At 64.7% G+C, this 55,092-nt stretch carries 58 protein-coding genes and 1 tRNA gene (2 of these 59 cut by a window edge); 16 read left to right on the plus strand and 43 right to left on the minus strand.

The annotated features are described in order from the left end of the window. The 4 genes in view from kdpB to IM784_RS03430 are tightly spaced (at most 13 nt apart) and all read right to left on the minus strand, a layout consistent with a single transcriptional unit that may run on beyond the window. Positions 1-962, minus strand: the start of a protein-coding gene (gene kdpB / locus IM784_RS03415; protein ID WP_199553854.1) for a potassium-transporting ATPase subunit KdpB. 1,069 nt of this gene lie to the left of the window's left edge; 962 of the gene's 2,031 nt are visible here — the first part of the coding sequence; its start codon is at positions 960-962; its stop codon lies beyond the left edge, outside the window. Positions 963-973: 11 nt separating this feature from the next. Continuing rightward, the gene (gene kdpA / locus IM784_RS03420; protein ID WP_199553855.1) at positions 974-2,677 is read right to left on the minus strand and encodes a potassium-transporting ATPase subunit KdpA; all 1,704 of its coding nucleotides are present in this window, start codon (positions 2,675-2,677) and stop codon (positions 974-976) included. A gap of 13 nt (positions 2,678-2,690) precedes the next feature. Beyond that, the gene (kdpF, locus tag IM784_RS03425) at positions 2,691-2,780 is read right to left on the minus strand and encodes a K(+)-transporting ATPase subunit F (RefSeq protein WP_199553856.1); all 90 of its coding nucleotides are present in this window, start codon (positions 2,778-2,780) and stop codon (positions 2,691-2,693) included. 1 nt (position 2,781) lies between these two features. Next, entirely contained in the window at positions 2,782-2,928 is a 147-nt protein-coding gene (locus IM784_RS03430; RefSeq protein ID WP_199553857.1) for a hypothetical protein, read from the minus strand. A 267-nt stretch (positions 2,929-3,195) separates the two neighbouring features. On the opposite strand from IM784_RS03430, the gene IM784_RS03435 reads away from it, so the two are divergent. Next, positions 3,196-4,419: a GTP-binding protein gene (locus tag IM784_RS03435; RefSeq protein ID WP_199553858.1), complete on the plus strand. Its 1,224-nt coding sequence runs from the start codon at positions 3,196-3,198 to the stop codon at positions 4,417-4,419. Here the strand turns inward: IM784_RS03435 and IM784_RS03440 are convergent. From IM784_RS03440 to IM784_RS03460, 6 genes are read right to left on the minus strand one after another with little or no spacing between them, the layout of a single operon-like run. Continuing rightward, positions 4,416-5,192 carry an ABC transporter ATP-binding protein gene (locus tag IM784_RS03440; protein ID WP_199553859.1) on the minus strand — a complete coding sequence of 259 codons (777 nt, stop codon included), beginning with the start codon at positions 5,190-5,192 and terminating at the stop codon, positions 4,416-4,418. The two genes, IM784_RS03435 and IM784_RS03440, sit on opposite strands and share 4 nt — an antisense overlap. After that, the gene (locus IM784_RS03445) at positions 5,192-6,226 is read right to left on the minus strand and encodes a FecCD family ABC transporter permease (protein WP_199553860.1); all 1,035 of its coding nucleotides are present in this window, start codon (positions 6,224-6,226) and stop codon (positions 5,192-5,194) included. Before IM784_RS03445 ends, IM784_RS03440 begins: the two co-directional genes overlap by 1 nt. Continuing rightward, positions 6,223-6,612: a hypothetical protein gene (locus IM784_RS16970; protein ID WP_235976498.1), complete on the minus strand. Its 390-nt coding sequence runs from the start codon at positions 6,610-6,612 to the stop codon at positions 6,223-6,225. Before IM784_RS16970 ends, IM784_RS03445 begins: the two co-directional genes overlap by 4 nt. 13 nt (positions 6,613-6,625) lie before the next feature. Continuing rightward, positions 6,626-7,408: a substrate-binding domain-containing protein gene (locus IM784_RS03450; protein ID WP_235976499.1), complete on the minus strand. Its 783-nt coding sequence runs from the start codon at positions 7,406-7,408 to the stop codon at positions 6,626-6,628. Then, the gene (locus tag IM784_RS03455) at positions 7,408-9,579 is read right to left on the minus strand and encodes a TonB-dependent receptor (protein ID WP_199553861.1); all 2,172 of its coding nucleotides are present in this window, start codon (positions 9,577-9,579) and stop codon (positions 7,408-7,410) included. The genes IM784_RS03450 and IM784_RS03455 overlap by 1 nt, the downstream gene beginning before the upstream one ends. Positions 9,580-9,599: 20 nt before the next feature. After that, positions 9,600-10,217 (minus strand): DUF1826 domain-containing protein, encoded by a 618-nt coding sequence (locus IM784_RS03460; protein ID WP_199553862.1) that lies wholly within the window; start codon positions 10,215-10,217, stop codon positions 9,600-9,602. Between the two features lie 191 nt (positions 10,218-10,408). On the opposite strand from IM784_RS03460, the gene IM784_RS03465 reads away from it, so the two are divergent. Beyond that, positions 10,409-12,358, plus strand: a complete 1,950-nt coding sequence (locus IM784_RS03465) for a TonB-dependent receptor domain-containing protein (protein ID WP_235976500.1) — start codon at positions 10,409-10,411, stop codon at positions 12,356-12,358. Positions 12,359-12,412: 54 nt separating this feature from the next. Next, the gene (locus IM784_RS03470; protein ID WP_199553863.1) at positions 12,413-13,105 is read left to right on the plus strand and encodes a class I SAM-dependent methyltransferase; all 693 of its coding nucleotides are present in this window, start codon (positions 12,413-12,415) and stop codon (positions 13,103-13,105) included. Positions 13,106-13,119: 14 nt separating this feature from the next. Here IM784_RS03470 and IM784_RS03475 read toward each other — a convergent pair whose 3' ends face one another. From IM784_RS03475 to IM784_RS03490, 4 genes are read right to left on the minus strand one after another with little or no spacing between them, the layout of a single operon-like run. Next, a complete protein-coding gene (locus IM784_RS03475) occupies positions 13,120-13,623 on the minus strand; it encodes a DUF3299 domain-containing protein (RefSeq protein WP_199553864.1) in 504 nt (167 codons plus the stop codon). Then, positions 13,620-14,957 carry an ABC transporter permease gene (locus IM784_RS03480; RefSeq protein ID WP_235976501.1) on the minus strand — a complete coding sequence of 446 codons (1,338 nt, stop codon included), beginning with the start codon at positions 14,955-14,957 and terminating at the stop codon, positions 13,620-13,622. The genes IM784_RS03475 and IM784_RS03480 overlap by 4 nt, the downstream gene beginning before the upstream one ends. Further along, positions 14,954-15,610: an ABC transporter ATP-binding protein gene (locus tag IM784_RS03485; protein WP_199554146.1), complete on the minus strand. Its 657-nt coding sequence runs from the start codon at positions 15,608-15,610 to the stop codon at positions 14,954-14,956. The genes IM784_RS03480 and IM784_RS03485 overlap by 4 nt, the downstream gene beginning before the upstream one ends. Positions 15,611-15,615: 5 nt before the next feature. Then, positions 15,616-15,942, minus strand: coding sequence for a hypothetical protein (locus IM784_RS03490; protein WP_199553865.1), 327 nt, complete (start codon positions 15,940-15,942; stop codon positions 15,616-15,618). Between the two features lie 122 nt (positions 15,943-16,064). Here IM784_RS03490 and IM784_RS03495 point away from each other — a divergent pair, with 122 nt between their 5' ends. Continuing rightward, positions 16,065-16,361: a DUF1398 domain-containing protein gene (locus IM784_RS03495; RefSeq protein ID WP_199553866.1), complete on the plus strand. Its 297-nt coding sequence runs from the start codon at positions 16,065-16,067 to the stop codon at positions 16,359-16,361. Here the strand turns inward: IM784_RS03495 and IM784_RS03500 are convergent. Continuing rightward, complete coding sequence (locus IM784_RS03500) at positions 16,325-22,363, minus strand: autotransporter outer membrane beta-barrel domain-containing protein (protein ID WP_199553867.1); 6,039 nt, start codon at positions 22,361-22,363, stop codon at positions 16,325-16,327. The genes IM784_RS03495 and IM784_RS03500 overlap by 37 nt on opposite strands. A 271-nt stretch (positions 22,364-22,634) precedes the next feature. On the opposite strand from IM784_RS03500, the gene IM784_RS03505 reads away from it, so the two are divergent. Continuing rightward, positions 22,635-23,195, plus strand: coding sequence for a Crp/Fnr family transcriptional regulator (locus IM784_RS03505; RefSeq protein WP_199553868.1), 561 nt, complete (start codon positions 22,635-22,637; stop codon positions 23,193-23,195). 205 nt (positions 23,196-23,400) lie between these two features. On the opposite strand, the gene IM784_RS03510 is transcribed toward IM784_RS03505, so the two are convergent. Next, a complete protein-coding gene (locus IM784_RS03510; RefSeq protein WP_207791641.1) occupies positions 23,401-24,156 on the minus strand; it encodes a DUF2306 domain-containing protein in 756 nt (251 codons plus the stop codon). 190 nt (positions 24,157-24,346) lie between these two features. Here IM784_RS03510 and IM784_RS03515 point away from each other — a divergent pair, with 190 nt between their 5' ends. Next, positions 24,347-25,366, plus strand: coding sequence for a helix-turn-helix domain-containing protein (locus IM784_RS03515; RefSeq protein ID WP_207791642.1), 1,020 nt, complete (start codon positions 24,347-24,349; stop codon positions 25,364-25,366). Positions 25,367-25,541: 175 nt separating this feature from the next. Here the strand turns inward: IM784_RS03515 and IM784_RS03520 are convergent, their stop codons facing one another. Continuing rightward, on the minus strand, positions 25,542-26,444 hold the full coding sequence (locus IM784_RS03520; protein ID WP_199553871.1) for a Crp/Fnr family transcriptional regulator: 903 nt from the start codon (positions 26,442-26,444) through the stop codon (positions 25,542-25,544). Between IM784_RS03520 and IM784_RS03525 the strand changes: the two genes are divergently transcribed. The 5 genes from IM784_RS03525 (at position 26,403) to IM784_RS03545 (ending at position 30,302) form a co-directional block, all read left to right on the plus strand. Next, complete coding sequence (locus IM784_RS03525; RefSeq protein WP_199553872.1) at positions 26,403-27,323, plus strand: SphA family protein; 921 nt, start codon at positions 26,403-26,405, stop codon at positions 27,321-27,323. The two genes, IM784_RS03520 and IM784_RS03525, sit on opposite strands and share 42 nt — an antisense overlap. 16 nt (positions 27,324-27,339) lie before the next feature. Further along, positions 27,340-27,498, plus strand: coding sequence for a DUF3604 domain-containing protein (locus IM784_RS03530; protein WP_199553873.1), 159 nt, complete (start codon positions 27,340-27,342; stop codon positions 27,496-27,498). Between the two features lie 190 nt (positions 27,499-27,688). After that, complete coding sequence (locus tag IM784_RS03535) at positions 27,689-29,170, plus strand: arylsulfatase (protein ID WP_199553874.1); 1,482 nt, start codon at positions 27,689-27,691, stop codon at positions 29,168-29,170. A gap of 68 nt (positions 29,171-29,238) precedes the next feature. Next, positions 29,239-29,520 (plus strand): DUF3011 domain-containing protein, encoded by a 282-nt coding sequence (locus IM784_RS03540; protein WP_199553875.1) that lies wholly within the window; start codon positions 29,239-29,241, stop codon positions 29,518-29,520. Next, entirely contained in the window at positions 29,520-30,302 is a 783-nt protein-coding gene (locus IM784_RS03545) for a hypothetical protein (RefSeq protein ID WP_199553876.1), read from the plus strand. Before IM784_RS03540 ends, IM784_RS03545 begins: the two co-directional genes overlap by 1 nt. Positions 30,303-30,465: 163 nt before the next feature. On the opposite strand, the gene IM784_RS03550 is transcribed toward IM784_RS03545, so the two are convergent. The 6 genes from IM784_RS03550 to hemC form a co-directional block, all read right to left on the minus strand. Then, positions 30,466-31,848 carry a DUF1254 domain-containing protein gene (locus IM784_RS03550; protein ID WP_199553877.1) on the minus strand — a complete coding sequence of 461 codons (1,383 nt, stop codon included), beginning with the start codon at positions 31,846-31,848 and terminating at the stop codon, positions 30,466-30,468. Between the two features lie 415 nt (positions 31,849-32,263). Next, positions 32,264-32,355 (minus strand) — tRNA-Ser (locus tag IM784_RS03555). Between the two features lie 51 nt (positions 32,356-32,406). After that, positions 32,407-33,708, minus strand: coding sequence for a UDP-glucose dehydrogenase family protein (locus IM784_RS03560; protein ID WP_199553878.1), 1,302 nt, complete (start codon positions 33,706-33,708; stop codon positions 32,407-32,409). Between the two features lie 88 nt (positions 33,709-33,796). Further along, positions 33,797-34,816 carry a hypothetical protein gene (locus tag IM784_RS03565; protein ID WP_199553879.1) on the minus strand — a complete coding sequence of 340 codons (1,020 nt, stop codon included), beginning with the start codon at positions 34,814-34,816 and terminating at the stop codon, positions 33,797-33,799. Then, positions 34,809-35,516 (minus strand): uroporphyrinogen-III synthase, encoded by a 708-nt coding sequence (locus IM784_RS03570; protein WP_199553880.1) that lies wholly within the window; start codon positions 35,514-35,516, stop codon positions 34,809-34,811. Before IM784_RS03570 ends, IM784_RS03565 begins: the two co-directional genes overlap by 8 nt. Continuing rightward, positions 35,513-36,454, minus strand: a complete 942-nt coding sequence (gene hemC / locus IM784_RS03575; RefSeq protein WP_199553881.1) for a hydroxymethylbilane synthase — start codon at positions 36,452-36,454, stop codon at positions 35,513-35,515. The genes IM784_RS03570 and hemC overlap by 4 nt, the downstream gene beginning before the upstream one ends. 265 nt (positions 36,455-36,719) lie before the next feature. Here hemC and IM784_RS03580 point away from each other — a divergent pair, with 265 nt between their 5' ends. Then, positions 36,720-37,052, plus strand: a complete 333-nt coding sequence (locus IM784_RS03580; RefSeq protein WP_199553882.1) for a hypothetical protein — start codon at positions 36,720-36,722, stop codon at positions 37,050-37,052. A 242-nt stretch (positions 37,053-37,294) separates the two neighbouring features. Here the strand turns inward: IM784_RS03580 and IM784_RS03585 are convergent, their stop codons facing one another. From IM784_RS03585 to IM784_RS17540, 11 genes are all read right to left on the minus strand, one after another. Next, positions 37,295-39,199, minus strand: a complete 1,905-nt coding sequence (locus IM784_RS03585; RefSeq protein WP_199553883.1) for a potassium transporter Kup — start codon at positions 39,197-39,199, stop codon at positions 37,295-37,297. 112 nt (positions 39,200-39,311) lie between these two features. Continuing rightward, complete coding sequence (locus IM784_RS03590; RefSeq protein WP_199553884.1) at positions 39,312-39,935, minus strand: glutathione S-transferase family protein; 624 nt, start codon at positions 39,933-39,935, stop codon at positions 39,312-39,314. After that, entirely contained in the window at positions 39,907-40,551 is a 645-nt protein-coding gene (locus tag IM784_RS03595; protein WP_199553885.1) for a tetratricopeptide repeat protein, read from the minus strand. Before IM784_RS03595 ends, IM784_RS03590 begins: the two co-directional genes overlap by 29 nt. Then, positions 40,548-40,934, minus strand: a complete 387-nt coding sequence (locus tag IM784_RS03600; protein WP_199553886.1) for a cytochrome c-type biogenesis protein — start codon at positions 40,932-40,934, stop codon at positions 40,548-40,550. The genes IM784_RS03595 and IM784_RS03600 overlap by 4 nt, the downstream gene beginning before the upstream one ends. Continuing rightward, positions 40,931-41,455: a DsbE family thiol:disulfide interchange protein gene (locus IM784_RS03605; RefSeq protein ID WP_199553887.1), complete on the minus strand. Its 525-nt coding sequence runs from the start codon at positions 41,453-41,455 to the stop codon at positions 40,931-40,933. Before IM784_RS03605 ends, IM784_RS03600 begins: the two co-directional genes overlap by 4 nt. 4 nt (positions 41,456-41,459) lie before the next feature. Then, complete coding sequence (locus IM784_RS03610) at positions 41,460-43,394, minus strand: heme lyase CcmF/NrfE family subunit (protein WP_199553888.1); 1,935 nt, start codon at positions 43,392-43,394, stop codon at positions 41,460-41,462. Further along, complete coding sequence (ccmE, locus tag IM784_RS03615; protein ID WP_199553889.1) at positions 43,391-43,840, minus strand: cytochrome c maturation protein CcmE; 450 nt, start codon at positions 43,838-43,840, stop codon at positions 43,391-43,393. The genes IM784_RS03610 and ccmE overlap by 4 nt, the downstream gene beginning before the upstream one ends. Beyond that, complete coding sequence (ccmD, locus tag IM784_RS03620; RefSeq protein ID WP_199553890.1) at positions 43,840-43,968, minus strand: heme exporter protein CcmD; 129 nt, start codon at positions 43,966-43,968, stop codon at positions 43,840-43,842. Before ccmD ends, ccmE begins: the two co-directional genes overlap by 1 nt. Positions 43,969-43,971: 3 nt before the next feature. Then, complete coding sequence (locus IM784_RS03625; RefSeq protein ID WP_199553891.1) at positions 43,972-44,709, minus strand: heme ABC transporter permease; 738 nt, start codon at positions 44,707-44,709, stop codon at positions 43,972-43,974. Positions 44,710-44,778: 69 nt separating this feature from the next. Further along, entirely contained in the window at positions 44,779-45,417 is a 639-nt protein-coding gene (locus tag IM784_RS03630) for a heme exporter protein CcmB (RefSeq protein WP_199553892.1), read from the minus strand. Continuing rightward, on the minus strand, positions 45,417-45,722 hold the full coding sequence (locus tag IM784_RS17540; protein ID WP_328799431.1) for a DUF1192 domain-containing protein: 306 nt from the start codon (positions 45,720-45,722) through the stop codon (positions 45,417-45,419). Before IM784_RS17540 ends, IM784_RS03630 begins: the two co-directional genes overlap by 1 nt. On the opposite strand from IM784_RS17540, the gene IM784_RS03640 reads away from it, so the two are divergent. The 3 genes from IM784_RS03640 (at position 45,691) to IM784_RS03650 (ending at position 48,186) form a co-directional block, all read left to right on the plus strand. Further along, complete coding sequence (locus IM784_RS03640; RefSeq protein ID WP_199553893.1) at positions 45,691-46,692, plus strand: NAD(P)H-quinone oxidoreductase; 1,002 nt, start codon at positions 45,691-45,693, stop codon at positions 46,690-46,692. The genes IM784_RS17540 and IM784_RS03640 overlap by 32 nt on opposite strands. A gap of 61 nt (positions 46,693-46,753) precedes the next feature. Continuing rightward, positions 46,754-47,353, plus strand: coding sequence for a PAP/fibrillin family protein (locus tag IM784_RS03645; RefSeq protein ID WP_199553894.1), 600 nt, complete (start codon positions 46,754-46,756; stop codon positions 47,351-47,353). A 35-nt stretch (positions 47,354-47,388) separates the two neighbouring features. Continuing rightward, positions 47,389-48,186: an enoyl-CoA hydratase-related protein gene (locus IM784_RS03650; protein WP_199553895.1), complete on the plus strand. Its 798-nt coding sequence runs from the start codon at positions 47,389-47,391 to the stop codon at positions 48,184-48,186. A gap of 22 nt (positions 48,187-48,208) precedes the next feature. On the opposite strand, the gene IM784_RS03655 is transcribed toward IM784_RS03650, so the two are convergent. The 9 genes from IM784_RS03655 to IM784_RS03695 all read right to left on the minus strand — a co-directional run bounded on the left by IM784_RS03655 (position 48,209) and on the right by IM784_RS03695 (position 54,513). Continuing rightward, positions 48,209-48,418, minus strand: a complete 210-nt coding sequence (locus tag IM784_RS03655) for a DUF4170 domain-containing protein (protein WP_199553896.1) — start codon at positions 48,416-48,418, stop codon at positions 48,209-48,211. Further along, complete coding sequence (locus IM784_RS03660; RefSeq protein ID WP_199553897.1) at positions 48,415-49,005, minus strand: gamma carbonic anhydrase family protein; 591 nt, start codon at positions 49,003-49,005, stop codon at positions 48,415-48,417. Before IM784_RS03660 ends, IM784_RS03655 begins: the two co-directional genes overlap by 4 nt. A 10-nt stretch (positions 49,006-49,015) precedes the next feature. Next, a complete protein-coding gene (locus IM784_RS03665; RefSeq protein WP_199553898.1) occupies positions 49,016-49,648 on the minus strand; it encodes an MlaC/ttg2D family ABC transporter substrate-binding protein in 633 nt (210 codons plus the stop codon). Positions 49,649-49,780: 132 nt separating this feature from the next. After that, on the minus strand, positions 49,781-50,503 hold the full coding sequence (locus tag IM784_RS03670) for a DUF3618 domain-containing protein (RefSeq protein ID WP_199553899.1): 723 nt from the start codon (positions 50,501-50,503) through the stop codon (positions 49,781-49,783). Beyond that, positions 50,490-50,954: a phage holin family protein gene (locus tag IM784_RS03675; RefSeq protein ID WP_199553900.1), complete on the minus strand. Its 465-nt coding sequence runs from the start codon at positions 50,952-50,954 to the stop codon at positions 50,490-50,492. Before IM784_RS03675 ends, IM784_RS03670 begins: the two co-directional genes overlap by 14 nt. Continuing rightward, entirely contained in the window at positions 50,938-51,414 is a 477-nt protein-coding gene (locus tag IM784_RS03680; RefSeq protein WP_199553901.1) for a hypothetical protein, read from the minus strand. The genes IM784_RS03675 and IM784_RS03680 overlap by 17 nt, the downstream gene beginning before the upstream one ends. 139 nt (positions 51,415-51,553) lie before the next feature. Next, positions 51,554-52,732 (minus strand): acetyl-CoA C-acyltransferase, encoded by a 1,179-nt coding sequence (locus IM784_RS03685; RefSeq protein ID WP_199553902.1) that lies wholly within the window; start codon positions 52,730-52,732, stop codon positions 51,554-51,556. 48 nt (positions 52,733-52,780) lie between these two features. Next, on the minus strand, positions 52,781-53,239 hold the full coding sequence (locus IM784_RS03690; protein ID WP_199553903.1) for a MaoC family dehydratase: 459 nt from the start codon (positions 53,237-53,239) through the stop codon (positions 52,781-52,783). Positions 53,240-53,265: 26 nt separating this feature from the next. Further along, positions 53,266-54,513 (minus strand): mechanosensitive ion channel family protein, encoded by a 1,248-nt coding sequence (locus tag IM784_RS03695; protein ID WP_199553904.1) that lies wholly within the window; start codon positions 54,511-54,513, stop codon positions 53,266-53,268. A 61-nt stretch (positions 54,514-54,574) separates the two neighbouring features. On the opposite strand from IM784_RS03695, the gene IM784_RS03700 reads away from it, so the two are divergent. Next, on the plus strand, positions 54,575-55,092 hold the 5' portion of the coding sequence (locus IM784_RS03700; RefSeq protein ID WP_199553905.1) for an SDR family NAD(P)-dependent oxidoreductase. The gene runs 259 nt beyond the window's last position; only the first 518 of its 777 coding nucleotides appear in the window; its start codon is at positions 54,575-54,577; the stop codon falls past the right edge of the window.

Consider the following 55,092-nt stretch of genomic DNA (forward strand, 5'->3'; position numbering starts at 1 on the left):
CCGCCGACCGGACGAAACTCCGTCGCCTGCCGATCACCCACGGTGATGGTGCCGGTCTTGTCCAGCAGCAATACATCGACATCGCCCGCTGCCTCCACCGCGCGGCCGGATTTCGCCAGCACGTTGAAGCGCACCAGCCGGTCCATGCCGGCGATGCCGATGGCGGAAAGCAGCGCGGCGATGGTGGTGGGAATGAGGGTGATCAGCAGCGCGGCGAGAATCGCCACCGGGATGCTGCCGCCGGCATAGCTGGCAAAGGCCGGGATGGTGCCGACCGCAATCAGGAAGATGATCGTCAGCCCGACCAGCAGCAGGGTCAGCGCGATTTCGTTGGGGGTCTTGCGACGCTCGGCACCTTCCACCAGCGCGATCATCCGGTCCAGGAAGCCCTGCCCCGGATTGACGGTGACGCGGACGCGGATCTCGTCGGAGATGACGCGTGTGCCGGCCGTCACGGCCGAGCGGTCGCCGCCAGCCTCGCGGATAACGGGCGCGCTCTCCCCGGTGATGGCGGCCTCGTTGACGGAGGCGACGCCGGAGACCACCTCGCCGTCTACGGGGATCAGGTCGCCGGTTTCCACCAGCACGATGTCGCCCATCTTCAGCGCGCTGGCCGGGACATTTTCGTGCACGCGGCCGTCGCCCTTCAGGCGCTTGGCGGTGAGATCGGCCTTGGTGGCGCGCAGCGACGCCGCCTGCGCCTTGCCGCGCCCTTCGGCCAGGGCCTCGGCGAAGGTGCCGAACAGCACCGTCAGCCACAGCCAGACGACGAGTTGCAGCTTGAAGCCGAGGGCCAGGCCATCCTGCCCCACCACCAGCAGGACGGTGAGGAGTAGCGCGACGACGGCGGTCACGAACAGGACCGGGTTGCGGATCAGTTCGCGCGGGCTGAGCTTGCGAAAGGCGTCGCGGATCGCCGGAACGATCAGGTCGGCCGTAAACAGGGATGGGGATCGAGCCATTTCGAAAATCCTCAGAAGAGCTGGCCGCGGACCATCGCGATGTGATCGGCGACTGGCCCCAGCGCGAGGCTGGGCAGGAAAGTGAGGCCGCCGACGATCAGGATGATGCCGACGAGCAGGCCGGTCCACAGCGGTCCCGTGGTGGGGAAGCTGCCGGCAGTCTCCGGCGTGTAGCGCTTGGCTGCGAGGCCACCGGCTATTGCCAGCATCGGTATGATGACGAAGAAGCGACCGATCCACATCGCGACACCCAGCAGCCCGTTGTAGAAGGGCGTGTTGGCGCTGAGCCCGGCGAAGGCGGAGCCGTTGTTGGCGACGGCGCTGGTGAAGGCGTAGAGAATTTCCGAGAAGCCGTGCGGGCCCTTGTTGAGAGGGCCGGCGAGGCCTGCGGGGGTGACCGAGGCAATCGCGCTGAGGCCAAGGATCATCAGCGGCAGCACGGCAATCGCCAGCACCGCCAGCTTTACCTCGCGCGCCTCGATCTTCTTGCCGACATATTCCGGCGTCCGGCCGACCATCAGCCCGGCAACGAAGATCGCGAGGATGGCGAACAGCAGGAAGCCGTAGATGCCGGCCCCTACCCCGCCGATGACGACTTCGCCGAGCTGCATGTTGAACAGCGGGATGAGGCCGCCGAGCGCGGTGAAGCTGTCGTGCATGGCGTTCACCGCTCCGCACGAGGCAGCCGTGGTGATGACGGCAAACAGGGACGAGGCAGCGATGCCGAAGCGCACCTCCTTGCCCTCCATGTTGCCGCCCATCACGCCGAGGCTATGGAAAATCGGATTGCCGGCAGCCTCCGCCCAATAGGCGAGCGTTACGCCCGCGAGGAATAGCACCATCATCGCCGCCAGGATCGCCCAGCCCTGCCGCGGATTGCCCACAGCCTTGCCGAAGGCGAAGGTAAGGCCGGCGCCGATGGCAAAGATCGACAGCATCTGCACCAGGTTGGTGAGCGCCGTGGGATTTTCGAACGGGTGAGACGAGTTCACGTTGAAGAAGCCGCCGCCATTGGTGCCGAGCATCTTGATCGCCTCCTGCGAGGCGACCGGGCCCAGCGCCAGCGTCTGCTTCGCGCCTTCGAGCGTGGTGATGTCGACGGAGCCGGCCAGAGTCTGCGGGACGCCGCTGGCGATGTAGAACAGCGCCAGCAGAACGCACAGAGGCAGCAACAGATACAGAGTGACGCGGGTGCAATCGGCCCAGAAATTGCCGATGGTAGCGGCGCTTCTGCGGGCAAAGCCGCGGAACAGGGCGAATGCCAGCGCGATGCCGGTGGCGGCAGAGAGGAAGTTGTGGATCGTCAGCCCGAGCATCTGGCTGAGGTTCGACATCGTCGATTCCCCGCCATAGCTCTGCCAGTTGGTGTTGGTGGTGAAGCTGATCGCGGTGTTGAAGGCGAGATCCTGGCCAAGGCCAGCGTAACCGAGCGGGTTCAGCGGCAAGAGCCCTTGCAGGCGCAGCACGAGATAGGTGAACAGCAGCGCCGCGAAGTTGAACACCAGCATGTGCAGGGCATAGCGGCGCCAGCCCTGCTCTTCGGTGGGGTCTATGCCGGAGAGACGATAGAAGCCGGCCTCCACCGGGCCGAGCAGGCGGTGCAGCGGCGTGCGGCGGCCTTCGTATAGCGCATGGAGCCAGAGCCCCATCGGCTTTGCGAGCGCCAGCACGAGGCCGGTGAAGACTGCGATCAGCAGCCAACCCTGGAATGTCATGGACGCGCTCCCTTCAGAAGCGCTCGGGCCGTGCGAGCACGGCGACGAGATAGATTAGAAGTCCGGCGGCAGTGAGGCCGGCTAGCCAAAGGTCTGTGGTCATCTCAGGCGCGGTCGCAAAGCGCGACATAGATGACGCTGGCCACGAGAAGCGCGGCAAGCAGACCAATCCAGATCAGGTCCTGCATGTAGAATGCTCCCGCAGAACGCCCGCCGCAGGAGGCGGCACAGGTCGTCTGCAGTTGCTTCACTAGGCTGGCGCAGCGTTTGAATTCGAGACGCGGGAACAGGCGGGCGCATAGTATTTGCGTATGATTTCACGAAATGCCGTGGAGAGGGGAGCCGCATCGCGCCTTGTGTATTCTCCCTCTCTGTCGCTGCTTGCCGGCCGTTGGCAGGTCGATCTGCCCAGGTGCAGCGCGGTCTGTTCACAGCCTGTCTGGACAGGCGTAGACAAGGGGGTTAGGCGGTATGTTATATCATCACTCACAATCATGCTTGCAGACGCAGGAGCGCATATGCCCTCATCCGACAACCGCCTGCCCGTCACCGTCATCTCGGGTTTCCTGGGAGCTGGAAAGACGACGCTTTTGAACAGCATACTGGCCAATCGGGAAGGCCGGCGCGTGGCGGTGATCGTGAACGACATGTCGGAAGTGAACATCGATGCCGACCTTGTGCGGGGAGGAGAGGCAGCGCTCTCGCGCAGCGAGGAAGCGCTGGTGGAAATGACGAACGGCTGCATCTGCTGCACCCTGCGCGAGGATCTGCTGAAAGAAGTCCGCGCCCTCGCCGAGGCCGGGCGCTTCGATTATCTGGTGATCGAAAGCACCGGCATATCCGAGCCCCTGCCCGTGGCGGCAACCTTCTCGTTCCGCGACGAGGAGGGGGAATCGCTTGGCGATGTCGCCAGGCTGGACACGATGGTGACGGTCGTCGACGCCCTGAACCTGTTTGCCGACTATAGCAGCGAGGATTTCCTCTCTGACCGCGGGGAATCGCTGGGAGACGACGACAATCGGCGGCTGGTGAGCCTGCTGGTGGAGCAGATCGAGTTTGCCGACGTGATCGTGATCAACAAGGCGGGGGATGTGAGCCCGTCGCAACTGGCGCGGGTGCAGCAGCTGGTTGCGTCGCTGAATGCCGACGCGCGCATCATCTGTGCAACGCGTGGCCGCGTGCCATTGGATGAGGTGCTGGCGACGGGGCGCTTCGACGAGGAACATGCCGAGAACCACCCCCTGTGGGCGAAGGAGCTGTATGGCTTTGCCAGCCATCGGCCGGAGACCGAGACCTATGGCGTCGAGAGCTTTGTCTATCGCGCGCGACGGCCCTTTGACCCGGCGCTGCTGCACCAGTTCCTGAGCGATGGAGGGCTGGCAAAGGTGCTGAGGGCCAAGGGCCACTTCTGGCTTGCGACCCGCCCCGATTTTGTCGCCGAACTGGCGGTTGCGGGCCGGCAGACGATGGTCTCCCGGTTGGGCCGGTGGTGGGCTGCGGTGCCCCGCAACCGATGGCCCGCAGACGACCAGTTCGAGCGGCATGTGCGCAAGAACTGGGATCAGACCTGGGGCGACCGGCGGCAGGAGCTGGTGTTCATCGGCCTTGAGATGGACGAGGCGGACATCCGCCGCCGGCTGGATTCCTGCCTGGTCGAGGCAGAGGAGTTTTCACCCGAGCCATGGTCTGGCCTCGCGGATCCATTTCCGCGTTGGGAGGAAGCACAGGCTGTCCCGGCCTAGCCTGCCGGGGGCGCCAGGACAAAGCGGCCGAGATCTGCGGAGAAGCGAACGCCTTCCGTGTCGAAGGCGCGCCCGATATGCCCCTGGACGATGAGGTCCTGCGACGTCCCCGCCGTCACGGCGCCGGCACCGTCCAGCAGCCAGACTTCATCCGCCAGCTGCAGCGACAGGTCGAGATCGTGGCTGGAAAGCAGCACGATATTGCCAGTGGCATGGGCATGCCGGCGAAGCAGGCTCATCACCTCGACGCGCCCGGGAAGATCGAGGAAGGCGGTGATTTCATCGAGGATCATCAGCCTTGGCGCCTGCGCCATCGCACGGGCGATCATCACCCGCTGGCGCTCTCCGTCGGACAGCGCGTCGAACAGGCGGGCTGCAAAAGCGGTGCTGCCTGTCTGCTGCAGCACGGAGGCGATGATTGCCCTGTCGTCCGCGGAAAGCCGACCCTGCCAGTTGGTGAAGGGCTGCCGTCCCATCGCGACCACATCATCGACGGTCATGCCCGGGCTGTTCAGCCTTTCCGTCAACACAACCGCGATGCGGCGGGCGCGGCTGTGCGGGCGCATGGCCGCAATATCGTCGCCGTCCAGCAGCGCACGTCCGGCCGTCGCCGTCTGCAGGCCGGCCAGCGTTCGCATCAGGGTGGATTTCCCTGCCCCGTTGCGGCCCAGAACACAGATGAAGCGCCCCGGTTCGACAGTCATCGACAGGTTGCCCAGGACGACACCGCGCGGCGGCCCGTAGCCGACGGCCAGATCCTTCAGCTGCAGCATCAGTGCTGCCCCCGCATCGTGCGCGAGAACAGCAGCAGGGCGATCACCACGGGCGCGCCGACGAGCGCCAGCACGGCGTTCAGGTGGAGGAAATGCTGTTCCCACGGGGCGTGGACGACAAGATCGGCCGCGAGCGCGAGCAACGCCCCGGAAAGGGCGGCAAGCGGCAACAGCGGCAGTATCCGGGCGGTGCCGGCCACGGCCCGCGCAAAGTGCGGGACGATCAGGCCGACGAAGGTAACCGGGCCGCAGAACGCCGTGACCGGGGCCACCAGCAACACGACCGCCGCCAGTGTCAGTCGCCGCAAACGGCTTACATCGGTGCCAAGGCTGCGGGCATAGGTTTCCCCCAACAGAAGCGCGGTCAGCGCCTTCGCATTGAACAGCGCGAGAAGCGCGCCCAGCAGCACCGGAGCGGCCAGCACCGGCATGTCTGCCAGCTGTACATTGGCAAACGTGCCGTCGTTCCAGCCCGAGAACACCCGGCCGCCGACGCGGTTGGCGAAATGCAGCACGATGCTGACGATGCCCTGCACGGTGAAGCCCAGCATCAGCCCGACGACGAGCAGGGTCACGGTGCTGACGCGCCGGGCCACCATCATCATCAGCAGGGCGAAAACCGCGACGCCCAGCATCGCGCCCAGGGTTGTCGACGGGCCTTCGAACGCCTGCAGGAAGGAAATCGCCTGCGGGCCCGCAAAGGCCGCGGCGGTGACCACCAGGGCAACGCCGAGCTGGCCCCCGGCGGTCAGCCCCAGAGACCAGGCGTCTGCCATCGGGTTGCGGAAAAGCGCCTGCATCAGCACGCCGCCGATCCCCAGCGCGCCCCCGGCGATGATTGCGGTGAGCACCCTCGGCAGGCGGATATCGCGGACGATATGACCGTTGAGGCTGTCTCCGCCGCCCGCCAGCGCCTGCACGACATCGGCTGCGGGGACGCTGATCATGCCCCAGCCCAACGCGAATATGGCGCAGGCAAGCACGGCTGCCCCAAGGCCGGCAGAGCCGGCCGCGGTCCGCGCAAACACCGTCATCTGGCGGCCTTCTCGTCTGGCCGGATATAGCGGAAGGGTTGATCCCGCAGCGCCGGATGCAGCATCCGCACGATGTCCCCCAGCAGCAGGTCCGGGCGGATCACAGCCATCTCATAATAGTCGAAGGCGTCGGCATCGGCCTTCTGCATCCCGTCGGAGGCGAACAGGCAGCCCTCGCGATAGGCGCGGAACTGGCTGAGCGTGGCGACATGGGAGAAGGGCTGGGAGTGGGTGTCTCTGAGGATCCAGCAATCCGCATCCCGGCCCTTTGCCAGCAGGGCTTCGGTGCTGATCCTGTTGAAACTGTCGCGCCGGGGATCGTCGGGCTCCTCCAGCGGATTATGCCCGTTGGCGTCGCGGAGGAGCTTTGCGTCTGCGTTGCGCATGGTTGCCGCCCAGCTATCCCCGCCGGCGAACCAGGCCGAGATCACGGAGCGCGTCGGCTGTGCGCGCGCTGCGGCCTTTAGCCGGTCGACATTGGATTCCACCATGGCCGCAAAGGCGTCTGCCTCTTTTTTCACGTCCGGTGAGCAATCCGACAAGCCGCACATAATCCACCCGGCCCATATAGTCCGGCTCGTTGTCCAGAAAGAGCGGAACCACCGGGATGCCAAGTGCCTCGATGCGGGGCTTGGCGCCCACATTCTTCATGTCGCCCATCGCCATGAGCAAAATGTCGGGCTGCGCCGCGACCAGCGCGTCCAGTTCCGGCGGTGAGTGCCAGCCATAGCCGATCTGCCTGATCTCGCCCGCGCGGACGCGGGCGCGCAGCGCATCGTCATAGGATTTCACGCCGCCCACCGCGACCAGCCTGTCGGTGATGCCCAGTACCTTGGCGATAGCCTCGTGCGGGGCGGCGTTGCTGGCGATCCGCATCACGGGCGTGCGGATCAGCGTCGCTCCGGCCAGATCGCCGGTCAGCGGCGGCGGCGTCTGCTCGCGGGGGACCAGCACCAGCCGCTGCACCTGCTCCTGCCCGACCGCCTCGCCGCCCCAGCTGACCACCGAAGCCTTCAGGTCGACGATGCGGTAGCCGTCGCGCTCGACCACGCGGAAGGTGCGGGCATGCCGCATGGGAATTTCCCGCCCTTCCGCGACGCCGGTTGCCGCCGGCTGCGCGCTTTCGCCGCCGCAGCCCGCCACCAGCAGCGCCGTTGCCAGCACGGCCAGAAGCGTGCGCATCAGAACGCGGCTTTTACCGTTGCGCGAAGCTGGCGCGGAGGCCCCGGCGTTGCATAGGTCGGCGTCGAGACGCCGCCGAAGTAGAAGTAATATTCCTTGTCGAAGAGGTTGGTGACGGACAGGTCCAGCGAGATGCCGCGCCAGCTTTCCGGGGCGATGCGCGCATTCAGCGAGACCAGTTCATAGCCGCCGGCAAACAGGCTGTTGTCGGTGGTGACCGCATAATCATCATAGAATTCCAGGGTGCCGCCCGCGCTGAGCCACGATGTGATGCGCTGGTCAGCGGAGAGGAAGACGATGTTCGGCGCAACGCCCGTCGGTGTCTTCCCAGACAGATCCTGGCCGCCGGAGAGTATAAGCTCGCCCCATTTCGGGGCGATATGGCTGTACTGGACGCGCAGGTTCGTCCCCTCCACCGGGCGGATATCCAGCGCGACTTCCACGCCGGTCACATCATAGCGCTGGCCGAAAGTGATCAGCGTCGGCGGCGCGGACCAATCGTCTTCGGCGGCCGGGTTCGGAATCGAGGTGCGCCGGTTCTTCTGCCAGGTCTGATAGAGCGCGGCTTCGAAGCGCAGTGTGTCGCCCAGCGCCCTGCCCTTCACGCCAACCTCGACGCTGTCGATCGTGGTCGGTTTCAGTTCCGGGCGATAATATTGCACCGGATCATTCTCGAACGCGGGGCCGAAGTTGGAATTGAAGCCCCGCCCATAGGCGGCATAGACCTGCCCGAAGCCGGTTCGCCACGAGAGCGAGGCCTTGGGCGAAAAGGCTTGTGACTTCAGCCAGGCCTCGCCGCCGGGGCCGACCGAGGGCAACGGCGCAAACTCGGAATGGCGGCGGAAGCTGTCGAACCGCCCGCCAAGGGTGAGCAGAAGCCGATCGGTGAGGCTGATTTCATCCTGGATGAAGGCGCCGAAAAAGCGGTCGTGAAAGCGTGCGTCCGTCTGCACCTGATCGACCACGAAGCATGGATGATTGCGGTTCACCACTTCGCCCGTGTTCCAGTCGATCTCGGCCAGGAAGAAGGTGAAGCCGCACTGCGGCGTGAAGCCGTTCTGCCCGGACCAGGACGAGAGGGTCCGGTTGACGGTATCTTCGTAGGAGATGCCGCCGATCAGCTTGTGGGCGCCAAGGTCGGCCGAAAGGCTGGCTTCGCCGAACAGGACGCGCTGGCGCGGATTGCCGCGAAAACCATTGACGCCAAACACGTTGCGGGACGTGTCCAGCCCGTAGGCGTCGTAGAAGTTCAGGAAGTTGTTGCGCTCGAAGTTGCGATACTGGCCGGTCAGCTTCAGCGTGAACCGTTCGCCGATCCCCTGTTCCAGCGTTGCGGTGCCGATATAGCCTTTCGATTGCTCTCCGGGTTCGCCGAGCGCCAGAAGCGGCTTGCGCTCCGCCAGCACGCGGCCAGCGGAGTCCAGCGGCACGCCGTTGGGCATTTCGATGTCGCGGTTCAGGTAGCTGCCGCTCAGGCCCAGACGGGTCTTCTCGCCCAGATCGAAATCGAACTTGGCGTAGAGGCTCCAGTTGCGGCGCTCGCTGTTCTCGCGCCAGCCGCCATCCTGTTCATAGGCGCCCCCCAAAAGCAGCCCGCCCTTTTCGCCCAGCTTGCGGGACAGGGTGGCAGATCCCCGGTAATAGCCGTCGTTGCCGGCACCGATGCTGGCGCGGAGGCTGTCCTCAGCGGGGCTGCGGGTTATGTAGTTGACCCCGCCGTATATGGCGCCGCGTCCGTAGAGCGCAGACAATGGGCCTTTCACGACTTCAATCCGTTCGACCGCATCGTAGGGGATGTCGGCCAGCAGCGGCTCTTCGAAGGCGCCCACGAACGGTACGCCATCCAGCAGGGCCAGAAAGCCGTCTGTACCGGTGGAACCGCGAATGGAAACGAACGGGAACACATCCCCGTCCCCTTCGCCGCGCCGGAACGACACCCCTGTCACACCGCGAAACTCGTCCGTTCCCGTGGTGAAGCCCTGCACCCGAAGCGTGTCCATATCCTGCACCGCGACGGCAGCGGGCACATCTTCCAGTGCGCGTTCACTGCGGGTCGCAGTCACCACGATGATGTCGGGATCCTGAAGGTCGGGCGCGGCGGCGATGGCCGGGAGCGTCTGGACAAGGAACAGAGGAGTCGCGACAAAAGACAGGTAATTCAGCAAGTTCATTAGGTCGTCCGTATTGCGGGTTATTGGGAAACAGGGGTCGTAACGGGGTCTTCCACAGCGTCGATCACCAGCAGCAGGCGCTGCTGCCCCGTGTCGGCGATCGGCGGAGAGCGGTGGAGGATCGACGGGTTTTCCGCCCAGAGACGCCCCTTGAGCAGGGCGAATGCAAAAGGCTCCAGGCTGTGGATATCCTCAGGCGCGGGATCGTTGCGCGCGGCCGCGTGGATCCATTGCGTCCCCGGTCCGATATAGGTCGCGAGACCACGCAGCGTGACATAATCGGCATGGAAGAGACGGCAGGCATTGTCGTCGATGCACTCAAGCCGCAGCGCCACGCCCGTCGCGCCGCTCACCTCGAGCAGATGCCCTGCAGCTTCCAGCACATGCGCCCTGAGGGCCGGCATGTCGGGATAGCCTGCCGTGCGCATTGCGTCCGATAGCAAGTCGGCAAGCGCTTGCGCGGGCGCGGCCAGCCGCAGGTTCTCCACGCTGGCGAGGTCCAGTTCACGCAGCTCTGCCAGCAGCGCCGTCGGGGCCGTTCGATTCCAGATCGCAAGATCGACTGCCGGATGCAGAATGTCGCGCAGCACCTCCGGGTCGCGCGACTCCCTGTCTGGAGTTTCCCAGCGGTCCTCCATGCGCAAACTTGGCGATATCAACTGGCGCAATCCCTTTGGTCTGGAATGAGACGTTATAACATGGCATTGCGCAACTAATGAGGGATTGGCAAGGCCAAACAAGGCGACTTTCCGGGCCAGATCCGGCAATTGTCCCTTGGAATGAAGGGCGGCACCGCGATCGGCGGTTCGCCACAGCAGCTGCGTATCTGTTGCTGCTGGCGTCTCCCCTTGCGGCCCAGACCCTGCCGACCGCCGAACCGACACCGCCCGAAGCCGCCGAACCCGCCGAACCCGCCATGCCAAGCCAGGGGCGATCCGGCGAGAATGCCGTTCGCCAGGCTGACGATGCCTTCGGCTTCAGCGTAGGTCGGGAAACGCTTGGCCTGTACTCGTCCAGCAATGTGCGCGGTTTTTCACCCTTCGCGGCAGGCAATGTCCGGATCGAAGGCCTTTATTTCGATCCATACCTGACCCTTCTGCCGCGTTTGCGGAAATCGACCGCGATCCGGGTTGGCATATCCGCAATTGGCTACCCCTTCCCCTCTCCGACGGGGATAGTCGATTACAGCTTTCGAAAGCCGGGCGACAGCGCTTCCCTGTCTGCGCTCACCGGTCTGGACAGCTATGGCAATGCGGCGGCTGAGTTCGACGCCGCCCTGCCCCTGTCCCGGGAACTGAGCCTGGGTTTCGGCGCCCAACTCTCCCGCAACGATTTCTACAACGGCACGACCAGCCTGTCGCACAACCAGGCGGCCGCCCTGCGCTGGCGCCCGAGCGACCGGCTGGAGATCATCCCCTTTGCCCAGCGCAGCGAGGTGCTGGATGACGAGGCCGGACCGATCTATGTGCCGGCCGGGCCGTTCCTGCCGCCGCCGGTTCCGCGGCGGCGCTTCGATGGCCCGTCGTGGGCTGATTATAACAGCGTCGGCAGCCTGTTCGGAATTCTGGTGACCGCATCGCCGGCGCCCGGCTGGCAGTTCAGAACCGGCCTGTTCCGGTCGCTTTACAACGATCGCACCGCCTTTGCGCATCTTCTGGTCGATCTGATGCCCGACGGCACCGCCGAGCGGCTGATCATTGCCGATCCGCCCAGCCGCTTCATATCCTCGTCCGGCGAAATGCGGCTGAGCCGGTCGCTGGCAGAGGGGCCGCGCCTGCATGTGATCCACCTGTCGGTGCGCGGGCGCGATCGCCGTGCGCGTTATGATGGTTCCGATGCCGTGGATTTCGGGCCGATGCGGATCGGTGAGCGGTTCGATCCGCCGCCGCCGGAGTTCATCTTTTCCGGCCAGACCCGCGATCAGGTTCGGCAATGGTCTGCCGGTATGGCCTATCAGGGGCTGTGGCGCGATGTCGGCGAGCTGAGTTTCGGCATCTCCAGAACCGACTACCTCAAGAAATCCACGTTGCCGGGAGAGCCGGCGCTTTCAACCCGGTCGCGCCCCTGGCTCTATAATGTGGCGACTGCCGTGCATCTTTCGCCCGCGCTGTCCTTCTATGCAGGCTATTCGCGCGGGCTGGAAGAAAGCGGGACTGCGCCCGACAATGCCAGCAACCGCAACCAGCCGCTTCCCGCCATCCTGACGCGGCAGGTGGAGGCCGGGATGCGCTTGCAGATCAGCACGGACATCAAGCTGATCGCCGGCGCATTCGACCTGCGAAAACCCTATTACAACCTGGATGCGAACGGCCGGTACGACCTGCTGGGCGACGTCGTGAGTCAGGGTGTGGAGGCCTCTGTATCGGGCAACCTCACGCCCTCCCTGCGCGTCATTGCGGGAGGCGTTCTGCTGCGGCCGCGGGTGACGGGAGAGGGGGTGAGCCTTGGCCGCGTGGGAGAGCGCCCGGTCGGCCTGTCGCCCCGATCCCTCGACTTCAACCTGGACTGGGATACGCCGCTGCCCGGCATTTCCACCGACATCGCCGTTTCGAACAGCGGCTCCGTGCCGGCGACCCGCAACAATCTGGTGTTCATTCCGGCGCGAACCCTGGTCGACGTGGGTGGCAGATATCGCTTCCGGCTGGCGCAAAGGCCGGCGACCTTGCGGGTATCGGTTTCGAACCTCTTCCATGTCTATGGCTTCGAACTCCGTGGCGCCGGCGCCTATGACATCATTCCGGGCAGGGTCTTCTCTGCGTATCTGACGGTGGACATCTGAACAGCGGCAATTTCGATCCGGCCAAGGCACATCGGGCCAACAGGGGACCCACCTATGGATGACAGCAATCCTTTTCTGAAGATGTTTCAGGACCCCGAAGCCGTGGCCCGCTACGCGGAAGGGCCGCCCCCGTTCGTGCCGGGTTTCGATGCTCTGCACCGCATGACCGACGTGCTGCTTTCGGAAGCAGCGCCCGCCGACGCGCATGTGCTGGTGCTGGGTGCCGGCGGCGGGCTGGAGCTGAAGGCGCTCGCCTCCCGGCATCCCGGCTGGCGGTTCGTGGGCGTCGACCCCGCCCGGCCGATGCTGGATCTGGCCGTGCGGACGCTGGGCCCGCTTTCAGCACAGGTGGAGCTGGTCGAAGGCTATATCGACGATGCCCCCGAAAATCAGTTCGACGCTGCCGTCTGCCTGCTGACCCTGCATTTCCTGGACAGGGCCGAACGCCTTCGCACGCTGAAGGAAATTCTCCGCCGGCTGCGGCCCGGTGCACCGTTTGTGGCCGCGCACAGCAGCTTTCCGCAGGATCCCGCCGTGCGGGGTCTCTGGCTGTCGCGCTATGCGGCGCACGCCATTGCCGCAGGCGCCGATCCGGCGCTGGCCGAGCAGGCCCGCCAGGGGGTGGAAACGACCATCCATCTGTTCGATCCGGAAGAGGACGAAGCGATTCTGCGCGAAGCCGGATTCCGCGACGTCTCGCTGTTCTGGGCCGCCTTCACCTGGCGCGGCTGGATCGCTTATGCCTGATCGGCGCCGGCGGCTCAGCCGGGTTTTGCATCGGTGAAGCGATAGAAGATGCCCTGTTCGTCGTCCCCGTGGAGGGACAACAGCCCTTCCATGGTGACGACATCATAGCCGGTGGCGACGGGCGTTGCCGTTCGCACCTCGATGAACTGCATCGGGGCGGGGTTCAGGTGGAAGGGACAGTCGGGCGGATAGGCCAGCAGCACGAAATGCGTCTGTTTCGGGCTGTTCTGCAACGGCATCATATAGCCGCTTACCTTGATCCGCTTGCCGGCGAGCGCTTTCACATTGGCTGGAAAAACCGGCTTGGAGCGGATGAGCCCCTGCTTGTCGGTCCGGGTGATTTCCTTGGTGGATTCCAGCAACGCCCACGATACGCCGCCCTTGGGGGTTGGCGCCGCCACCCACACGGATTCACTGGGCCGAAGCGGCGGACCGGGCTGGGGCTGGATGGCGAGCGCCGGAGCGCTTGCCAGGCCGGCGGCAAGCAGGGCGGAGAGGAACAGGGGTCTGTGGGTCATTGGGCCTCGGCAAGCGTCTGGGCGAGATCGGTTCGATAGACCTGGATAGCAGGCAGAAGCGCTGCGAGCAGCCCGAGACCAAGGGCCCCAAGCACGATCAGCATTTCCGCCGGATCGACGTGCAGCGCCGATATGCCAAGTTCGTGCAGTTCCGGGAAGAAGATCTGCGCAATGCCGATGACCGAATGGCCCAGCAGCAAGCCGAGCACGGCCCCGGCCGCGGCCAGCAGCAGCCCTTCCAGCATGACCTGGCCGAACACCTGTGCCCGCGACGCCCCGATCACCCGAAGCAGCGCCATGTCGCCCTGCCGCCTCTGCAGCGAGCCATAGAGGGCGACGAAGATCGACAGGCCGGCGGTCAGCATCTGCAACAGGGCGAGCACGCGCATGGTGTCGAGGCCGATGCCCACCAGCGAGAGAACACGGGCCAGTTCGACAGCCGGCACGGCGGCTTGCAGACTGGTCTGGCGGTTGATGAATCCGGGCAGCTGAACGGCGCCCAGCGCCGAGCGGTACTGCACCAGAACCGCCGTGACTTCCGGCTTCAGCTCGGTGGCTGCGCCTGCGTCCCGCGCGGAATTGCCGGATTCCGAATGCGCTTCATGGTCATGCGCTTCATGCTCATGTGCGTCGTGATCGTGCGCGTCGTGTTCGTGCGCCTCATGTTCATGCGCGTCGTTATCGTGCGCGTCGTGTTCGTGCGCCTCATGTTCATGCGCAATGCCGTGCGCCTCCCAGACGCTTTCCACCGGCGTCAGGATCAATCGGTCGAGAACCGTGCCAGTCGGCTTCAGGCGGCCGACCACCACGAACGGCGTCGCGTCATGGACATGCCCGCCTTCTCCCAGGCCGTGGCTGCCGGAAAAGCGCTGGCCAAGGCCGGCGCCAGTGCCCGTTGCGACATCGCTGCCGATGACTGCTTCCATTGGCTTTGCGAACAGGCGCCCGTCGGCCAGCGACCCGCCATATAGGTCAACATAGGCCGGCTCGGTGCCGACGATGCGGAAACCGCGAAAATTGTCGCCAAGCGCAAGCGGGATCGCCTGCCGGACAGTCGCCTGCTGCCGCAGGAGATCGACCGTTTCCAGCGGCACATTTCCCGTGGGTGCGTCGATGTGAAACACGCTGGAGAGGATGAGCTGCATCGGCGAGCCCTTGGCGCCCACGACGAGGTCGATCCCCTGCGCATCGCGGTCCATCCGGCTTTCCAGCTGGCTGGAGAATATCCGCAGCAGAACGAGCGTCGCCACGCCCAGCGTCAGCAACAGGATGTTCAGCAGGGTGGCAAGCTTGCGGTCGCGCAGATACGCAAGTGTCAGCGAGAACATGTTCATGTGAGGGCGCCCAGTTGCAGCCGCTGCCCGAAGCGGTCGCGGATGCGCGCGTCGTGGGTTGCGACCAGCAGCGTCGCCCCCGTCGCCTCGGCGCTTTCGAACAGCAGGTCCATCATGCGCGCGGCATTTCCGTCATCGAGGGCCGATGTAGGCTCGTCTGCGATCAGCAGCGCCGGCCGTGTCACCAGCGCGCGGGCGATGGCGATCCGCTGGCCTTCGCCCTGGCTGAGTTCGCGGGGACGCCCATGGGCGCGGTGTGAAAGCCCGGCCAGATCGATCAGCCTGTCCACGTCGGCCGGATCCTGCAGGCGGCGCCCGATGCGCTGGGCCAGCAGCAGATTTTCCCGAACCGTCAGCGCGGAAACCAGACGCAGCGTCTGGAAGACGAGACCTATGGTCCGCCGGCGCAGGTCATCTCGGGCGGCGGCGGGCTGCCCCGTCATCCGTTCCCCGGCGATCTCCACATCGCCAGCAACCGGCGTAACCAGGCCGCAGATGATGTTGATGAGGCTGGTCTTGCCAGAGCCTGACGGCCCGAGAAGCAGGGCATGCCGATGCCGGTCGAGCTGCCAATCGTCGATATCGACGATGGAACGCCCGCCAATGGAATGGCGCAGCCCCCTCAGCCGGAGCAAGGGCGCGTCCTGAACCATATTGCTCAACGTGGATAGGAAGCCGTTACCGGCGAGGCTTTTTCAGGTTCCGGGAGGGGATCGGGATCGCCGGGTGCGCGCGCAATTGCAGAACCTGCGTCTTTATCGTCCGACGTGGAAAACCGGCTCAGAAACGCCTTCCGCGCCCGCTCGGCGGCTGCGATGCGGTCAGCCTCCATCTGGGCGCGTGCCGCCTGTGCTTCGGCACTTCCGGCAGCATAATCCCAGCCGCCAAAATAGCCGTGCATGTCGCAGGCAGAGGCGGAAGAGGTCATTACGGCCGCGACCAGGGCAGCGTGGAGCAGAGATCGACAGGCCTGTTTCTGAATCATGGCGTTATGTTATACCGTGACCGTTTCCCAAGCAATAGCATGCCTGACGGCGATGGTGTCGCATTCGACATGGAGCATTCAGACGGAACCGTCGCCGCGGCGTTTGACAGTGCGTGGAAGCAATGGTGCGCTGGGTTCAGGCCAACGGCCCTGACTACAGCTATGCGGCCTTCTCCCGGAACGTCAAAGCTGCAGGTTGCGCGGGCTATCTGGTTTCGTTCCTCGGCCGGCGTGTCGTTTACTATGGTCGTACCGCCGATCTCAAACGGCACCTGGCGGCTGGTGCTGTTCTGGATGATCCGGCGCAGCTTCGTCCACTCAACCCACTGGACGGTGGGCAGGGCCGCTCAGCGAAGGGCGGCCCTGACTCGTCTGGTTGTCTTCAGAACGCAATGGTAAGCTTTGCCGTTCCCGATTGAGACCTGAACCCACTTCCAAACTCCGGGGCGTATTGCACGGAGACCGCGATGTTCTTTGCGCCAAGGATGTCGGCACCGATGGAGAACCGGCCGAGTGTACCCGGACCGGCTGTCGTCAGGTCGAAGCTGTCGCCCTGTGGCTGGTCTGCGAACCTCGCCGTCGTCGTCCACTCGCGGGCGCTTCCATATTCGATGGCGGCGCTTGCAAACGGGCGCAGTGTGACCTTGGCAGAGAGCGGCAGCTTCGTGCCAAGCTCGACGCCCGCCACTCCGATCAGTGCGGTGTCGGACTGGGCCTCTACCGCGAGCCGGAACGGCGAGGTGCCGCCTTCGGTAAACGCCTTGTTGGAGACATGAATGGCATGCCCTTCCACGAACGGGCGGAAGAATGTGGTGCCGCCATCGAGCAGATTATAGGCTGCCCGCACATGGCCGCCGATCTGGGATTGTTCCGGCTTTGCGCTGGCCTGTTCGCTCAGGCCAACGGTGATCGTCCGGCTGGACTTGTACCAGCCATAGGCCGCATCGATCCCGGCAGAGAGCTCAAGGCGCGCTGGGGTATAGAGGAGACCAAGGCCGCCCACCAGCGAGTCCCCGCTGATCCGCGCCGTGCGGCTTTCATCGCGGAACTTCGTGCTTTCATAAGCGATGGAGCCGGTCAGGGCCAGATTGTCCGACAAGGGCAGCTGCCCGCCGGTTTGCAGGGCGAACGCATCGGCGCTGTACCCCAGCGTGTCGGCGCTCTCGTCTTGTGTGGTGTCGTTCACCAGCACCCGGCTCCAGCCACAGCGGTCAGCCGTCCGGCTTTCCAGCTGCACCTCCTGGCAGCCACCATAGAGGTTGGCAGCAAAGGTGCGGCTGCTGTTGAAGCGGAAGGCCCCAAAGGCGCCGAGACCCTGCCCCGCCAGCGACCGAAGACCGGCAGCGTAACCCGCATCATCCGTTACACCCAGCAGACGGGTGAAGGCCAGATCGGCGGACGCACCGCCATCGAACAGCGATTGCAGGTTGGCGGCCACCGCCCGCTCGTTGGCGCCAAAGCCAGACGCCTTCGACGCGAAGTTGGCAACCGGCGTGACAGACAGTTCGTTGCCGGAAGCCGTCGCCTTGAAATCATACAGGTGGCTGCTGTCGGCGGTTGTCATCGCAGGATCGAGGGTAAGCTTGCCGGAAGCCGACAGCAGCTTCAGCGAGCGGTTGTGGATGCTCTTGGCGTTCACCGTGAGAGTGTCCCCAACCAGGGCGTCCCCGGTCACCACCAGCCGGTCAGACGTACCACCCGTGAAATCCGCATCAAACACAAGCTTGCCTGCGCCGCTGTAGCTGCCTTCGAGCGTTGTGACGTCGGTTTCGCCGGACAGGTCCATCTTCCCCTTGTTGACGAGCGTGCCGCCGCCAAGGCTGATCGAGGCATAGGGATTGATCGTGCCCGACCCCTCGTTGGTGATGTTCCCATGCGCGATGTGGATGTTGCCGGTGATGTTGCCCCAGTTGGTCCCTACGAAGGCGGCGCCATTGGCGAAGACCGCGGTTCCGGTCTTGGTGTCGTGCGTCGCGATGGTGCCATAGTTCAACAGCTGGTTCGAGAAGGCGTCACCGCCATTGGCGAAGTAGATGGCAGCCGCTGCGTCGAAGCCGGAACTGCCGCCCCAGACCGATGCCGCACTGTTGGTGGAGCTGCCGACGGTGACCTTGATCTGCTCGTTGCTGCCGATGCCGCCATTGTCGGCGCCGCCCGTCGATTGCGCGAAGATGCCGGGCGAAAAGGCGCCCTGGGCATCGACCGCGCCCTGCACGGAGACGTTGACCGGATAGCCGAGGCCGCCGCCGCCAGCCGAGCCGACAAAGGTGCCCACCCGTGTGGCGACCCAGCCGCCGCCACCGCCGACCGACTGGGCGATGATGCCAGCGGCAGACCAACCGGATGTGGTGATGGCTGCGCCGGTGTCGACGGTGACCTTTACGTCGCCGCCATTGCCGACAAAGCTGCTGTGATTGGGCGCGAAGTCCACCATTGCGGCGCCCCAGCCGATGTCGCCGGCGATGCCGCCGCCGCCACCGACCGACTGGGCGAAGACACCGACGCCGCCACGGCCCGAGGTGGTGATGTTGTCGCCAACCTCGACGATGACGCCGCTGTTGCTGTTCTGCGGGTCGAGGCCGGGGTTGACCGTGCCGGTCTTGCCGCCGGAGCCGAGCAGTTCGAGCGCGGTGGCGCCCACCGGCTTGCCGCCCAGCGCAAGGCCGCCGCCACCGGCCACCGACTGCGCCAGGATACCGATTCCATTGTCGCCATTGGTGGTGATGGTGCCGCCAGCGCTGGTCGTCACCTGCGCAGCGCCCGAGATGCCGGAGATCACGCCGCTGGTGGAGCCGAGGCTGATATTGCCCTGGAAGTCCTTCGAGTCGGCGGTGTTGTCCGAACCGCTGGCGGAGTCGAGATTGGCTGCCAGCGTCTTGATGATGCCGCCACCGCCCGAGATCGACTGGGCGATGATGCCATAGCTGTCATGGCCTGCCGTCTGGATGGCGCCCGAGCTGGTCACCTGCGCCAGTTGGGAGATGCCGTTCTTCGCCGTCGAGGTGCCCCCAAGGGATACCGAGAAGCCGAGCGTTTCGATGCCGCCAGTGCCTGGCGCGGTGACGGTGGTGGTTCCGCCGATGCCGCCGCCCATGCCGATCGACTGGGCGATGATGCCGGCTGAAATCGCCCCGGTGGTATAGGCTGAACCGGTGTGGGTGATATTCACAAAGGCACCACTGGTTGCATTCGGGTTGCTGCCAGAACCCTGGGTGCCGCCACCGATCCGGACACCCGACGTGATGCCAGGGCTGGACCAGTCCACGGGGGCCGAGGTCGCTGCCGCCCCGCCCTTGCCGCCGCCGCCGCCGACCGACTGGGCAACGATGGCATCGGACAGGTTGCCCATCGTCGCCACGCTGCCGTTGTTCGTCACCGACATCTCGCCGCCGGCACCGCCGGCGCCGCCCTTGCCGCCGACCGCCAGGATGAGGGTGTTGCTGGACGAGAAGTTGCTCAGATCGATCTTGCCGCCGAGCGCCGCGGTATCATCAAGATAGGTGAAGATATCGCTGCCCGCGACTTCGATGTTGAGCAGCGTCGCCGCGGTTGAGGCCAGGGTCTTCAGGTTGTTGTATTCGGCCATCGCGGTTTCGTAGTCTTCGTGAACTTCGAGAGCCTTGTTGATAATCGCGTTCACGTCACCGGCGGTGGAGTGCGCGTCGCCGTTCGACCCATCGTCCTGCGATGTGTCCGATCCCAGCGTCGTCCCGGCCTTGCCGCCGGCGCCGCCGCCGCCGCCGATCGACTGGGCCAGGATGCCGCCCGCGTCAGCGCCATAGGTGAGGATGGCGCCGGTGTTCGTCACGCCCGAGCTGGAGCCCTTGTAGAAGGTGTCGCCGCCGTTCCCGCCGCTGCCACCGACAGCGACATTGAGGCCGACCGTGGAGGAGGTCGAAGCGGCTGCACCGCCGGCGCGCCCGCCGCCGCCGCCGATGGTTTGTGCCAATATGCCGTGGGCGCCATCGCCAAGCGTCAGGATGGCGCCACTGTTGGTTGCAAAGACATCATAGCCCTGACCGCCATTGCCGCCCTGCCCCCCCAGCGCGAGATTCGTGGAAAGGCTCTTCTGCTCCTCGGTCGAGGCAAGCGCGTCGCCAGCGCCGCCGGCGCCGCCCCCGCCGCCGATCGACTGCACCAGCATGCCATCGGCGGATTCGCCGCGTGTCAGGATGAAACCACTGTTCTGCCCGTTCACGATGGCGCCGGCCCCGCCGCCACCGCCTTTCCCGCCGTGGGTCACGTCGGCCGCCAGGTTCAGGCCGCCGCCCGATGCCTTCGCCGAGGCATCGGCATCGCCGCCGGTGCCGCCGCCGCCGCCGATTGCCTGGCCGACCAGGCCGGCGGCCCCGTTGCCGAGTGTTGCGACGAAGCCTCTGTTCTGCAGGAAGACCGCTTCGGCCGCGCCGCCATCGCTGGCGCCCCCGCCGATCGCGACAGACAGCGCGACGGCCGGATATTCCTTGGCCCCATAGACTGAGGACTTGGCGAGTGACGCGCCGCCCGAGCCGCCGCCGCCGCCGATGGACTGCGCCAGGATGCCATAGCTTTCGGCGCCGGCGGTGCTGATGGCGCCGGTGTTGGTGTCGGCCTGGGCCGCGTTCACCGTGCCGCCGTTGCCGCCGGAACCCCCGCTGCCGCCGATGGCAATCGAGACGCCGAAACTCTCGCTGGTCACCGAGCCATAGCCGCCGCCGCCCGAACCGCCGCCGCCGCCGATGGACTGCATCACCACACCCGGCGAGTGGTCGCCAAAGGTGGTGACCGTGCCATTGCCCAGATTGGCGGCATAGGCGTCGCTCGCGCTGCCGCCTGCGCCAGCGGTGCCGCCGACCACGAGGTTCACGAGCACACCCGTCGAGCTGGTGACGTCGCCGCCCTTGCCGCCGCCACCGCCGATCGACTGGGCGACGATGCCCGACGACAGGAAACTGTTGGTGATGACGATTGAATCCGTCAGCGAGGCGCTGGCGATGTTCCCTGCCGACCCGTCTCCGGCGGCTCCGCCGACGGCGAACCAGCCGTCCTTTGCGTTGCCGCCGACGCCACCGCCGCCACCGATGGACTGGGCGATCACGGCAGTTTCGTTCTGCGCATTGGGATCGCCGTAATCCACGACGATCCCGGTCTGGATGTTGGCGTCCGTGCCCGTGATGGTGGCCTTGCCGGAGGTGCCGCCGAGATTGCCGTTGCCGCCCTGCGGGTTGAACCAGGCAGCCGAGCGGCCACCGTTGCCGCCGATCCCACCGATCGACTGCACCAGCACACCGTAGCTGTCGTTTTTGTTGTAGCTGACGATGATCCCGTTGATGCTCGCGCTTGCATCGCCGGCATTGCCGCCGGCCCCCGCGAGGCCTGCGGCAGAGGCGCTGCCGCCGGCACCGCCGGCGCCACCGTAGGACCCGACCATGAAAGCCGGCCCGCTGCTCTCTTGCATGGTGACCTTGGCACCCGACGCGAGCGTTGCCGAGACGGCGCCGGCGTTGCCGCCATTGCCGCCGTTCCCGGCAGCGTTGCCGTCGGAGCTGCCGCCATTGCCGCCATTGCCACCGTTGCCGCCTGCCGAGACGACCAGGACGCCCGTTGTCTGGCCGGTGATCTGGCCGCTGATGGTCGCTGTCACGAAACTGCTGTTGCCGCCGAGGCCGCCGTTCGCGCCGTCGGTCAGCCCTGTCGCGTGCGAACGACCCGTGCCGCCATCGCCGCCGAGCGACGCCACATAAACGCCATCGCCGGCCGCGCTGCCCCAGTCGCCGCCGATCGAGGCCACGACACTCTGACCATCGCCGCCCTTTGCGGACAGGCCGTTGCCCTGGCTGCCGAGCGCCCAGGACGCGACCCCGCCGCCGCCGCCCCTGCCGCCGGCCGAGGCGATGGTAACACCGCTGATGGCGAGGCCCGTCGAGCCGGAAAAGGCATAACCGTTGGTATTGGCGCCGATGATGACATTGATCGCGCCACCGTCCTGCCCCGGCGCGCCTGGGCCACCGGCGTTCTGGTCGAGGGGGTCGAAGCCGTCGGCGTTGCCGCCGTTTCCACCGAGGCCGCCAATGGCGGTGATGTTCATCGGAGACGTCGCGACACCGGAGGAAACGAGCGCGCGGAGATTGTCGATTTCGAGCGCGGTGATGTTGCCTCCTTGGCTGCCGGTGGATCCGCCGGTTCCGGGCTCGTCGCCAATCGCATCCGGGCCATCGGTTCCGTCGATGCCGTCGCCGGAGATCACGCACGAGCCGTCGGGCGTCACGACGCAGTTCTGCGCCTGCGCGGCATCTGGCGACACCCCGTGCAAGGCGAGGATCGTGCAAAGCGCGGTCGTGAGGAGGAGTCTGGAGCCGGTTCCGGCACACAGGATCTTCGGAGCCGTCGCCATGACCGACGACGACAGGAATTTGTTGCACTGAACAGATTGCCGTTTCATGTTCTTCACCCCTGTTGACGGCCTGTGAATATCGGGCGCAACAGGCGTCCTGGATGGCCGGTTCTGGGGGCGAATTGATGGAAATGCGCCGACGTGTCTTTCGTCTAGTTTCAAAAATGGATGCGCATACGCATGGTTTCGCAATGCGTGACGGCGGTATGGCCTGGCAGCTGTCAAACCTCCCAAGGCAACCCCGCCAATGACAGAAATAGTTGCGAACCATAGTGCGGCTGGCTCAGGCCGAAGTCATCGCCATGCGAACGAAGTTGACGTGTTCGCGCAGATCCAGTCGCGCAGCGGTCTTCCCGACGAAGAGATGGAATGGATGAGGGCCAATGTCAGCAGGCGGCGGTTGGGACGCAACGAACTGCTCTACGGCGTCGGCCAGAATTACCATGAAACGGCGTTCGTGGAATCGGGTATCCTGCAGGTCAGCAGCGTCACCTACGAGGGGGACGATGTGGTGCTGGACTATGCCTTTCCCGGAGAGATCGTGGTCGCACTCGATTCCGCGATCCGCAACCTGCCGTCCAAGGTCGACATCCGGGCTGTCCGGCCCGCGACCCTTGTCACCTGGCCCTATGACATGCTGCGCGTGGCCTATACACGTCACCCCCTGTGGATGATGTTCGAGGTCCGCTACCTGCAATATGCGTTTCTCAGCAAGAACCGCCGCTACACCGCGCTCAGAACGCAGTCTGCCCGCCAACGATATCTGCAGCTCGATTCCGAATTGCCGCCCGACTGGCGCCGGATTCCGCTTGGCAGCCTCGCGTCGTTCCTGGGCATTTCCCAGCAATACCTGTCCAAGCTGCGGGGCCAACTGGAATGAAGGCGGCGCGGTTTCCCGCAAATGCTACACCGTCTAACCTTGTCTAAACTGGACCTGTAGTTGACCTATTTGTTCTGTAGCTTTTGTTCATCCATGTCCGCACTAATTCCGTGACATCGCAGATCATGCAAAAGCTGCCGAGAGGCCTGACTTCGGCTAGTATCCATTTTCGCGTTACCCGCGGCAGCCCGACGCGCGTTGCGCCTCACAACATATATGGCCCCCACATGAAGGCTATTGCGCCGACGGTCCCGACCAGCGTCAACGCGGCAGCAAGAATGAGCAGAGCGCCAGCCCGGTATTTTGCCGGCGCGGAAGCGCTTTGTTGAGCAAGCAGGTAAATCTCGAGTATCGCCAGGGGCACCAGATAGGCCCCGAACTGGAGTAGGATATCCGCCGGACCGGATAGACTGCGGTTCATGCCCACCCCCCCGCCCGACAGCAGAACCCAGGCCATGATGCCGATCCGCAGGAACCAAACGCCATTCACCACCATGAAGGTGCGCAACGCCCAACGGCGATGGGCGGCATAGTCGCGCGTGAGCGCGTAGCGCCAGGCCAGCGCCGCGAACAGCAAGATCAGGATCCCGTCCAGAGACACCGCAATTGCGGATACGAGTGACAGATAGGTCTGACGGCCCCAGGTGAGCCAGAGGCCGCCAAGCGACGCGAACGCCGAGAAGATCAGGAACAACCGGCCGCTCCAGCGGTGCACCCACGGCGCACGGCTGCGGATGATCGGAATCAGCTGCAGCAGCCCCGCGAATGTCAGGGCGCCGGCCAGCAGCACATGCACAGCGAACATGGCGTTACCGCCATCGTCTGCGGCCACGAACCCTTTGATCAGCGGCTTGTCGTTCCATCCCGCCAGATCGCCCGCCAGCGTCTTTCGGCCATAGTGGGCAAGAATCATCCAGATGAATGCCATCTGCCCCGCGGCCGCTGCGGCATACCACGCCACTGCAGACCTGCGCAGAAACCGATCGCCCTTCCCCACCCGCTCGCAAGATGCCTCGCCCGTTATCTCGATTGCGCCCATGTCGCACTCCGTCCATCTGAAGTTCGACACGCCATGCTAAGTCGACAGGGGCTGGTCTCGCCGATTTGGAAATCGGCTATGGATTCGTTGGCCAGACAATGAGTCGGGCGTCATGAACGGAAGTCGCAACATGCAAGGTGCGGGCCTGATCGAAACTCCGGGCGCAGATGGGTGGATGGCCGACGCGCGCCTCTATGGCCTGCTTTTCACGGGCGCGGTCATGGCCTTCAGCCTGCACGCTCTGATGGGCCGCGATCTCGGCTGGGCCGCCGTGCCGCTCGCCATCATCGGCAATGCCACCTGCGGCTGGTCGTGGCTTGGGGCGCGTGCCCTGTTTCAACCGCCGGACGCGGCAAGGCAGGTCTGGCCGCTCGCCCTCGTGATGGGAATGGTCGCGGTGGGAGCCTTTTTGCAGGTGGGCGATGCCTCGGAACCGCTGTTCAGGATCGCAGCCAATGTGCTCGGGCTCGTCAGCTCCGCGCTTCTGGCTCTCGCCATGATCGAGCCGTTGAAGGGATGGCGTAGCCCGATCTCGCCCTCGGAACGACGCTTTCGGCTGGTTTTCGCCAGCGGCTATGCCGCGTTGCTGGCTGTCGCGGTCCTGTGGGTCAACGGCGCGCCTTCTGGAAGTGTGGCGGCGGATTCCGGGGCAACGATCAAGGTTGCCTGCGCACTGGCGGCAATGATCGGAATGGGCCTGGCGGTCCGCTATCGTGCCGCCAATCCGTTTAAAATGCCCTTGAAGGAACGCCGCCCCGCGCCCGCTGCCGGTGACGACATGCTGGCGGAGCGCCTCCTTCGTCTGTTCCGGGAGGAAGCCACCTTTGCCCGGCCGGAGTTGCGGGTGGCTGACCTCGCCCGCCTGCTTGGCGAAGCCGAATACAAGGTGACCCTATGCGTCACGCGGTCCTTGGGCTTCCGCAATTTCAACCATCTCACCAACCATTTCCGCGTGGCCGAAGCCAAGCGGCGACTGACGAGCCCCGCGTTTGCCCATCTGCCGATTCTCACAATAGCGCTTGATTGCGGCTTTGGATCGATCGGGCCCTTTAACCGCGCCTTCAAAGCCGAAACAGGCATGACCCCGACAGACTTCCGGAACCTGCATTCAACGCATCGGCACCAATGCTGATCTCGCCATCAACATAGGCGTTGCCGCTGAAGCGCGTGCGGGCATCGGCCGTTACATGGACATCGGGCTCAGCCCATCGGAGACTTGGCCGGACGTGTGGTGCGGATCAGCCCCGCGTCCATTGCGGTTCGGCAGGTGGACCGAACCTTCGCCTGTCAATCGGCCCAAGGCATTTTCAGTTCCCCAGCTTCGCTCGCAGCCGGTCGGCGTCGAGAATGGACAGGTGCCGATAATGCAGGGCTACCAAACATTCGAGTTCGAGCTGAACAAGCAGACGTGACGTGGTGTTTCTGGACATGTTGGCAGCTTCGGCGATCTCTTGCTGGGTCATCGCGACATTCCACGGCGGCCCGTCGGGGGCATTGCCCAGCCTGCAGCCGGCAAAGCGGAGCAGCGTTGCCACCAGCCTCTCTTCCTGGCTGCGCCGCAAGAGGTCGAGCCCGGCCAGTTCCGACTCCTGCCCCTGCATGTCCACCAGGGACGCAAGCGCGTGCCAATTCTCGGGGGCCTGCGCCAGAAACCGACGCAGGTCTGCTCCGGGCAACACGGCCAGTTCGCATGTGGTTCGTGCGATGCACTGGTGCCGGCGCCGCTCGCCAGCCAGGATCGGCCCGTAGCCGAACCAATGGCCTGTGCGAAACATGTGCACGAACTGCGCATCGGAGCTGCCTGACCGGTGCCAAAGGACCACCTGCCCCGAAATGACACCGAAAACCTCTCCGGATTCGGCGCCTGCCTGATAGACGATGGTCCCTTCCGAGACCCGCCGCTGCATAGCCATATCCAACAGGTCGCGCGTGATTCCGGGATCGATGGAGGCCAGCCAGTCCCAGCCGGAAAGCCGCGCCCGGGCGTCCGGCGTCAGGTGGGGCGCGCTCCATGCGCTGCGGATCGGACCCTGCATCGCCATTTGCACCTCTGGGCACAATTGCCAGTCATCATCCTGATACGCTGCGCCACAGCACGTCAATTGCGGTGGGGACAAAATGTGAGAAGGGGCATTGGCCTGGCCGCTGCATCGGCGGTTGCTCTGTTGTTGGCAGCGCCGGTTCTCGCCACCGAGGGCGGATCCGGCCATTATCTGCTCGGCTCGCGCGATGCACTTTCTGGAATCGTGCCGCCGGAGGGGGTCTATGCGTCGGCAGACATGGTCCTGCTGAACGCCAATGTCGATGCCTTGTCGATCGGCGGGGTGGTGCTGGCCAATGCCGACACCGAGGTGCTGATCACCAAGCTCAATTTCACCAAGACCTTTCACGGGCCGATCCTGGGCGGACGGCCGATGATCACCATCACCCAGCCGGTGGTGACGGGGTCGCTCAGCTTCGACAGCGTGATCCTGGGCGCGCAGCGCCGGGTGAAGGACGACCAGACGGGGCTTGGCGACACCACCGTCACGTTCGGCTTGGGCTGGGACAAGGGGGCGAACCATGTTGCGGTTGCCACCAGCTTCTTCCTGCCGCTGGGCTACTATCAGCCGGCCGCGATCGATGTGCCCGGCCGCCAGCTTCAGGCGCTCAGCTTCGGCAAGAACCGGCTGGGGGTCACGCCCGTCATCTCCTATACTCACTTGCCGAAATCCGGCTTCGAGCTGTCAGGTGCAGCGGGCATTTCCTTCTCGGCACGGAACCAGGCGACTGACTACCAGACGGCGCCCGAGTTTCACTTCGAAGGGGCGGCGCTGCAGCATTTCGGCCCGCAGTTCGCGCTGGGCGCAGCGGGCTATGCCTATCAGCAGCTGGGCGAGGATTCCGGCGCGGGCGCCGACCAGCTGAAGGCGGCGACCGGCGCGCAATCGCTGAAGGCCCGGGTGTTCGGGATCGGGCCGGTGGCGACCTACTCGACCAAGCTGGGCGGCGCGTCGCTCAGCCTGAAGGCCAAGTACACGCATGAGTTCGAAGCCCGGCGGCGCTTTTCGGGCGACGCGTTCCAGCTGAGCGCCGCGCTCGGCTTCTAGAGAAGGGAGAGCCAAAATGACCAGGCAAGACCTCTTTGCCCTGCCTGCAACAAAAGCGCTTGCCGCCTGCAGCCATGCCAGGGCGCTGGCAATCCCAACGCCCCGCTGGACCACCTGCGACGCAGTCCGGAACACGCTGCTGCCGAAGGATCAGCCCACCACCATCCAGGAATGAGCCTGGGGCTCGCCCATCTGGGTCAACCCGAAATGACGAGGAGAAGGATATGAATCCTGCCATCCACTGCCTGCTCGCGACTGCCGCCATTCTCGCAGCATCTTCTCCAGCCGTCGCCCAGAAGGCGGACAAACCTGCCGCATGGACCCCAGCCTCTACAATGAGCAGCGCTGTCAGGACGTCACCGAATATGGAGCCTGCGCTTTCATTCCCGGGACAGGCAGAGGCCGCACGCGCCAAACTGGCCGAATTGCAGCGGCGGACCGGGCGCAAGCCGAATATTGTCTGGCTGCTCGTCGATGACATGGGCTTCGGAGACCCCGGCATCTACGGCGGGGGGGCCGCGATCGGCGCTGCCACCCCCAATATGGATCGGCTGGCGCGCGAAGGTCTCATGCTGACGTCGGCCTATGCCCAGCCGACTTGTACGCCCACGCGCTCCGCCATCCTCACCGGAAGGCTTCCCGTACGCACGGGGCTGACGCGTCCGATCCTCGCCGGTGACAAGATCAAGGTGAACCCGTGGCAGGCGGAGGTGTCCCTGCCGGCCGTGCTGAGGCCGGCGGGATATACGAGCATTCTGGTCGGCAAATGGCATGTCGGTGAGGGCGTCGGCATGCGGCCGCACGATGTCGGCTTCGATGAATTCTACGGCTACTATGAGGCGCAGAAGGAAATCTCCCAGGGCGTCGACGAGCGCCGCTATCCCGATCTCGTGCTCAATCCGGATCGGCTGGCAAGGCTCCGCGCAACCGGCAGCAGCGAGTCACTGGTGCACGGTGTTCGCGGCGGCGAGACACGCGACGTCTCCAAGATCGAGTCCATCGAGGACATGGCCGAGGCCGACAGGGTTCTCGCCGAGTTCACTGTGCAGAAGATCGCAACACTTGCCCAGAGCGGGAAACCCTTCTTCCTCGAACATGCCTTCATGAAGGTCCATGCCGACAACCATGCGTCGAAGGCATTCAAGGGCAAGAGCGGCAGCAAATTCGCCTACAAGGACGCGGTGGTCGAAGTCGATGCGCTGGTCGGCGAGATTGTGGCCGCGCTCGATGCGGCGGGCGTGCGCGACAACACGCTTATCTTCCTGACGTCCGACAACGGACCGCAGCTCGATAGCTGGCCGGACAGCGGGTACACGCCCTTCCGCGGTGCCAAGGCGTCAGCATGGGAAGGCGGCGTGCGGGTTCCGGCGATCGCCAACTGGAAAGGCATGATCAGCCCGGGCCGGCAGAGCGACGAGCTGTTCGACCTGATGGACCTGTTCAACAGCTGTCTCTCGATTGCTGGTGTCTCCGAGGCCGCTCTGCCGAAAGATCGCTATTTCGACGGCATCGACCAGACATCCTTCCTGCTGCTGGACGATGGCAAATCCAGGCGGGAGAAGGTCTACATCTGGGCCGAGACGGACCTGATGGCGATGCGGATGTGGGAGTACAAGATCCACACCAAGATCACCGAAACCCATGCGCAATGGCTCGATATCGACATGAGCACAAAGGCCAACGTCGGCCTCGCCCCCTGGCTCTTCAACCTCTACATCGACCCGAAGGAGCAGTATCCGGTCGGTCACCGTCAGAACGCCTGGCTGGCGTCGATGGCGGCCGAAATGAAGGCCCACGCTGCGACATTCAAGGCATTTCCACCAAAGGACATCGGGCTTGCTCAGTAGCATTTCCGGGCCGTCGGCAAGGCTGCGCGCCCTGTGCCTGCAGAGCTAAATCGAAAGGAAGCTCGATCATGAAATCCGTTCTTTTGCCAATGCTGCTGCTGGCGACCATCGGTGCCGCCGTCCCAGCCGCCGCCGAAATCACCACTGTGAAGTGCGAAAGCAAGGACAAGGACGAGCGGGTCTGCACGCTTCCCAAGCATGTGAACCAGGTGGTGCTGCGCCAGCAGCTGTCGGACCACGACTGCACCCGAGGGCGCAATTGGGATGTGCGCAAGAAGAGCGGCTATGACGAGCTCTGGGTGCGCAACGGCTGCCGTGCCGAGTTCGAAGTGCGGTACGGCAACCGCTGATGCGACAGCTTCTGGCCCTTTTCGCCGCGGCTTCGCTGGCGGGTGCTGTCTGCGCGCAGGACGCGCCCGCCCCGCCACCCAAGACCGAGAATGACGGGCTAGACCCAACGGCCCCGGCGCGCTTTGCCAAGCTGACGTTCGAGCATATCGATCTGAACCTGCCGGCGGGCGCCCCCTTCGGCGACAATGCGAACAGCTTCATCTTCGAGTTTCAGCAGCCGTTCGGCTCCAACTCGCTGAAACTGAAAGCCCCTGTCTCGTCGGTCGATGTGCTGGGGGATGCGAGCTATGGCCTCGGCGACGTGTCGGCCAAGCTGACCCATGTGTTTGGGGTGACGAGGTCCCACGGCATGGTGGTGAACTTCGAGCTCGTGGCCGACACGGCCAGTCGTGCCGAACTCGGCGGCGGCAAATGGGTGGCCAAGCCTGGCTTCATCTATGCCGTCTTCCTGAAGGGCGGCCACATCTTCGCGCCGGCGATCGTGCAGAGCCTGAGCTTTGCCGGCAGCAGCAACCGCGCGGACATCAACCAGACCGTGATCGACTTCTATTTCGTGCCCAAGTTCAAGGGCTCGCCCTTCTACATGACGCTCGACCCGGCGCTGACCCACGACTGGGAGAATGAGAAGACGTTTCTCACCACCGCGCTGACCATGGGGTATAAGGTGGGGCCGATGCTGGGCGGCAACGGGCAGGTCTTCGTGAAACCCAGCGTTGGGCTGGGCGCCGACCGGGCGAGCGACTGGGGTCTGCAGGTCGGCTTCCAGCTTCTCAACTTCTGACGAAAGCGAGACACTACCATTCGTCCGCAAACTCGCTTCTGCTGGCCGCGGCGCGGACAAGGGACCGAATGGCGGCTGCGTCGGACGTTTCAGTCGTTTTACCCCGCGCAGGGATAGCCTCGCGCAGGGAAGCTTCAGAAAACGGACACGGGTTCGCCGTCCCTTAGGCCTTTCTCTCGAAATCCGGCAACGGCCAGCTTGCGTCGAAATAGGCTTGGGTCGGATTATACAACCGGAAATAGGCGAACCATGCCTTGCCCGGCAGCGTCGGAATCCAGTTGGATTCGAACCCCGCTGGCGCTTCCGGGCCGCAATGGATGTCGATCGAGCCGTCGGCGTTCGACGTCAGCTTCATGCGCGAGGAACGGTCGGCGATCTGCTGCGGATTGTTGATCAGACAACGCGTGTCGACGTCATAGACCGTCAGCGACCAGAAGAGTTCGGCAGGTGCATCGGGCGGCACGCGCAGCACATAGCTGTTGCCGCCATCCAGCCATTCGCCTTTGCTGTCGCGATAGGCACCGAGATAGGCCGAGGATGCAACCCCCGTCCGCTTGGGCGACATGTCGCCGGCGGCGGTCACAGCTTCATAGAACCATGAGGCGCGCTCATCCAGCCGGCCCCAATATTCCTCCACATTGTCAGCATCCAGGTTCAGCGCATGATCCCAGCGTGTGCCGGGCCGATACAGACTGTTGAACCGGCGATCCGCCGCGTTGGCCTTGGCCATCGCCTCGCCCACCAGAACGGCTTCGGCCAAGAGCTTCGCCTGCCGGGCATCTGGCGCGAAAGCTCTGCCCTTCTCGATCCCCAGCGGCTTCAGCATTTCCAGGAAGAAATGATCGCGCTCGGCCATCGGCTCGCGGTTGATCACCAGACTCAACAGCTGCCAATAATCCAGGTCTCTTGGCGGCATACCGCTCCACGGCCGGTCGGCCGCCGCAAGGATGTCGATGGCAGGCGGATCGGCGCGCCTGGCATGCGGGTAGAAGCGTAGCTTTCCCAGAACCGTCTTGGTTTCCGCCGGATCGGTCACCGTTACCCGCACCCCCAGCAGATTGTTGAAGGTAGGTGTGTGCAACAGCTTGTAGTCGCCGGCGTCTGCCGGCGGTTCCTGGCCCGGCCCCAGGATCAGATAGCGCCCACCCTCGGTACTGCCCGGCAGCGCCCGCTGCCAGAAATCGGTCAGACCTCCACGCACGCCTTCCAGCGGCAGATCCAGCACATGGGGTCCGCCAGCGGCGAGATCGACAAAACCGACATAGTAGGGCGTCGTCGCATTCGCCGTCAGGATTCCCAGCTTGTCGACATAGCTGAGGTAGGAGACGAGCTGCCCATTGGCCGCCCCCAGCTGCTCGGCCTGACTGCGCTGCCAGGCGGCAAACGACACGATCGGCAGCGCCCAGAGATAGGCTTGGCAAGCCCGCTGGAAATCCCGTTCGTCGAACAGCTTCTCCAGCGTTTCTGGCGTCGGATAGCCGTTGGGCATGTCATGCGTGAAGGAAAGCGCACCAATCCGCGTGCCGATTGTTGTCGGTCCAGCCATCAACCTATCCTTTCAACTTTGGAGCACCCGCTTCTTCTCTGAAACCGCTTCTCTGGCCCATACGGCCGGAACAGCACCTCGAACCGCCGGCCTGCCTTCGTCCGCACCCGGTTGCCGGCCTTCGTCGGAAAAACTGGAACGGCGCGTGAGCGCGCCTGCGTTGACCTCAGTCATGATACGCTCCGGTATTGGGCAGCGAAAGCTACGCGCGATATCCGGGAATTGAAATCGCTAACTGCCGTTGCGGGCAAAGGGCCAGTTTTACAGCATTTTGCTGAACCCGCCCGTCCGGACCCGGGGCCAAAATCGGTCACCCATGGGCACCAGTGGATGACTGGTGGACCCGAACAGGTCCACAAGAGGCTGAAAGATCAGCGCTTTTGGGAACGTTCGGGGATGTGGATAATCAGGCGGCTGGCGGAGTCGGAGGGATTCGAACCCTCGGTACCGGTTACCCAGTACGGCAGTTTAGCAAACTGCTGGTTTCAGCCACTCACCCACGACTCCGGAACGGCGGCAGGACGCGGGCTATAGCCACGCCTTTCGCGCCCTGCAACCTCAGCGGCCAATCCCGCTGTATTGAAGCCCCTGTCGGGCCATTTCCTCGGGGCGATAGACGTTGCGCAGATCGACCACCACCGGAGATTTCAGAAGCGACTTCACACGCGACAGATCCAGCGCGCGGAACGCGTCCCACTCGGTCACCAGAACCATTGCGTCAGCGCCCTCGAGCGCCTGGTACGGGCTGTCGCAATATTCGACATTGTTCAGCACCAGTTTTGCCTGCTCCACGCCTTCGGGATCATAGGCAGCGATGGTGGCGCCGGCGTCCTGCAAGGTCTGGATGATGGCGATTGCCGGGCTGTCGCGCATGTCGTCGGTGTTCGGCTTGAATGTGAGGCCCAGCACGCCAACCTTCTTGCCGCGCGCGTCACCGCCCATCGCCGCGACCACGCGGCGGCCCATGGCGCGCTTGCGGTTGTCGTTCACCTGCGCGACGGTCTCGACGATACGGACGGGCGACTCGTTATCCTGCGCGGTCTTGATGAGGGCGAGCGTGTCCTTCGGGAAGCAGCTGCCGCCATAGCCGGGCCCCGCGTTCAGGAATTTGGAGCCGATGCGGTTGTCGAGGCCGATGCCGCGCGCCACGTCCTGCACATTGGCGCCAACCTTTTCGCAGAGGTCGGCAATTTCGTTGATGAAGGTGATCTTGACCGCGAGGAAGGCGTTCGCGGCATATTTGGTGAGTTCCGAGGTGCGCCGGCTGGTAACCATGATCGGCGCCTGATTGAGGTAAAGCGGACGATACAGTTCTTCCAGAACGGCCTGGGCGCGGTCGTCCTCGACACCCACGACGATGCGGTCCGGGCGTTTGAAATCGGAGATCGCCGCGCCTTCCCGCAGGAACTCCGGGTTTGAAGCGACGCCGAAATCGGCGCTTGGATTGGCTTCGCGAATGATGCGCTCCACCTCGTCGCCCGTGCCGACGGGCACGGTAGACTTGGTGACGACGACCGCGAAACCATCGAGGTTCTCAGCGATTTCCTTTGCTGCGGCATAGACATAGCTGAGATCGGCATGGCCATCGCCGCGCCGCGACGGGGTTCCCACAGCGATGAAGATCGCCTGTGCGCCCTTCATGCCTTCGGCAAGATCGGTGGTGAAGCTGAGGCGGCCCGCCTTCACATTCGATTCGACCAGATCGTCCAGGCCAGGTTCGTAGATCGGCATGATGTTCTGCTTCAGCCGCTCGATCTTGCCCGGATCCTTGTCGACGCAGACCACATCGTGACCGAAGTCGGCGAAGCAGGCACCCGACACTAGCCCGACATATCCGGAACCGATCATCGCTACGCGCATGGCAATCCTGTCTCTTCAGTGGGTGACCCGCCGGTCTGCCGGGCATCGTTAGCCTCGCCGTATACCCCCGCGCAAGCGCAACCAGACCTCAGCGGGCAACATCGTCTTTTTGCGGCGCAACATTCAGCGGCTGCGACGGGATTGCCGCAGAAGCCGGCATCGCCAAGCCCTTTGCAGCCACGTTCAAGGCACGATTTTCCAGCCTGATAAGAGCATCTTGTGCGGATGATAGCAGAAGCGCGTCGGAAACCCATTGCCTGCGAGCGGGATCCATTGGCGCGCGCTTCAGGGCTCCGATGGCCCGCGCCAGATCATCTTCGCGCATTGCCTGCTGCGCCGCAGCAAGAGTAGACGCGGAGTCTGCATCGTCCGATTCGCCCTGCACGGTCACCAAACCGGACAGGCTGTTCTTCAATCTCTCCCAGAAACCGGGCTTCGCGGCGGGATCGGAAAGGTCTGCGCTCAGCGCGTTCAGGCGGGCGGACAGCGTCTGCGGGGTCTGCGGCGCAGCCGACCAGTTGAGCAGGGCCTCGACCGCCGCCGCATCTTCCGTCTTATAGCGCTGGGAGAGCAGGATGCCCGTGTCGGCGAGGGGGCGACCGGATTCGACCATCCTGCTCACCACAGACAGCAGCAGAAGATCGCGCAACTGCGCGTCGCCTGCGGTAAGTTCCGCCGAGATTCGGCGCACCTCCCTGTCTAGGGATTCCGTGCGGGCCAGCAGTTCGCCTTCCATGGAGCCGTCGTTGCCGGCCCTGGCTTCCAGAGCGGCGATTCTGGCGGCCGTGGCTGCATCTGGCGCCGCGGCGGGCGCGATATCGTGGTGCGTCTCCAGGTTGCCGACGCGAGCCTCGATGTTGGAAACGCGGACAGGGTCTACCGGCTCGTCACCTGCCCAGGAAGCAGGGAGCTGTCCGCGAACCTTGCTCTCCAGCCAGGGGCTGGCCAGCATGCCAAGGAGGAACGCCGACAGCACGGCCGAGACCAGCCAAGGCCAGTGGCGCGGCGAGCGCTCTGTCGCGCGGTCTTTCCGCGACGCGTTGAGGTCGGCGGCCGGCAGCGGGCGCGACAGCATGTAATCGATATCGTCTGGATTTCGTTCAGCCATGCTCGACGCTTTGCCACAGGGAACGGGCGGCCGCCATCACCGCATCCAGACCGGGGTTTTCCGCAATACGGACTGCGCCCCACCCATCCCCGGCGGCCTGAGCGACTTTCCCGCTGTTCACGACCAATCTCTGCGCACCGAGGGGAATATCGGCCCGATCGACGAGACGACGCAGAATCTGTGCGCTGCGAACAGAAAAGGCGAGTGCCGCGAACACCCTGCCCTCGCGAAGGCTTTGCTCGGCCGGTTCGGGAAGCCTGTCGACGGGATCGGCTGCATAGATCGCTATTCGCCGCACATCGAGGCCCGGCTGCACGTCGATGGGTGCGGCTGCCACTCCGGCAAGGTGCAGCAATCGCCTGCGGCCATCGGCGGCTGCGACCGCGGCAATTGCAGATCCATCTGAGTCGCCCGTTTCGGCAACACGGAATCCCGCCGCTGTTGCTGCTGCGGCCGTATTGGCCCCGACCGCATAGACGGGAAGATCGCGCAGCTGTGCGATTTGCAGGCCGGCTATTGCTGCCGCCCGTGCGCTGGTGAGGAGAAGCGCGTCCGGTCTGTCGGCCGGAACAACCCAGTCCAGTGGCCGGATATGCAGGACGGGTGCCGAAATCGCATCGAAGCCGGCCGATTGTGCTGCAGCAAGGGTGCGGGCCTGTTCCGCCTCCGGTCTTGTCACCAGAAGCGCCGGTCGGCTCAAGGGCGAGCCACCTGTTCCAGCGAGGCGAGGATCGCGGGGGTTGCGCGCTCCATCAGCTGCTGCGCCAGCGCCAATCCAAGCTCCCTTGGGTCGCCATTGCCCTCGATCGAACGCTTCACGCAGTCGCGGCCGTCCGGGCTCAGCAGTTCCGCTTCGATCCTGCATATGTCCGTCTGCGCTGTCGCATGCACCGCTACCGATGTGTGGCAGCTGCCGCCCAGCCCCTCCAGAACGGCGCGCTCCGCCAGCAGGCAATGCATGCTGGGCGCGTGATTTATCCGGCCTAGCAGCTCCAGCGTCGTCTTGTCGGCAAGGCGGCAGGTGATGCCGATGATGCCCTGTGCGGCCGCCGGCAGCCAATCGGCAATCTCCAGCGGCACGCCCGCCTCTACCTGCAGGCGGTCCAGCCCGGCCGCGGCCAGGAAACTGGCCGCCACCCTGCCCTCCGCAATATGCCGCAGGCGCGTGCCGACATTGCCGCGCAGCGTAACGGTTTGAAGATCAGGTCTCCGGTGCAGCAATTGCGCGGATCGGCGCGGGCTGGAGGTTCCGACGATCGCACCCGGCGCGAGGGCTGCAATGGAGGCCGCCCCGACCAGCCGATCGCGCGGATCGGCGCGGGGCAGCACCGCCGCCAGCGCGATGCCCGGCGCAAGCTGGGTTTCCACGTCTTTCATGGAATGAACGGCCAGGTCGACTTCGCCGCGGAGCAGCGCGCCGTCCAGCTCCTTCGTCCAGTGCGCCTTGCCGCCGATTTCGGCCAAGGCGCGATCCTGAACCTTGTCGGCCACCGTCTCCACGGGATGAATCGACGGCCTATCGGCACCGGCTGCAACCAGTGCATCTGCGACGAGATGGGCCTGAACCAGCGCCAACGGTGAGGCACGCGTGCCCAAACGTGGTGCCTGATTTGCCGAATTTGGGAGATTCTTGTTCACCAACTCCTCTTGCCCGTTCCCGGCACCTTCGCCAAGGCCGTTTGTCCTTCGTTTGCAAGCCTCTGAGATTGTGCCATTTTTGGCGAGATCGAGCCGCGCGGATTCATTTGTCAACAATTGGGCTTGAAATTGATTTCGGCCTATAGCAATGGCCGCTCGCTTCGGTTCGGATATGGCGCTTGCCGTGCCCGGATGAGCTTGCGGCCGCAAGGTCTACCCCATGGCCTGCAAAACTTGGACAATTGTGTCCGTTAAGGAGGTCAGAATGAACAAGGCTCTTACCCTCGCCGCCGTCGCGAGCCTCGCAGTCCTCGCCGCTTGCGGTGAAAAGAAGGCTGCTGACGCCACCGCTGAAGCCGCTGCCGACACCGCCGCTGCCGCCGACGCCACCGTCGACGCTGCTGCCACCACGGTTGATGCTGCTGCCAACACGGTTGACGCTGCTGCCACGACGGCTGTCGACAACGCTGCTGCTGCCACGACCGACGCTGCTGCCACCACGGCTGCTGCTGCTGCCGACACGACCGCCGCTGCTGCCGGCAAGGTCGAAGCTGCTGCCGCTGCGGTTGCCGACAAGGCTGCTGAAGTCAGCAAGTAAGCTGCAGGCGGCCGCGATCAGCGCACGGCGCTAAATCGCGGACTCGCCGAAAGCTCGGACGGCGGGGCGATGGGTTCAACCCATCGAACCCGTCCGACGGAGGGGCGGCTTCTGCCGCCCCTTTCTTTTTGTGTCTCTTTGCCGGGCACTTCGGACTCGTGCAGCTTGGTTGCGCTTCGGAGGAGCCGGCCGGAAATCCCGGCGAGTCCGGGCGTTGGCGCCAGGCGCCAATCGCGGCCCCCTTAGATTTCGACCTGACTCCCCAATTCCACCACCCGGTTCGTCGGCAGCTTGAAAAACTCCATCGCGCTTTCCGCGTTCCTGAGCATCCACGCGAACAGTTTTTCCCGCCAGATCGCCATTCCGGGCCGCTCTGACGGCAGCAGAGTCTGCCGTGCCAGGAAGAAGCTGGTGTCCATCATGCGGATCTGTGGCCCGCAATTCTCCACGATCTTCAGCGTGGCCGGCACATCCGGCTGCTGCATGAAGCCATAGCGCAGGATCATGCGGTAGAAATTCTCGCCCAGATCGAACACCTCGATCCGGTCCTCAAGGTCGATGAACGGGATTTCATCGATCACCACCGTCAGGATCAGGATTCGTTCGTGCAGCACCTTGTTGTGCTTAAGGTTGTGCAGCAAGGCATGCGGCACGCCCTGCGGGCTGGAGGTCATGAAAACCGCCGTGCCGGGCACCCGCGTTGCCGTGCGCGAGGCGGATTTGATGAACACCTCCATCGGCATCGCCGACTCGGTAAGCCGCTGCTGCATCAGGTAGCGGCCGCGTGCCCATGTCGTCAGCAAGGTGAAGGCGATGAGGCCGACCAGCAGCGGGAACCAGCCACCGTCGGGGATTTTGGTGAGATTGGCCGCGAAATAGGCGGCATCGATGATGAGGAAGGTGCCGATGAACAGCGCCGCCAGCCAGCGGTTCCAGCGCCAGACATAGAGGATCATGATGCCCACCATGCAGGTGGAGATGAACATCGTGCCCGTCACCGAAATGCCATAGGCGGCAGCAAGGTTGGAAGAAGTCTCGAAGCCCAGCACCAGAAGGATCACCAGCACCAGCAGCGTCCAGTTGATGAAGGGGATGTAGATCTGCCCCTGCGTGCGAGCGGAGGTGTGCAGGATGCGCAGGCGCGGCAGATACCCCAGCTGCACCGCCTGGCGCGTGATCGAAAAGGCGCCGGAAATTACCGCCTGCGAGGCAATCACCGTCGCCATGGTGGCAAGGATGACCAGCGGCAGGCGAAACTCTTCGGGCGCCAGCAGGAAGAACGGGTTCCGGATGGCGGTCGGGTCGCCGATCAGCAGGGCGCCTTGCCCCAGATAGCAGAGCATCAGCGCCGGCATCACGATCGTCATCCAGGAAAGCCGGATCGGATTGCGGCCGAAATGCCCCATATCGGCATAGAGCGCTTCCGCGCCGGTGACGGCCAGCACGACCGAGGAAAGTGCCAGGAAGGCGAGCAGACCATCCGACCGGAAGAACAGGATGGCATGATGCGGCGACAGCGCCGAAAGAATCTGCGGATAGGCGATGATGTTGTAGATGCCGAGCCCGGCCAGCGTCAGGAAATAGACCAGCGTGATCGGCCCGAACAGCGCCCCCACGCGCGAGGTGCCGAAGGCCTGGATCAGGAACAGCCCGACAATGATGCTGATGGAAATCGGCAGCACCAGCGGCTGCAGCTTGGCCTCGACCACCGTCAGGCCTTCGACGGCCGAGAGCACGGAAATCGCCGGCGTGATGATGCTCTCACCAAAGAAGAGCGCGGTGGCGAGGATGCCCAGCACCACCACCCATGGCGCCCAGCGGCGCCCATGACCGTTCCGCATCAGCAGGGCCTGCAGGGCGATCGTCCCGCCTTCGCCGCGATTGTCCGCGCGCAGGATGACGCCGACATATTTTACCGAGACGATCAGCATCATCGTCCAGAAGATCAGGCTGATGATGCCGAAGATATGGCTGGGATCTACCGGCAGGCGGTGGTGACCGATGAAGGTTTCGCGGAGGGCATAGAGGGGCGAGGTGCCGATGTCGCCGAAGACGACTCCGAGCGCTCCCAGCATCAGCTTGCCGATGCCGTCCTTGCCATGCCCGTGCGATCCGTTTTCCGCAGATCCGGCAGCTTCGCTACTCATATGCGCATTGCTTCGCGCCAGTCAGACACGCAGCGATCCATTCAAAAATGGCCCGAAGGCCGGACAAGCCCGGGCGCTAGCAGCAAGTTGGCAGGGCCGCAACGCAGCGCGCTCAGGCGAAGCTGTAGGTGCCGCCCTTGGCGAGCGCGGTTTGCCAGGCAGGGCGCGCGTGGCAGCGCTTCACCCATTCCGCCATAGCAGGATAGTTTGGCAACAGGCCGAACACATGGGCGATTTCGCCGACGAAGCTCATCTGGATATCGGCGCCGGTCAGCTCGCCGCCTACCAGCCATTCCTTGCCGACAAGGCAGCTTTCGACATAGCCCAGATGGCGGGCGATTTCGGAATCGATGCGCGGCTTCAGCGGCGCCGCGCCTTCGCCAAGCCGGCCGGTGTACAACTGCAGCATCAGCGGCAGCATGGCCGATCCTTCGCCATAGTGCAGCCACACCAGATATTCGTCATGGGCGCGGGTGCCTTCGGCCGGCGCCAGCCGGCCACTGCCCAGCCGGTTAATCAGGATTTCGATGATGGCGCCGGATTCGATCAGGATCTCGCCATCGAGCTCCAGCATTGGCGACTTGCCGAGCGGATGCACCGCCTCCAGCTCGGGCGGCGCGAGGTTGGTTACGGCATCCCGCTGATATTTCACGATTTCGTAGGGAAGCCCCAGCTCTTCGAGCAGCCAGAGGATTCGTTGCGAACGGCTATTGTTGAGATGGTGAACCCGAATCATCGACCTGTGCCCCTCTTTGCGGCTCGGCCCCGGCTACGCCCGATCCGATGCCCTGCCCCACTCCCATTTGCGCCATGTTCTCGGCCACTGCAATCTGCCTGTCCAGCATCGGCACCCATTCCGCATCGGCCGGACTGCGATCCCGCAGCGCTTTCCACGTCTGGAGCGCCTGCTGCACGTCTCCGGACTGCAACCAGGCGAGGCCGAGGAAATAGGCAGGCGCTGGATGTTCGGGGGCGAGGCGGCTGGCGCGATCGAAGGCGAGGCGTGCGGCCGGGACCACTTCGCCATCGGCATGCGCGACCAAGGCGATCCCCAGCTGCACCCAGAGATCGGCATTGCCGGGGATGGCCTCCAGCCCGGACTGCAGCGCCTCGACGGCAGTCTCTGTCCGGTCGATGCGGATCAGCGCGTCGGAGAGGGTCAGCCAGGCACGGACATCGCCGAAATTCTCCAGCAGCTGTTTGGACGCCTGCTCCGCCTCGGGCGTGAGATCGGGGTTGAGCGAGCGGGCGGGCGCCGGCGCCGACTTCAGGCCGGGGCTTCCGGTGACGGCATAGCCTGCAGCCGCGAGCCCCAGCACCGCTGCGGCGGCGATGATCGGCGTCGACTTCATCGGCGGAACCTGCGCGCGACCAGCGCCAGCCCGATCGCCAGGAACAGCAGCGGCGCGGCCCACAGCAGCGCGGTATCTTCCCGCGCGGGCGGGACGAAGCTGACCCAATCGCCATAGCGGTCGACAAACCAGGCGCGGACCTGCTCCGGATCTTCGCCCGCTGCTATTCGGGTCCGCACTTCCGTTCGCATCGCCTGCGCCTGCGACGCGCCGGAATCGGCAATCGACTGGTTCTGGCAGGTGAGGCAGCGCAGTTCCGACATCACGGCGCGGGCGCGGGCTTCGGCGGACGGATCGCTGAGCGGCACGTCGGGCGGCGGCGGTGGTTCCGCAACCGATGGCGCGGCCACGGCCAGCAGCAGGGCGATGGCGAGGCTTCTCACTTCGCCTTCTCCAGCTCGGCCAGCAGCATCTGCACATGTTCGGGGCGGACTTCGCCGATATGCTGGTAGCGGATGATTCCGCGCCCATCGATCACATAGGTTTCCGGCACGCCCGAGGCACCAAAGCCGAGCAGCAGGCGGCCGTTGGTGTCGAGGCCGATGCGATCGAACGGATTGCCGTGCTTGGCAAGGAAGCCGGCGACATTCTGGGGCGTGTCGCGCACGGCAATGCCCAGGAGCGTCGCGCCGCCGTCCTTCAGCGCCTGCAGCTGCGGCGCTTCCACCGCGCAGGGCAGGCACCAGCTGGCAAAGACGTTGACGAGAACCGGCTTGCCGGTGACGAGATCGGCGGTGGCAAGGCCGGGCCTGCCGCCAGCGCCTTCCAGCGCGAACTCCGGCGCGGGCTTGCCGATCATATGGCTGCGGATCACCGCCTGCTGCGGCTTGCCCAGCCCGCCGAACATCAGCACGAACAGCCCCGCGAACAGCGCGAGCGGAATCAGCCAGAGAAAACGTGCCATGGCGTCAGGCCGCCTGCGGCTCGGCGAAAGTGACCAGCTTGCGGCGACGCAGTGCCAGCGCGCGGACGCGGCCGCCGAGCGCGACGACACCGCCCAGCGCCATCAGCAGGCCGCCGATCCAGATCAGCCGCACCAACGGTTTCACCCACAGATGCACCTGCCAGCGGCCGCTGCCGTCCGGCTTGCCAAGCACGGCATAGACTTCGCCCATGCGCCAGCCGGTGCGGCCGGATTCCGTGGTTTCCTGCGCCGGGGCAATGAACATCCGCGATTGCGGCGTTACCGTGCCAACGGGCCTGCCGTTGCGCTGCACATAGAGCGTCGCCTCGATCGCGGTCCAGTTCGGGCCGGCGACGGGGCGCACGTCCATCAGTTCGGCGCGCCAGGGCCCCATCTGCACGCTGTCGCCAACGCGCAGCGCAACCAGCGCTTCGCGTTGCAGCGCGCCCGACGCCGTTGCCCCAAGGATCGAGACGGCCACACCCAGATGCGCCAGCGCCATGCCGGCGGAGTTGAAGGTAAGGCCGCGGCGGACGAGGATCGTGATGCTGGCAGCGCCCAGCCAGGCGGCGGCGGCAAAGCCGAGAATCGCGCCGATTCCGCGCACGTCCAGCAGCAGGACAGCGACTACCGCCGCGGCGGCCGTGGCGATGGAGGCCGGAAGCAGACGCCGGGCAAGGTGGCCGGTGGCACTGCGCTTCCATCCCAGCCACGGCGCAATGCCCATCAGCACCGCCGCAACCAGCAGCATCGGCACGATGGTACGGTTGAAATAGGGCGGGCCGACGGAAATCTGCGCGCCGCCCATCGCCTCCAGCGCCATCGGGTAGAGCGTGCCGAGCAAAATCACGCCAAGCATCGCCGACAGCAGCAGGTTGTTGGCGACAAGAGACGTTTCCCGGCTGACCAATGCGAACTGTCGCCCCTCTGCCACGCGGCCGGCGGCGAGCGCATAGATGGTGAGCGCGCCGCCGATATAGAGCGCCATCAGCAGCATCAGGAAGAGCCCGCGGGTGGGATCGACGGCGAAGGCGTGCACGGACGTGAGCAGCCCGGAGCGGACGATGAAGGTGCCCATCATCGAGAGCGAGAAGGCGGCGACAGCCAGCAGCAGGGTCCAGGCGCGGAGCGCATCGCGCTTCATCACCACGGCAATGCTGTGCAGCAGGGCAGTGGCGGCGATCCACGGCATCAGCGCGGCGTTCTCGACCGGGTCCCAGAACCACCAGCCGCCCCAGCCCAGTTCATAATAGGCCCAATAGCTGCCCAGAGCGATGCCGAGCGTCAGCAGCGCCCAGGCGCCGGCTATCCATGGCCGGGTGGCGCGCGCCCATTGCGGGCCGACCTTGTTTTCCAGCATCCCGGCGACAGCAAAAGCAAAGGCGACCGAAAGCCCGACATAGCCGGCGTAGAGCAGCGGCGGATGGAAGGCGAGGCCGGGGTCCTGCAGCAACGGGTTGAGACCGACGCCCTCCGTGGGTGCCGGAATCAGCCGTTCGAACGGGTTCGATGCAAAAAGCAGGAAGGCGAAGAAGCCGAGCGAGACGAAGCCCTGCACACTGAGCACACGTGCGCGGAAACGGCTGCCGAGCGTCGCAGGTGCCAGCGCCACGGCAACACCGGCAAGCGCCATCACCAGCACCCAGAGCAGCAGGGAGCCTTCATGGTTCGCCCAGACGCCGGTAAAGCGATACATGTCGGGCTTCATGCTGTGGCTGTTCGCCGCCACCAGCTTCACCGAGAAATCCGAAATGATGAAGGCGTAGGCGAGAGCCACGAACGCCAGCCCCGTGAACAGCCCCTGCGCCAGTGCGGTCGGCACGGCGAGGTCGGCGAGATCGTCCCGGTTGCGCCACAGGCCGACGGTGGGGGCGAATGCCTGCGCCAGCGCTGCCATCGCCGCGAGCCACAGCGCAAAATGACCGAGCTCCGGAATCACGAAGCGTTCACCGGATGTCCCTGCTTTTCCAGCGCCTTCGCAACTTCCGGCGGCATATACTTCTCGTCATGCTTGGCGAGCAGTTCCTGCGCCCGGAACACGCCCTGCGCGTCGAAGCTGCCGGTGGCAATGACCCCCTGCCCTTCGCGGAAAAGGTCCGGCACCAGCCCGCGATAGGTCACATTGGTGTCGGCCTTCATGTCGGTGACGATGAAATGCAGTTCCAGCCCGTCGCCCGGACGGGTTACCGTGCCGGTTTTCACCAGCCCTCCCAGCCGGATCGTCTGGCCCGGCGCCGGCGGCGAGGCGGCAATGTCTGCCGGGGCCTTGAAATAGGCGGCGGTATCCTGAAGCGCGAACGAGGCGATCACGCCGGCTGCCGCAAGCACGGCGACCGCTGCCAGCGCCAGCACCAGGCGCTGCTGCTTGGGCTTCGCTACTGCCATCAGTTGCGCTCTCCATCCTCCAGTGCCCTCTCGGCGCGGCGCATGCGGGTGAGCGACCAGACCAGCAGCCCGCCGAGAGCGACAAGGGTAAAGGTATAAGCAGCGATGATGAACGGGAGATGCGGCATGGTTCAGCCCGCACGTGCCGCACGGCGAAGGGCGCGCGCTTCGAGCCGTTGTTCCGCGATCAGGGTTCGCATGCGGACGAGAACGATGGCGGCGAACAGCAGCAGAAATCCGACGGCCGACAGCAGCAGCGGCTGCAGCATATCCGGGTGGATGCTGCTGCCGGAAAGGCGGATGGAGGCCGGCTGGTGCAGCGTGTTCCACCATTCGACGCTGAACTTGATGATCGGCAGGTTGATGGTGCCGACAATTGCCAGATAGCCGGCCATCTTCAGCCCGCGCGCCCGATCCTCGTGCAGGTGCGTGAGCGCGATGACGCCCAGATAGAGCAGGAACAGGACGAGCATGGAGGTGAGCCGACCGTCCCACACCCACCAGGTGCCCCAGGTGGGCCGGCCCCAGATGGACCCGGTAACCAGGCAGATGGCGGCAAATGTGGCGCCGACCGGAGCGATGGCGCGCACGGCGAGATCGGCCAGCGGGTGCCGCCAGATGCGCGCCGAAAGCGCCGCAATCGCCATGCCGAGATAACCACCCGAGGCGAACCACGCTGCCGGCACATGCACATACATGATGCGCACGGTCTTGCCCTGCAGATAGTCATCCGGCGCCACGAACAGGCCCTGCCACAGTCCGACAAACAGGAAACCCAACCCCAGGGCGAGCAGCCAGGGCGTGAGCGCAGTAGCAAGGCGCTGGAACCTCAGCGGGTTGGCGAGCGCATGGAGATCGGATGCAGCCATTGTTCTGTGCAGTGCACTAGCACGGCATTTGCGCCGCTGACAGCCCCGACCTCCATTCACCGAACGCCGCTAGACGCGCGAGGCGCGAAGCGCGGCGCCTGCTGCAAAAGGCGCTACTGCGGCGAGCAGAAGCGCGGCAGCAATTCCAAGCCCGAGCGAGCCCGGATCTTCAGGGCGGCTGCCAAACAGCAGGAGCGGGATGGCGAGCGGCACGATCAGCAGTGCCACCAGCCCGCCTCCGCCCCGGGCGCCCAGCGTAACGCTGGCAGCGATGACGGCGAGCGCGGACAGACCCAGCGCGCCTGCCGCCAGTCCAGGCAGCACGCGCAGCAGCATCTCCCATTCCATCCCGAGGAACAACGCGGCAAGCGGCGCCGCCAGCAGTAGCGGGGCGCCAAAGCCGATCCACAACGCCGCCATTCGCGCCGCGGCCAATGTTTCGCCGGCAATCCCGCGCACCAGCAGCTGATCCAGCGTGCCGTCCGCCGAATCGAGGGTGAACAGGGTGGAAACCGGCATCAGGCTGGCGAGCAGCGCCGCCAGCCACAGGATCCCGGGCGCCAGCCTTGCCAGCAGCCTCGCGTCTGGCCCGATGGCGAAGGGCAGCAAAAGCGCCACAAGCAGGAAAAAGGCGAGCGGCATCAACCACTCACCCGGGCGCGAGGCCATCAGCGCCAGATCGCGCCGGATCAGCCGCGCGACAAGCATTATTTCTTGAAAAGGCTGTCGGCAGCCGAGCGGAAAGCGGACGCAGAATCCCGTTTGGCCTTTGTGCGCGCGATTTCAGCCTCCAGCGTGGCAATGCGCTCGCCCAGCTCGTCAACACTCAGCCGATCCAGGTCTTCCCGGCGCAGCTGCGCCAGCAAGCTTTCCGGGCGCTTCGACAGGAAATCCTCTGCATCCATTGCCAGCCCCTTCCGTCTCAACAGTTTTCTCCATGTCCGTCTTGCACTTTCGCCGGCAAGCGGCAACGGTTGCGGCATGAGCAGCCTTCCCGCGACCATGCGCGCCATCGATCCCGCCTCGCCCGGCGGCCCCGACGTTCTTGTAGTGGTGGAGCGGCCCGTGCCGCAGCCCGGCCCCGGCGAAGTGCTGATCCGCGTGCATGCGGCAGGCGTGAACCGGCCCGACATCCTGCAGCGCATGGGGCTGTATCCCATGCCGCCCGGCGCGCCGACGATCATGGGCCTGGAGGTAGCTGGCGAAATCGTCGCGCTTGGAGAAGGCGTCGCTACGCTGTCGGTCGGCGACCCGGTGTGCGCGCTGATCGCGGGCGGCGGCTATGCCGATTATGCGACAGCGCCTGCCGTGCAGTGCCTCCCCGTCCCGCCGGGGATGCGATTCGACGAGGCAGCGACGCTGCCGGAAACCTGGTTCACGGTCTGGGCAAACCTGAACGACCTTGCCGGCGCGCGCGTGGGCGAAACGATGCTGGTGCATGGCGGAACCTCGGGAATCGGTGTGACGGCGATCGATTTCGCCCGCTCGCGCGACATGCAGATCATCGTCACCTGCGGCACGGACGCCAAATGTCAGGCAGCGAAGGCACTGGGCGCCACCCACGCGCTGAACTACCGCGACGGCGATTTCGCGCCGAAAGTGCGTGAACTGACCGGTGGGCGCGGCGTGGACATCGTGCTGGACATGGTGGGCGGCGAATATTTTCCGCGGAATCTCGCCTCGCTGCGTGACGGCGGCCGGCATGTTTCCATCGCCTTCCAGAAGGGCAATCGTCTGGAGCTGGATGTCGGTTTCCTGATGCGCAAGCGCCTGCACGTGACCGGCTCGATGCTGCGGCCACGCAGCGTAGCCGAGAAGGGTGCCATTGCCGAGGCGCTGGAGCGGGAGATCTGGCCGCTCTTCACCGACGGCCGGCTGAAGGCGCATCTGTTCCGCAGCTATCCCCTGGAGCAGGCAGACGACGCCCACCGGCTGATGGAATCCGGTGGGCATGTAGGGAAGATCGCGCTTACCCTCGCCTGACAGGCTTCATGACGAAAGCGGCAGGTTGACGAAACCGCAGGTCTCAGCGCTTTTTCGCGCCATGCGTCACGCCTCCGCCATCAAGCAGGATCTCGCTGTCCTGGGTGCCCTCACCGAAGTCGGCCTGAATGCCGATCCCGCCGATTCCGCCCGCATCCGCGCGCTGGCGGCCGAACTGGAAGGGATGAACCCCACGCCGGAACCGGCGCGTGCGGCCGCCCTGCTGCGCGGCCGCTGGCGGCTGCTCTATTCCAACTTCAGCCTGCAGCGGCATACCACCATGACCCGGCTGAGCCTGGGCGTGCTGCCGGATGATCCAGTTGAAGTCGTTGAACTCTATAATGAAATCGATCCTTCGACGGGTCTCTACGACAATATTATCCATTTCCTGTTCGAGGACGGCACGCCCGGCATCCAGGTGATGGCCGGCGCATATGAAGTGGAGGACGATAGCCATATCGACATCCGTTACTATGAAGCGCTGGTGATCGGCCCTGGCGCCCCCGTGCGGATTCCGGCCACCGGATCGCGGGTGAGTTCATTGAAGACCGAAGTCACCTATCTGGACGACGGCTTCCGACTGGTGCGCGGCGCCCATGGCAGCCTCTATATTCTGGAGCGGCTGGATTCCGCCCCCATGCGCTGGGGTCGCGATAGCTGAGCGGCGCCAAGATTTTCTAAAGTGGAGAGACATAAATGACCGACAAACCCGAATCCGTGGGCCGCGAAGTGCTGTACGAGGTCGTCGACGGCCACATCGGACTGGTGCGCCTGAACCGCCCGGACAAGCGCAATGCAGTCAACGGTGATCTGGCCGCTGCGCTCGATTGGATCGTGAAGGCGACCGAAGCCGATCCGGAAATCCGCGTCGTGATCCTTGGCTCGACCTCTGACGGCGCCTTTTGCGCCGGCGCCGACCTTTCGGAAATCTCCAAGGGCCGCGGCCACATGCTTTCCACCAACGACGGCGGCTTCGGTGGCCTTGCCCGCGCCAACCGGGAAAAACCGTGGATCGCGGCTGTTGCCGCCCCTGCCCTTGCCGGCGGCTGCGAACTGGCGCTGAGCTGCGACATGATCGTCGCATCGGAAAACAGCCGCTTCGGCCTGCCCGAAGTGAAGCGTGGCCTGTTCGCCGGCGCCGGCGGTGTATTCCGGCTGACCCGTCGCCTGCCCGCTGCAATTGCCTATGAGCTGGTAGCGACGGGCGATCCGCTCGATGCGCCACGCGCCTATGCGCTGGGCCTCGTCAACCGCCTGACGACGGCCGACAAGGTGCTGGACGAGGCGATTGCGCTCGCCAAGGCGATCAGCGTCAACGCGCCACTTTCGGTGCGCGAATCGCTGAAGGTGTCGCGGATGAGCTTCGACGCCGCCGAAGAGGAACTGTGGAAGATTTCCAACAACACCTCGGCGAAGGTATTCAGCTCGGAAGACGCAAAGGAAGGCCCTGTTGCGTTCCTCGAGAAGCGCGCGCCCGTCTGGAAGGGCCGCTAACCTGCCTGCGGGATGCTGGGGCTCAATCGGGCTCCAGCATCCGGTGCAGGTGCACCACCACATATTTCATGGCGGCGTCATCCACCGTGCGCTGCGCTTCGCCGCGCCACGCGGCTTCTGCAGACGCATAGTCCGGGTAGATGCCCACGATGTGAAGGGCTTCGGGATTCTCGAATTCCAGCCCGCGCGGATCTTTTACCCGGCCGCCGAACACCAAATGCAATTTGCTCATGCTGCGGCCTCTAGACTTTGAAACTCTGCGGTCAAGCGCGACAGAGTGTCTTGCAGCCATGCATCGAACTCAGGACCCTCCCATGCGCGGTAGTTGCCTTCGGCATAGGCAAGGCCGTTTCGATAGTAAAACAAGGCGTTCAGCCGGTTAGCCACCCAGCTATTGGCCGTGCGGATCACTTTTGCAGGGCTGCCCACCACGACCGAATTGGGCGGAACAATGGTGCCGTCCTTCACATAGGCGTGCTGGCCGACGATGGAATTGTCGCCGATGTGACTGCCGCCATAGATGGTCGCGTTGATCCCCACGAGCACATTGTTGCCGATGGTGGATCCGTGAATCGTCGCGTGGTGGGTGATGGAGCAATGCGATCCGATCACCACGGGTTGGCCCGGATCGGTGTGGATCATCACGAAATCCTGGACGTTGGTGTAGGCGCCGATTTCGACATGCGCCGCCTCGCAGCGGATGACGGCGTTGCACCAGATGCTGCTGCCCTCGCCCAACCGCACCTTGCCATAGATGGCGGCGGAGGGATGGACGAAGGCGGCGGCGGAAAGATCGAGGTCGCTGTTTCCGTTTGTCATGCCGGGAAGGCTATTTGGACTTCTTCATAAAGTCCACGAGCGCGTCGAAGCCGTTCTTTTCGATATAGGCGCTGAAGTCGGCTTCCTGTGTAAGCGCGACGTTCACGCCGTTGACGGTGATGTTGTTCACCAGCGGCTTCGCACCTCCCTTCACGGCCCAGGTGGCGTCGATCGGCTTGCCGCCCTTGGGATCGGTGATGCGAGTCACGACATCCACATCGCCGCGATTTCCGCGCGGGACCGTGCGGACGATCGTAACCTTCGACGAGGCAAAATCATAAAGCCGGTCGCTATAGGTGTTGATCAGGAAGTCGGGCAGCGCCTGACGATAAGCGGTCAGCTGCGCGTCGGTCAGCTTGATCGGGCTGTTCGGCGCACGATAGCGGCGGATGAGCCGCAAGCCCGCTTCATCGACGGCGAAATTGTTGCGCAGCAGGGCGCGGAACTTGGTGCGCGCCTGGTCCTTCGTAAGGCTCTTGTCGCGCAGGACGACGAAGGCATCCGCCGCCAGCTTGTCGATGAAGGCAGCTGCTGCCTTCTGCTGGTCCGGCGTCGCCGCGCCGGCTGGCGCTTGCTGCGCGCTGGCGGGGACGGCAACGAGAGCAGTGGCTCCGATCGAAGCGGCGCCAAGAACGAGCGACATGGCAGAAACCAGATGCTTCAACAGAAACTCCCAAGATGAAGGCGGCCCGCCCCCACACCTGCAGGGACGGGCGGCCAAGGCTTTGCGATACAGGCCCTTTCCGGGCGCTGAATGCGATGTTCATGCACGCGTTCAGGCGCGCGGCTTGCGATGCGGCATCAGGGCGCCGATCAGCGCACCTGCGGCAAGCGCCGCAATCACCACCATGGCCGGATTCTCCTGCGGCTGCTTCTTCGCCCAGGTACCGGCCTCTCCGGCGGCTTCACGGGCGCGTTCAGCTGCTTCACGCGCATACTCGGCCGCCTCATGTGCCTTTTCCCGTGCGATTTCAGCAGCTTCCGATGCCTTCTCCCGCGCGGCGTCGGAAAGCTCGGCCGCGCGGTGGCGCGCGGAATAATAGGCTTCACCGGCCTTGTCGCCCAGGTTGTGCGCTTCGCCCTTCACCTTGGACCAGGTTTCGGTAGCCTTGGCGCTCAGCGTGTCTTCCAAATCGCTCATCTCGGGAGCCTCCATGTCGTAAGCTGCGTAAAGTGGAACGGTCTTGCGCCGGGTCGAGTACCAGACCGCTGCCGCCGAAAGCAGCGCGGCCGCGGCGCCACCCAGCACCATTCCGCGATTGTCCTTTGCCCATCCAATGCTGTCGTGAACCAGGTCTTCGGCCACGCTCACCATATTGTCCGTCACGCGATCCACCTCTTCCCAGGCCCGCTCCTTGGCTTCCGTCCACAGGTTTGCTGGCCGCATCCGCACGGAAAGTTCATCCAGGTTTCCGTCCAGCCGTACCCGGCGGGCGAGTGCCTCTGCCTCCAGTTGCGCGGCTGTCAGCCGGTCTGCTGCATCCTCAAGCTTTGTCATTCACTCCATCCTGTTGCAGTTCGACCGGCGCCGCCCGCGCGGAAATCTTGCCAAGGTCACGCGACATGCGGCCAAGGCTGTGGTCCGGAAGCAGGCTGGTGCCGGAAAGGCCGTCGATGCCGGCGCGAAGCAGGATGAACCCGATCAACCCGCACACGGCCATCACCAGCAGCAGCGCCCACAGCAAGCCGATCCAGGCAGCGAGGGCAACGACCGCCGCCACCGTTGCGAAGATCACCGCCAGCGACAGGAACAGCGCGCCTGCGCCGATCTTCGCAGACTGGCGGCCTATCTGGTTGACGTTGCTGGAAATCTCCAGTCGCGCCAACCGTGCCTCGGTGCGAACCAGACCACCCGCATCGGCGAAAACCTCGATCCAGGTATCGACGATCGAGCGTCGCGGCTGCGCGACGCTCGTCTCGTCGGGAACTGGCTCAGGCCCGGTTGTCACCAGACCCGCCACCCTTGAGGAACCGGGCGAGGGCGAAACCGATCAGCGCCGCGGCGCCTACGGCAATGGCCGGGTTCTGCCGCACGGCGTTGCGGGCATCGTCGGCGAGTTCCTCGATGTCCTTGTCGCGCAGCTTGGTTGAGAAGCTGTCGAGCCCATCGGCTGCCTTGCGTGCATAGGAAGCGGTCTTGGCGCTGCCGCTGTCGGTGCCGTCGTCTAGCTTGCCGGCCATCTGGCGTGCAGCGTCGGCGAGACCATGCAGCGCATCCGAGGCATAGCCCTTGCCGCTGTTGGCGGCCGACTTGGCGCCGCTACCGGCCTTTTCGGCGAGAATTGCGACATCGTCCTTCACTTCGACAATGACCTCCGAAGCCTTGTCGCCTACCTTTCTTGCGGTTCGAGAGGTCTTTCCAGCCAGATCATCCGCTACGTCGGTGATCGTCTTGCCAGTTATTGCCATTTGCCCGGTCCTTCCTGATTTGCTGCCCGCCACCTGACGGCGTCGGGTTGCGGAAACCTCTCTCGCCCTCCCATCTGGGAAAGCCATTTGCTCCGGGCAACCCCCGGGGCAAACAATCTGCCCCGGAAGAGGCAGATTTTCAAAGCACTTCGAACAGACCGGCCGCGCCCATGCCGCCCCCGACGCACATGGTTACAACCACATGCTTCACGCCGCGACGACGCCCTTCGATCAGGGCATGGCCGACCAGACGTGCGCCCGACATCCCGAACGGGTGGCCGATCGAAATGGCGCCGCCATTCACGTTCAGCCTGTCCATCGGAATGCCAAGCACATCCGCCGAATACAGGACCTGAACCGCGAAAGCCTCGTTGAGTTCCCACAGGCCGATGTCGTCCACCTTGAGACCATGCTGTTTCAGCAGCTTCGGCACGGCATAGATGGGGCCGATGCCCATTTCGTCCGGCTCCAGCCCGGCGACGGCCATCCCCATATAGCGGCCAAGCGGTGCAAGCCCGCGACGCGATGCCTCACCCGCTTCCATGAGCACGGCAGCCGATGCGCCATCGGAAAGCTGGCTGGCGTTGCCAGCGGTTATGTTCATGCCCGGGCCGCGCACCGGCTGCAGACCCTTCAGCCCCTCCAGCGTGGTCTCCGGCCGGTTGCCTTCATCCTTGGTGAGGGTGATCACATGCTCGGAGACTTCCTTCGTCTCCTTGTTGACCATCTTCATTGTCGCGGTGACGGGGATGATCTCGTCGTCGAACTTGCCGGCCTGCTGGGCGGCCGCCGTGCGCATCTGCGACTGGAAGGCATATTCATCCTGCCGGTCGCGGCTGACACCATAGCGTTTGGCGACCGTTTCGGCGGTGTCGATCATCGGCATGTAGATGGCGTTATGCATGGCCACCAGTTCCATGTCGGCCTCCACGCGGAACTTGTCGTTCTGCACGGTGGAGAGCGAATCCACGCCAGCGCCGACGGCGATCTGCATGCCGTCGACGATGATCTGCTTGGCGGCAGTCGCAATCGCCATAAGCCCCGAAGAACATTGCCGATCAATGGTCTGGCCGGAAACGGTGACCGGCAGCCCTGCCCGCAGCAGCGCCAGCCGCCCGATGTTCGGCGCGCCGGAGCCCTGGGTGAGAACGCAGCCCATCACCACATCGTCGATTTCGGGCCCATCGAGCCTGGCGCGCTCTACCGCGGCCTTCACCGCATGGCTGGCCAGCGTGGGCGTCAGCGTGGCGTTGAAGGCGCCGCGATGCGCCTTGCCGATCGGCGTGCGGGCGGTTGAAACGATGACAGCGTCGCGCATGATATTCTCTCCCCGGATCCAAGTTGGCGTAGCTTTGCGACGCCCCGATTACACATAAGCCAGCGTGACCCACTCGGCGGCGAGCGCGGGCTTGTCCTCGCCCTCGATCTCCACCTTCACCTCCACCGTCGTCATGAACGCGCCCGGTGAACGCTCCACCACATCGACCATCCTGAAGTTGCCGCGAACCTTCTTGCCGCTCTTCACCGGCGCCAGGAAGCGAAGCGAATTGAGGCCATAGTTCACGCCCATCTTCGTGCCCTCGATTCCGGGCATCACATCATAGGCCATCGCCGACAGCAGCGAGAGCGTCAGATAGCCGTGGGCGATGGTGGTCCCGAACGGCGTCTGCCTGGCGAGTTCCGGGTTCACGTGAATGAACTGGTGGTCGCCTGTCACCTCGGCGAACTTGTCGATGCGACCCTGATCCACGAGAATCCATTCGGAAACACCCAGGTCCTTGCCCTTCAGAGCCAGATAGTCGGCAACCGGCAAACCACGTCCCATGATTTCACTCCCTCGAAGCCAGTGCTTCAGCCCTTCTTCGCGGCAGTCCCGGTCTTGGCCGGACTGTCGGCGGGCGGCACGTGCCAACCCTTGGTCGGATATGGCGGGGCTATCAACCCATCAACTCCGCCAACAAAGCTCATCTGGGTTGGATAGGCGAACTGGATGTTCCGGCTGGCGAATTCGCGGATGATGGCGAGCGCCACGCTGTGCCGCGCGTTGGCCATGGCGTCGAAATCGGGCTTCGCGACATGGAACACCATCTCGAAATCCAGCGAGGATGCATTGAAAAGAACGAAATGCGCGCGATCGAACCGGCAATCCGCCACGCCGTTCACGATCTTTTCCAGAATGGCCGGGATTTCATCGAGCACATCCGGAGGGGTCTGGTAGATGAGCTGCAGCGTCATCAACACCCGTCGTTCGTCGAACTGGGCTAGATTGTTGATCTGCTGGTTCAGAAGCTGGGCATTCGACATCACCACGATCTCGCCCGAAATCGCCCTCAGCCGCGTCGTCTTCAGGCCGATATGCTCCACCTTGCCCACGGCTCCCTGCGGCCCGCCGACCTGGATGGTGTCCCCGCGTACGAAGGGGCGGTCCATCAGGATGGAAAGCGCCGCGAACAGGTCCGAGAATATGCCCTGCGCGGCGAGACCGATGGCGATCCCGCCCACGCCAAGACCGGCGATCAACGCCGTGACGTTCACGCCCAGGTTATCGAGCAGGATGATGCCCGCGACACCCCAGACCACCACGTTGATGATGACCGACAAGACGCCCACGGCAGAGGTCATCGACGGATCGGCATGCTCGTCTGCGGCCTTGCGTTCCACCAGCGCGAGGAGGAATTCGCGAATCCAGAACGCCCCCTGCACAGCTGCGCCGATGGTGAAGAGGACATTGACCAGCGCAGACCATGCGCCCGGCCCGCCAAAGAAGGCGATGACAATCTTTGCCGACAGTATGACCAGGAAGAAGCTGCGGGTCTTGGCGAGAACCTTGAACGCCACCCAGCTCCAGGTGCCGAATACCGCCGTGCGCGAAAGCCGCTTCCGCGCCCAGCCACGCAACACGACCAGTACGGAATAGAGGATCAGGCCCACCGCTATCCCGGCGAGCGCCCCCAGGCTGTCGGTGCGGAACCAATGGTAGATTTCGCGCGTCAGCTCCTCTGCCTGCTGCGGAAAACTTTCTATGTCTTTGCCCGCCTTCTTGATCAGATCAGGCGAGTTGGGTGCGGCCGTTTGCGAAGGCGAAGAAATGAAAGGCATGGGGCGCTGTCTAGCCGCTGCCCCCTAGCCGAGGCAAATCATTGCCATTAATCCGCTATCCATGCCCGTACCCAACGAATTCCAAACTGCAGACGGAAATCCTCCGATCGCCCTCATCACGGGGGGAGCCAAGCGCATCGGCGCGGCATTCTGCCGGGCGCTGGCAGAGGATGGATTTCGCGTCGCCATCCACTGCAATCGGTCGCGGGCCGAGGCCGACGAGCTTGCCGCCGAGCTTCCGGGCGAGCCGATCGTACTGCAGGCAGATCTGGCCAGCCCGGATATCGGCGCGCTGCTGGTGGACGCGCTTCCCGCACCGCCGCACCTGCTCCTCAACAACGCCTCGCTTTTCGAAGAGGACAGCCTGCAAACGCTCGATCTGGAACTGTGGCAGCGGCACATGGCGGTGAACCTGCTGGCGCCGACACTGCTGGTACAAGCCTTTCAACGCCGCCTGCCCGGCGATGCGCGCGGGCTGATCGTGAATCTTTCAGATGCGAAGCTGGCGGCGCCGAACCCGGACTTCTTCAGCTACACCGTTTCCAAGATCGGGCTGGCGGGCCTTACCGAGCTTTCCGC

The sequence above is a fragment of the Sandaracinobacteroides hominis genome (assembly GCF_016464365.1).
Taxonomy (GTDB): domain Bacteria; phylum Pseudomonadota; class Alphaproteobacteria; order Sphingomonadales; family Sphingomonadaceae; genus Sandaracinobacteroides; species Sandaracinobacteroides hominis.

Excerpts from the sequence above, each read along its gene's own strand:
- kdpA (WP_199553855.1), bottom strand. The coding sequence starts at position 2,677 with ATGACATTCCAGGGTTGGCTGCTGATCGCAGTCTTCACCGGCCTCGTG.
- kdpF (WP_199553856.1), bottom strand. The coding sequence starts at position 2,780 with ATGACCACAGACCTTTGGCTAGCCGGCCTCACTGCCGCCGGACTTCTA.
- IM784_RS03435 (WP_199553858.1), top strand. The coding sequence starts at position 3,196 with ATGCCCTCATCCGACAACCGCCTGCCCGTCACCGTCATCTCGGGTTTC.
- IM784_RS03440 (WP_199553859.1), bottom strand. The coding sequence starts at position 5,192 with ATGCTGCAGCTGAAGGATCTGGCCGTCGGCTACGGGCCGCCGCGCGGT.
- IM784_RS03445 (WP_199553860.1), bottom strand. The coding sequence starts at position 6,226 with ATGACGGTGTTTGCGCGGACCGCGGCCGGCTCTGCCGGCCTTGGGGCA.
- IM784_RS16970 (WP_235976498.1), bottom strand. The coding sequence starts at position 6,612 with ATGCGCAACGCAGACGCAAAGCTCCTCCGCGACGCCAACGGGCATAAT.
- IM784_RS03450 (WP_235976499.1), bottom strand. The coding sequence starts at position 7,408 with ATGCGCACGCTTCTGGCCGTGCTGGCAACGGCGCTGCTGGTGGCGGGC.
- IM784_RS03455 (WP_199553861.1), bottom strand. The coding sequence starts at position 9,579 with ATGAACTTGCTGAATTACCTGTCTTTTGTCGCGACTCCTCTGTTCCTT.
- IM784_RS03460 (WP_199553862.1), bottom strand. The coding sequence starts at position 10,217 with ATGGAGGACCGCTGGGAAACTCCAGACAGGGAGTCGCGCGACCCGGAG.
- IM784_RS03470 (WP_199553863.1), top strand. The coding sequence starts at position 12,413 with ATGGATGACAGCAATCCTTTTCTGAAGATGTTTCAGGACCCCGAAGCC.
- IM784_RS03475 (WP_199553864.1), bottom strand. The coding sequence starts at position 13,623 with ATGACCCACAGACCCCTGTTCCTCTCCGCCCTGCTTGCCGCCGGCCTG.
- IM784_RS03480 (WP_235976501.1), bottom strand. The coding sequence starts at position 14,957 with ATGAACATGTTCTCGCTGACACTTGCGTATCTGCGCGACCGCAAGCTT.
- IM784_RS03485 (WP_199554146.1), bottom strand. The coding sequence starts at position 15,610 with ATGGTTCAGGACGCGCCCTTGCTCCGGCTGAGGGGGCTGCGCCATTCC.
- IM784_RS03490 (WP_199553865.1), bottom strand. The coding sequence starts at position 15,942 with ATGATTCAGAAACAGGCCTGTCGATCTCTGCTCCACGCTGCCCTGGTC.
- IM784_RS03495 (WP_199553866.1), top strand. The coding sequence starts at position 16,065 with ATGGTGCGCTGGGTTCAGGCCAACGGCCCTGACTACAGCTATGCGGCC.
- IM784_RS03500 (WP_199553867.1), bottom strand. The coding sequence starts at position 22,363 with ATGAAACGGCAATCTGTTCAGTGCAACAAATTCCTGTCGTCGTCGGTC.
- IM784_RS03515 (WP_207791642.1), top strand. The coding sequence starts at position 24,347 with ATGAACGGAAGTCGCAACATGCAAGGTGCGGGCCTGATCGAAACTCCG.
- IM784_RS03520 (WP_199553871.1), bottom strand. The coding sequence starts at position 26,444 with ATGGCCGGATCCGCCCTCGGTGGCGAGAACCGGCGCTGCCAACAACAG.
- IM784_RS03530 (WP_199553873.1), top strand. The coding sequence starts at position 27,340 with ATGACCAGGCAAGACCTCTTTGCCCTGCCTGCAACAAAAGCGCTTGCC.
- IM784_RS03535 (WP_199553874.1), top strand. The coding sequence starts at position 27,689 with ATGGAGCCTGCGCTTTCATTCCCGGGACAGGCAGAGGCCGCACGCGCC.
- IM784_RS03540 (WP_199553875.1), top strand. The coding sequence starts at position 29,239 with ATGAAATCCGTTCTTTTGCCAATGCTGCTGCTGGCGACCATCGGTGCC.
- IM784_RS03545 (WP_199553876.1), top strand. The coding sequence starts at position 29,520 with ATGCGACAGCTTCTGGCCCTTTTCGCCGCGGCTTCGCTGGCGGGTGCT.
- IM784_RS03550 (WP_199553877.1), bottom strand. The coding sequence starts at position 31,848 with ATGGCTGGACCGACAACAATCGGCACGCGGATTGGTGCGCTTTCCTTC.
- IM784_RS03560 (WP_199553878.1), bottom strand. The coding sequence starts at position 33,708 with ATGCGCGTAGCGATGATCGGTTCCGGATATGTCGGGCTAGTGTCGGGT.
- IM784_RS03565 (WP_199553879.1), bottom strand. The coding sequence starts at position 34,816 with ATGGCTGAACGAAATCCAGACGATATCGATTACATGCTGTCGCGCCCG.
- IM784_RS03580 (WP_199553882.1), top strand. The coding sequence starts at position 36,720 with ATGAACAAGGCTCTTACCCTCGCCGCCGTCGCGAGCCTCGCAGTCCTC.
- IM784_RS03585 (WP_199553883.1), bottom strand. The coding sequence starts at position 39,199 with ATGAGTAGCGAAGCTGCCGGATCTGCGGAAAACGGATCGCACGGGCAT.
- IM784_RS03590 (WP_199553884.1), bottom strand. The coding sequence starts at position 39,935 with ATGATTCGGGTTCACCATCTCAACAATAGCCGTTCGCAACGAATCCTC.
- IM784_RS03595 (WP_199553885.1), bottom strand. The coding sequence starts at position 40,551 with ATGAAGTCGACGCCGATCATCGCCGCCGCAGCGGTGCTGGGGCTCGCG.
- IM784_RS03605 (WP_199553887.1), bottom strand. The coding sequence starts at position 41,455 with ATGGCACGTTTTCTCTGGCTGATTCCGCTCGCGCTGTTCGCGGGGCTG.
- ccmE (WP_199553889.1), bottom strand. The coding sequence starts at position 43,840 with ATGGCAGTAGCGAAGCCCAAGCAGCAGCGCCTGGTGCTGGCGCTGGCA.
- ccmD (WP_199553890.1), bottom strand. The coding sequence starts at position 43,968 with ATGCCGCATCTCCCGTTCATCATCGCTGCTTATACCTTTACCCTTGTC.
- IM784_RS03625 (WP_199553891.1), bottom strand. The coding sequence starts at position 44,709 with ATGGCTGCATCCGATCTCCATGCGCTCGCCAACCCGCTGAGGTTCCAG.
- IM784_RS03630 (WP_199553892.1), bottom strand. The coding sequence starts at position 45,417 with ATGCTTGTCGCGCGGCTGATCCGGCGCGATCTGGCGCTGATGGCCTCG.
- IM784_RS03640 (WP_199553893.1), top strand. The coding sequence starts at position 45,691 with ATGAGCAGCCTTCCCGCGACCATGCGCGCCATCGATCCCGCCTCGCCC.
- IM784_RS17540 (WP_328799431.1), bottom strand. The coding sequence starts at position 45,722 with ATGGCGCGCATGGTCGCGGGAAGGCTGCTCATGCCGCAACCGTTGCCG.
- IM784_RS03645 (WP_199553894.1), top strand. The coding sequence starts at position 46,754 with ATGCGTCACGCCTCCGCCATCAAGCAGGATCTCGCTGTCCTGGGTGCC.
- IM784_RS03650 (WP_199553895.1), top strand. The coding sequence starts at position 47,389 with ATGACCGACAAACCCGAATCCGTGGGCCGCGAAGTGCTGTACGAGGTC.
- IM784_RS03655 (WP_199553896.1), bottom strand. The coding sequence starts at position 48,418 with ATGAGCAAATTGCATTTGGTGTTCGGCGGCCGGGTAAAAGATCCGCGC.
- IM784_RS03660 (WP_199553897.1), bottom strand. The coding sequence starts at position 49,005 with ATGACAAACGGAAACAGCGACCTCGATCTTTCCGCCGCCGCCTTCGTC.
- IM784_RS03665 (WP_199553898.1), bottom strand. The coding sequence starts at position 49,648 with ATGTCGCTCGTTCTTGGCGCCGCTTCGATCGGAGCCACTGCTCTCGTT.
- IM784_RS03670 (WP_199553899.1), bottom strand. The coding sequence starts at position 50,503 with ATGACAAAGCTTGAGGATGCAGCAGACCGGCTGACAGCCGCGCAACTG.
- IM784_RS03680 (WP_199553901.1), bottom strand. The coding sequence starts at position 51,414 with ATGGCAATAACTGGCAAGACGATCACCGACGTAGCGGATGATCTGGCT.
- IM784_RS03685 (WP_199553902.1), bottom strand. The coding sequence starts at position 52,732 with ATGCGCGACGCTGTCATCGTTTCAACCGCCCGCACGCCGATCGGCAAG.
- IM784_RS03690 (WP_199553903.1), bottom strand. The coding sequence starts at position 53,239 with ATGGGACGTGGTTTGCCGGTTGCCGACTATCTGGCTCTGAAGGGCAAG.
- IM784_RS03695 (WP_199553904.1), bottom strand. The coding sequence starts at position 54,513 with ATGCCTTTCATTTCTTCGCCTTCGCAAACGGCCGCACCCAACTCGCCT.